We start from the raw sequence: 57,671 nt of genomic DNA on the forward strand, positions 1-57,671 counted from the left end.
AAATATATAATAAAGATAAAAGTAATTGATTTTTATCTATTTGATCTATTTACATGGTTTTCGATTCGGGTATATTATTGAATAAATCATCAACTTGGCCAAGGATAAAAATAATGAATAATCTCATCGAACAGCCAAAAAGATCTATATCTGATGTTGCTGAATATCTTGGAATTTCGACACAGGCGGTTCATAAGCAACTTAAAAGTAAAAATATAACCTGTGAAAAAATAGGCAATAAATCATATATAACTTATTCTAGCGCCAGACAAATTTTCAATTATAGTTTTAAAAAGAAAAAAATTGCTGTCCAGATTGTAAAAGGTGGTACCGGTAAAACAACATCTATATTTAATATTGCAAGTTGCGCCAATACTTATGGAGCAAAGGTATTAGTCATTGACGCAGATCCACAAGGAAATCTTACCGATGCAAATGGAATAGATGCAGATGAACTACCAGTTTTAATAGATGTAATAAAATCAGAATGTTCAATTGAAGACAGCATTGTAAATCTTGCCGAAGGTTATGATTTAATTCCCAGCAGGATTGAAAATGTCATACTTGATAATGAAATTGTAAATAAAAGACTTCCTCTAGATAAGCTATATGAAAATATCCTAAAACCTATTCAAGATAGATATGATTTCATTTTTATAGATTGCCCACCAACCATGGGGCAAGCTGTAACAGCCGCAACTCTGTATGCAGATATTATATTAGCACCTCTTAATCCAGATAAGTTTAGTGCGAAAGGGTTAAAAATCCTTAAACAAGAAGTAGATACACTAAATAGAAGTTACCATAAAAATATCAATTACAAAGTTTATCTAAACAAATTTAGTGGAAAAACAATTTTATCTGATAAAGCAATAGTATCGTTAATCTCTGATCCAGAGTTAGAAGGGAAAGTACTATCAACAACAGTACAATATGCTCAAGAGATACCAAATGTAACTGATGACAACAAAAATGCATTTAGCTCATTAAAAAAATCCAGTGTGCGTGATGATTTTGATAGTTTAACTCGCGAATTATTACAAATATCACCTATTCAAGTTCTCAAGCAGGAACTAAGCAAATCAACGAATGAAAGTATGGAAACTGCTTAAGACATAGGGAGCTTGGTTTATGCCAAATTTAGAAGACGTTCTAAAAGAACGCAATAAAAAGAAATTTGTTAAGAAAAGTTATAGACCTTGGGATTTATCGGGGGATAATACAACCTCTGACCACGCACCTAATAACGCAGATAAAAAACCATCTATTCCCGAACCAAACCGAGAAATGGATGGCTCGTTTCAATTATTGGAGTTTAGACAAGAAAAGCAAGATTTAGATATTGATTTAGGTAACAATGAGGTAACAAAAGAGAAGCAGCAAGATAACATTAATGTACCAATAGAAAACAATATAGGTATCAATAAGATAGTACCTCAGGCATCAATTAGATATCAAATAGATAGCACAATAGATGCCACGTCACTATATAATAGAATTTTACGTTTGACAGGTATTCAAAAAAGCATTTTAAACTTCATTACTGATGTATGTACTGTACGTAATAGTTTAGAGACAGGACCAATAGAAACAATTACTATAGCCACCTTGTCTAAAACTACCATTGGTACAGTAAAAACCTCATTGAATAGACTAATAAAAAATGGTCTTGTAATAAGAAATATAGGGAAGAAAGCCCGCATGGGTTATTTAAATCTAGGTCTAACAAAAGAAGTCTTAGATACAATTCTGGAACAAAGACAGAAATACAACCACATTTCAAACTCAGCGGAGTTTATAACTGCCTTTAGATATCAATTAGATAACAATGTTCCTAATAGTAGTAATAATATATTAAAAAATACTACTACTAAAAAAATAGAAATAACAATTCCAGAAGAATGGCAAAAAATTGATTTTGAGTCATTGAGTCATATTGGATTCTCTAAAACTCAAATTAAACAACTAGTAGAAAGAAACGATCCCGATGTAGTGCAAGAGTCTATTAACCACTTTGCTTACGGATTAGATAACAATCCCAAGTATAAAAAATATGAAGATCCACTAACCGTGTTAATGGGTGTATTAAGAAAAGGGCAGGGATGGTTTGAAAAAGATTATCGCTCTCCAAAAGAAATTGCGATGCAACAACTTTTGGAGATGAGAAAAGCTCAAGCGGAAAGACAAAAACAAATTGAAGAAGAAACATTTAAATGGGCGCTCAATAATTGGCAAGAAAATATGTCGTCAGAAGAGATCGAAAAAATTGCGCCTATCAATAGGAAAAATGGAGATATTACGCCCCAGCCAGCAAAACTCAGTTTGTATTTCAAGGAAAATGTTTGGCCCAAATTAAAAAAAGATTTGATACCTAATTAGATATCTGAATAGGTACCTAATTAGGTACCTAAATGGTTTGTTATTTTATATATAGTTGTGAAAAGGTTTATCCGAAAAAATGATAAAATTTAGTAATGAGCAGGTAAGAAAATATGGACAGAGTATTATTAGCGGTACTGGATTTCTTGCATTTCGTGATCTAGAACAATTCGCTAGAAATTACAATACAAACTTATATTATGCTCTAGATTTAGGTTGTGGATCTGGTAGATCAACCAATTTTTTAAGTGCTTTTTGTAAAAAGATAAACGGATGCGATATAGATAAAAATGCTTTACATAATGCGAAAAAGAGCAGCGCTAAGGATGATTCGTTGTACTTCGAGAACTCATTCGAAAGAAACTCTTTTTTATATGGGAAGTATACTTCAATATTTTCAATTCTTATGTTTTTTCATTTGTCTACAAAAGACGAGATAAAGGCCGAGTTAGTCCGTTGTTATAATTCTTTGGAAAATTTAGGAAATTTAATTATTGTTAGCGGAACAAAAAATCTTTATATGCGTAATTATTTAACAGTTAAAGGTGTAGGAAAAGCTCCTGTAGCTGATGGTGATATTGTTAATATAAAGCTTTTAACAATAGACTGTGAAATTACAGATTACTATTGGAGTGAAAATTGTATTATCGATATAGCAGAAACAGTAGGATTTAAGCACTTAGGAACACATTTACCTCTTGGATATAAAAAAGATCAAATAGATTACATTGATGAAGTCAATTTTGCCCCTTATTATTATATTGCTTTAAGAAAAAATGCATAAATATAAATTAAATATTGATTTTCAGAATAATAATCTGCTCTACAGTCCAATAGATGGTGGGCATAAGAAACCATCGAAATTGAAATTTGAGGATCTGGTAGAAGATCCTGATTTCATGAATAATTTTTCTGGAAAAGATGGATATCTTATCGGAACAGTTATTGCTTCTAAATCCTTAAACAAATTAAGCGTTGCCAGCTCATTGCCAAGATATAATTACTTGGTTTTAATAGCAATTTTATTTGTTACTATAATTTTGCTAAGCAATGTTCTTTCAACAAAATTAATTAGTGTTGGAGGTTTTACAATAACAGGAGCAATGCTTCTATATCCATTTAGCTATATTTTTGATTATATAATAACCGATATTTATGGATATCAAAATGCAAGAAGAATTTTACTATCTTGTTTAGTGGCATTGATCTTGTTTGATATTTGCATCTATTTGGTAATAATTTTACCTCCCTCACCATTTTGGACATTTCAACCGGAGTTTGAAACAGTATTTTCCAGAATGCTTAGAACATATGTGGCTTCAACAATAGCATTCTCAGTTTCATTTTTCATCTCGTCTTATATCTTTCAGAAGCTAAAAGTAAAGAATAAAGGTAGGTCATTATTTAAAAGAATATTTCAATCACTACTCATCTCAGAAATATCTGATACCTCATTATTTTGTTTTTTATCATTTTATGGAGTATGGCCTGTAGAATACATGATGAAATTTATTTTGGTTTCATATTTTACAAAAATTACATACGAGATTGTTGTGTATTCAATTATCACTAAGCCTTTAATAATGATTATTAAAAACGAAGAAAAAAGCGATATTATTGATTGGAATACAGATTTCTCTCCAATTAAATGGGAAGTAAATTATGATGAATCAAACAATGTATATTCTAGGCATGATGTAAATTTAGTAAGTTAATAGAATTTATAAGTTTAGAAACAGCATTTATATTAAATTTTTCCAAAATGGAAACTACAATATTTTTATCTTTAATATATTTGCTTTCTATATTTATAACTTTTCCAACGAGAATAACGTTATTTATTTCCATTTTTTTTAGAAGGTTATCAATCGGTTTAATACTTCCTTGATGTATAGTTCCTATCATATATTTTTTATTAAACAAAAAAAGAATAGTATCTCCATCCTGATGTGTTAATGGGTCATCTATAGATGCAATAACGATACTATCGTTGTTCAATATTTTACAATCAAAATTTTTATCCACTTTAAAACCGATGGTATTAAGGTTCCAATTATTGCTATTCTCTATAAAACCCAATATTTTTGTTTCTTGTGTTTCTACTAAATTACTCGTGCTTATTACAGCAATATAATTTGAATCTCTAATATCTTCTTGTGGAGTGTAAAAATCTTCTATTTTAGCTTCTAAAGCATTAGCTATTAAAATTGCATGATACAAAGAAGGGCTTACTTGTCCGTTTTTAATTCTATTAATTGCCGATTGACTGATTTGAGTTATTTTACTTAATTCATTTTCACTAATGGAGCTGGTAGCCATTAACTGCCGCATATTAAACGAAAATTTTTTCTTTAGTTGTTCTTCAGAAATAATAGACATAATTTTTATTTACCCTTTACAGGGTACCCCATAAAGGGTAAAATAATTTCGATGATACTTTAGTTTACATCAAACGCTTAATAATTGGCTATTCATAGATATGTTTTGTGAATAAACATTATCAAAATCATGTTTTTTACAGGGAGTAAAAATTGGATTCGGAAATCAATAATAAAAAGTATCCAAAAGTTTATATTTCTTTCCAACTTTCAGAACAGGCTAACAAACTTTTATCTGAATCTTGTATGAGATCTGGAAGAAAAAAGCTTCCAGAAGCGGCATTACGTCTTGAAGATCACCTCATACGATACCGCTCTATCTCCGAATTAAATCAAACAATCCCAAACCAATCAGAAGCAATGGACGCAGATCATGGCAGTACTTCGAATTCATAAAAAACAACAAAACTTTGTAATTCTCGATAAGACGTGTCTGAATGATGACTCCTTATCATGGGGGGCTAAAGGACTACATGCCTATCTGATGTCATTACCTGATGATTGGAAGGTGCGGGTTTCTGATTTAAGAGAAAGGGCTACAAATGGAAGGGATGCAGTTCGAGGATTCCTTGGCGAATTAGAACAAGCCGGCTATATTCAAAAATCTGCTTGCCGAGATGATGCAAGTGGTCGTTTTGGTGGGATTGAGTACTTTGTTTTAGAAATTCCAGAGCGCCAAAATCCCGGTAGAATCCCAGAGCCTGAAAAGCCGTCTTCGGTAAAAAATGAGCAAACAACACCGAGCCCTGAAAACCCGTCTCCGGTAAGCCCGGCGACTGGCAATCCGACGCCGGAAAATCCGACACTAATAAATATTAATAGAATAAGTAATAAGAAACTAAATAATAAAACAGCAGCAGCAAGCAATAGTGCTCCGGGTAAAGCATCGACTATTCACGCTCAACCACAAGCTGCTGCTGTTCTTTTTTCTCAATCATCAAATCATGAAGAAAAACCATTTGCTAAAGTCGTTAAAGAACAACCTCCAGTTGACCGCTTATCGCAAGAGGATGCATTGATTGGCACTGAACTTACTCAAGCCCAGAAACACCGTGTAACCTGCCTGGTTAAAAGCCTCAATTTTTCGCAAAAAGAAGATTTAAGTGCAGAGATTGAATTTTGTTTGCTTAATCCCAAGCATTTCACTGCCTGTGGTAATGACTTTAGTCGAAAACTCAATGCCATTCGTGGGGTCATTTTGAGGGGAGGTTGGCAAACACCTGCGGGTATGCTGCGCGACGTTTCCACAACGAAAAAATCAAACACTTCAATTGTGAAGCAACTTGAAAATGAACTTAAGGAGGCACATGCCGAAGTCAGTCATTTTCAAAAGTTGCTTACAACTGCCAGGGAACATACACGAGCCCATTTTGAAACGATTATTAACCAGGCTAAAAACAAAATTCATGACATTGAAGCACAGTTAAGACAAGTGATGTCTTCACAACAAGAGGCACCCTGTTGAGAACCTCTGGGGTGATTCGGGTACAGAAAAGAAAAAAGATAAGGAATAGCATGAAAAAAAACAGCAGAAAGTTATTCAAAGTGTTCGCAGTAAGTTCCGCAGCAGTGATAACAGGTTGTGCTGCAACACAAACAGCATTAGAGCATAGGTCACTGCAAGTCAGTACGAAGCAAAGTGAGACTATCTTTTTAGATCCTGTTTCTAAAGCGCAGAAAACAGTGTATGTGTCAGTGAAAAACACATCAGATGAAGAAATCAATATCGCGCCACAATTAAAAACAACCTTGATGAAACATGACTACACGGTAGTCAATAATCCAGGTTCGGCGCACTACCTATTGCAAGCTAATGTGCTCAAAGTGGGTAAGATGAGTGTTGCTGCAAGTCAATCTGCACTTGGTGGCGGCTATGGTTCAGTGATTGCAGGTGCTGTGGCAGGAACAGCTGCGGGAAGCTTAACCCACACAGGGACGGGAATGATTGCTGGGGGTCTTGCGGGTGGTCTTGTGGGTTTGGCTGCGGACTCGTTAGTGAAAGACGTCAATTACACCATGATCACTGACATTCAAATCAGCGAGAAAGTAGGGAAGGGGGTTAAGGTAAACGAACACTTCCAATCACGTTTAAAAAATGGAAATAGCACAATGACCTCTCAAACCTATTCGCGCAACACGCAATATCAGCGTTATAGAACACGTGTCGTTTCCAATGCAGACAAGGTCAATTTGAAGTTTGCCGATGCCAGGGGGGCATTAGAACAAGGATTAGTTAAAGTCATTTCGGGAATATTCTAATGACCCACCCAATCTAAACGACGATTTAATTCGCAAAACTTATAACTTTAATTGGTGTTAAAAATTAGGCCATCCAAGTGCTTAAGGGATTTGTACAACCTAAAAACGGAGAAAACAATGAAAGTAGGTAAAAAAAGATTCAGTTTGATGAACAGAGTAAGCTCAGCTCTTGTCGTTTTTTTGCTGTCAAAAAACGTACTGGCAAATGATTTATTGGCAAAAGCTTTGGAAGGGGATGTCAAAGATTCATTAGGAAGTGGCTCCATGTTTTGGAAAGTTTTTATTTTAGTAGACATCATTTTAGCCACCGCCATGGCTGTGAAGAGTAAAAATCCTATGGTGTTTGTTGGAGTAACTGCTGTTGCTTTTATTCCAGCCTTTTTACTTAAAACGTTTGTATTTTGAGAGGAAGGGAAGAATGAGCAACATGAACTATCAATTCTTAAACCATATTGATGCGCCTAAGAGAATCTTAACGTTAACCATGGACGAACTGGTGGTGGCAGGTATTGGTTTTATGTTGCTCATCATCTCGAATCAAAAAATATTGGTTTCTCTATTTGGATTAAGTTTGTTAAGTGGGTTGCGGTATTTGAAGAAAGGGGAGGGTCCCAAAGCCCTCTTAGTGTTGGCTTACTGGTCTTTGCCAAGCATGGTTACCCAGTTTTTTCTGCCCAAACTCCCTTTATCCCACCAACGTGTGTATGTGGCTTAAGGAGAAAAAAATGGATTTTAAAAGTTATCAAAGCCGCCTAAGCCAACTCTCTGCACGATTTAACTTAATGGTGGTTCTGGTGTTTGGTCTTTTAGTTTCTAATGTCTTGTTGTCCTGCTTTCTTAATAAGGCCTGGAACCATCATACCATCGAAGTAACGCCATTTTCTGGAAATCCGGGTTATTTTAAATCAGCAACCCGTGTCGACGGCCATTACCTAAGTCTGATGGCAGAAAATTTCGTTAATGAGCGTTTAAATGTGACGCCTGAAACGGTTGATGCCAACCACAAGCGCTTACTGTCTTTTGTGAACCATCAAAAGTACACCCAGATACTTAGGCTTTTAACGAATGAGGCGAAAGTCATTAAAGCCAAAAAGATGTCTTCTACGTTTGATATCACCGAAATTAAAACGAACCCCAATCAACTTACCGCTGTTGTTTCTGGGGTATTGAAACGCTATGTGGGGCTTCAATCGCTAAGCGATGAACGTAAAACCTACCTCTTGCAGTTTCAATATAAAGACAGTCGCTTATCCATCATTAAGTTTTCGCCTTTTAAGGATTTCAATCATGCGTAAACCATTAAGTGTCGCATTAGCATTAATATCTACGATGACTATGGGAGCTAATAGTATCCCGGTGAAAGAGAATAGTGACATCGCATTGACGCTTTCTCAAAATAATTACAACCGCATTGTAGTGAAGAACGATAAAATCATAGAAGCAGTATTTCCACCCAATAGCATGGCCATCAAACGCGACGAGCAAGATGGTTCTGTTTATGTGATGTTGTCTGCGACTAATCCCTTTACTTTGTTTTTAACTACTGAGAAAGGCACGCATTTTTCTGTCACATTAAATGGTGAAGAGTCATTAGGCAAAACGATTGAGTTGGTTTCACCACCACAACCCAAAGTTGTCGCCTATCAAGCTAACACTATAAAAGAAAATACGAAAACGATAACTCAGGAGGCCGTACCCGAAGCAATTCTTGCTCTACTCACCCACATGGAGCAACATAAACCTTTTGCTGATGTGCGTATAAAACGTCAATTTGGAAAAGCACAGCGCTGGTCAAAAGGATTAACCCTCCTACCTAAAGAGTCCTGGGATGGTAAGCTTTTGAAGGGTGAAACCATCGAGTTATATAACAGGGGCAAGGAGCCTTTGGAGTTGTCTCAAGAATGGTTTGCGAAAGTTGGAACATTAGCGATTAAGTTCTCAAAGCCATCTATTGCGCCTGGTGAAAAAGCCATGTTGTATCGGGTTCAGGGAGTACGTCATGGCTAACTGGCAATGGAATAAAAAAGTTAAAGGGCGTCAAGTTCGTACCTTAATTGGAGTTGGATGCATCGTTTTCTTCATCATCGCCACGATGATTGTCTTGTTGGCAGAGGGTCATCCTAAAAAAACGACCACTACAAAAAATTCAGTCGATTTAACAGGAATTGTAGAGGATTCGTTTACCGATGCGGTTGCAGACCAAGCCTTGACCTCCCAGCAAACAGAACTTGAATCATTAAAAAAACAGATAGGTGAATTAACGCAAAACATTAAAGCTATGGGTGAAGCACATCAAAAAGAATTGCAAGCGCAGAAAGAAGAACTCACAGCACAAGTACACGCGCTGGCTTTAGCCAATCAGGAAAAACAAAGTCATTTGGAACACCAAAACAATCCTTCTGAATTAAACGAAGTACAAAACCCACAACTGTGGCATAACCCCAATACCTATGCCATGAACACGATGATGAATAGTGGCACTACTTTATCGGATGCAGCCCCTCGCATTCACACAGTCTCATTTCGACCTAAACGACGCATGAAAAAACCACACCCTAATTTTTATCTCAACCCTGCTCATTATGTTCCATCCAATACCTCAGTACGCGCAGTGATTTTAGGCGGTGCGGATGCCGATGCATCAGTGAATGGCCAGTCGAAAAACAATGGCGTGATGCTCTTTAAATTTTTGGAAGATGGCACATTGCCTAATGGCCAGCGTTCACGCTTAAGAGGGTGTCGCGTCAGCGCCAATTCCTACGGAGATATTTCCAGTGAGCGTGCGTTTGCCACATTGTATCGTCTGTCGTGTGCTCATCCTGGCCAGCCCATTATTGATAAGGAGGTTACTGGGTGGGTGTTTTTCAATGGCAAGGTTGGAATTAAAGGCAAGCCTTTGATGCGAGATAACAAGGTCATGACTTGGGCGGGTGTAAGTGGTGCCTTATCTGGAGTTGCCTCTGCTGCACAATACGCCCAAAGCGTCCAAGCCATTGGACCGTATGGCGCAACATCAGTTGTACCCAGCAGTCAAATCGCGCCCTTTGCAGCCTATGGAGGTGCCTCCAAAGCAGCAGATACCTTGTCGGCATACTATGTCAAACGCGCAGAGCAATACCATCCTGTCATTCAAGTAGGCTCGGGCAATGTAGTCACCGTGGTCTTTAAAGACGGATTTTACTTAGAGCCCGATGAAGATAAGAGTCAGCACGCAATGAATCAAGTAAAAGCCCAACACGAAACACAAGGATTGATTGCATCTCAAGACGAAAATCCAACTTCTGAGATGAACTTTACAGTTCCTCCCGAAGTCTTGGGGCGTATTGAGCGCCTAAATACCTTAAATCGAAATGAAACAGGAGGTTTACGATGAGGTCTGGTTTACTTTGTTTCATTTCAATACTGAGCGCATTGCTTACAGGATGCAGTACGATGAACTCCAATTTCAGTTGTAATGCTACAGCGGGGGATAGTTGTTTAACAATCGAGCAGGTCGATGCCATGACCCGTTTCGCCGATGATGCAAAACCCAATTCTGTAAGACGCGGCATGATGAAAGCAGAACACACTATCCCAAACCACCAAGGGAAAATCATCCAACAAAATAACAGTCAATCGTTGTGGGTTGCAACACGCCTTAAGGAGCAATCATGGGTTTAGACTTCACTGTTTGGCGTGATAAAGCGCGTCATTTATTGCATCGAACCAGCCAGATGCTTGGAGAAACTTCAGGAATTAAACCCGCATCTCTTAGTGCGCAGGGTCAAGCGCATGAGTCAATAACCATGGATTTACCCTCTATTAAAGGGCTTTTACCTTATGAAACGGTGAACGAAGCCGGTTTTTTTGTTAATCGCAATTCGATGGGTTTTGGTTTACAGCTTTCGCCGATGTCTGGTGCCGATGAGTCATTAATGAACAGTCTGGCGCAACTTTTTAAAAACAAGCTGACGGTTGATACGGATTGCACCGTATTGATGTACAAACACCCATGGCTTGAGGGGCGACTTGCCCAAAACTACGCGTCCATTTTAAAACAAGGCGGGATTTATGCCGAGCTTGCACGACTTAGCCTTAAATATCATCTGAATGCCATTAAAAAAGGATATAAAAATGGCCGTAACGTACCCGCGGGTTTAAGTGATTATTGTTGTTATCTTTTTATTTCCAGGCCAATGCAATCCGATGTCGAAGAACAGCTTCAGCTGTTGCAAGCCGATTTTGAATCAGAACTTAAAGTGTCAGGATTTGGGTTTAGGCGACTTGAGGCAGATGAGTTTAAGATATTGATGCGTGCATTAATTTCGCCTGATTTCAACACGCTCTCTTGGCCAGTAATTAATGAATCCAATGGATTGATTGCAGAGTCCATACCCACTCCCTCCACGGTAATCGAAATTGAAGATGAAGCAATCGGGGTCTCCCTTGCTGATTTAAAAGGAGAGAGTCAAAGAACACGCATTGTGAATTGTGAGGTGAGTAGCTATCCGAGTAAGCCATTTGCTCTGTGGCAAACACCGGATTTGTTCGCTAATCTGTTGGATACGGAGCAGGGCATTCAATGTCCCTTTTTGATTTCTTTTACTATTCGAGGCGTGAATCAGGAAAAGATGAAGGCAAAAGCAAAAGCTCGTGCAAAATCCCTAAGCGCCAATAACAATGCGGTTCAATCCTTTATCAATCCCTCCATTCGTGAAGAAACAGCCGAATGGCAGTTGGTGCATGAGCACGCATCCAAGGGCGAATTGCATCTTTTGCCTTCCTTTTACAATGTCGTGCTGTATACCACTGAAAGCAAAGAACGCGAGCATGTTGCCAAATCGATTGCGAGTTTCAGGCATTTAGGATTTACGCTCACTCAAAGTCGTTGCAAACAATGGTTGCGATTTTTAGGCAGTCTTCCTTTTATGCTCACGGAGGGACTTTTTTCAAGCCTTGAGCTGTTGGGTATGACTAAAAAACTAAGCCATTTCAATGTCGCAAATCTTCTGCCTGTTGTTGCGGATTTTAAGGGCGCAGGGCAGGGGCTCATTGTACCTACGTACCGGCATCAACTGTTTTATTTAAATACCTTTGATGACAGGGCATTGCCGATTACCAATTTCAATCGCCTCACCGTGGCTTCTACAGGCGCTGGTAAATCCTTCTTTGAACAGGCGCAAATTTTAGACGGATTATCACGGGGACAGCAGATTTTTGTCATTGATTTAGGCGGCTCCTACAAGCATCTATGTAAGATGGTGGGTGGCAGCTATATTGATGCATCCACACTGGCGCTTAATCCATTTACGCTGTTTGATTTTGATGGGATGACGGAGATTAATGGGCAGGCACTCAATGATTCCATTCAAATTAGGGATTTGTTGGCGATTATGGCAAGCCCTCATGAGGCTTTAGGAGAAGTACAAAAGGCGTGGCTTTTGGATGCCGTGACCGAATGTTGGAAAGTGCATGGCAGGCGCGCCAAAATGGACGATGTGTTGAGCGCGCTTCAAAGGATGTTAAAAAGGCCTCAATTTCAAGGGGACCAAAGGCTTAAGGATTTAACAGTTTTGCTCGGCAAATATGGGAGTCAAGGAATATACGGCCATCTATTTAACAGTGAAACCCCTCTGTTGAACAGTTCCGATTTCGTGGTTCTGGAAATGGGCGAGCTGGAATCCAATCCAGAACTTCTGACCATTGTCATGTTTGTGATGATTGTGATTATTCAGGGGCAATTTTACCACTCACATAGAAAACGGGAAAAACGCTGCGTCATTGATGAGGCCTGGCGGTTTTTGGCGCGTGGTTCAAATCCTGTGTGCGCAAGCTTCATCGAGCAGGGTTTTCGTACCGCAAGAAAACATAGGGGTGGTTTTGCAGTGATTACCCAGAATCTTCTAGATACCATGAACACCATTCAGGGGCGTGCGATTGCGGCAAGTAGTGATACTAAAATCATGATGCGGCAGGGTTCGTTAAAGCACTACCTGGAGGAGAATCCAAAGCATTTTAGCCCGCTTGAAGCACGTGTCGTTGAATCCTTTGGGGAGGCAAAAACGCAAGGATTTTCCAATCTGATGATTCAATTTGGAAATGTCACTACCTTTCATCGTTATTTTTGCGATCCGTTTTCCAGAGTGCTTTTTTCTACCTCAGGCGAAGAGGTGAGTGACATTGAATCATTAACAAACCAAGGTGTCACGCTAAGCGATGCAATCCAGTGCGTGGCGCAAAAATACTATGGGGAGGAATTATGCGATTAATCCCTATTACTGCGAGTTTTGTATTAGCAATCTTTGGTTTTTTTATCGTTTCTTATGGTGTTAAGCCTAAAGAAGCGATTGTCATTTTTAATAAAGAGGAAGTTCTGAGCCAATTCATTCGCCAATTGGCAGAAATAAAGGCGACTGAATCTCAGGTGGAGCAATCCACAAGAAGATTTAATGCGTTACTTAATAAGGTATTGGTCGAGCTTGCACAGCAAAAAAAGGTCATCATTTTAAGAAAGAATGATGTTTTTGCTGGAGGTATTGATATCACCGATGAGGTGCGGATTAGGTTAAGTCACGCCATGAGGAATAAATCGTGAACATCCTATGTTGCTTGATTCTTCTTATGATTTCCATGGGTCAGATTCATGCCAAATCCTTTGGAGTGATTGGCGAGGTTTTTCCTGTGGCTGAAAAGAGCTTTTTAAAGATCATTGAAGAGCGATTGACGGCTTTGAATGATAGTGGAGCGCTTGAGGCGATGAACCAGCGCTGGATTCAAACGGCAGCCGAGCATGCAAACAGGCCATCAGCCTTAAATCTTCCACGCACCAATCATTCAATAACACATCATTACGTGCCCGAAATCACTTTAAGCCAAGACATACGCGATGAGCGAGGTCGTGTTTTGTATGTACGCGGTACCCATGTGAATGCACTGTCGCAGTTACCTTCCTATCAACCCTGTTGGTTATTCTTTAATGCGGATGATGAAGCGCAGATAAATTGGGCTCAGCTTCAAAAAACAAGCTGTTCGAATCCTAAATTGATTCTGACGGGTGGCGCCATCAATGCCGCCGAAAAAAAGCTGCACTCAGTCATTTATTTCGACCAGGCTGGAAAAATTACGAGACAGCTTCATATCGCTCACGTTCCGGCAATCGTTACTCGCAAAGGCAATCGTCTTGTCATTGTCGAGCACGCAATCAAGGAGAATGGCGATGTCCTTTAGAGTCTTTTTATTCGCAATTCTCTTCGTTTTTTCTTATCCGGGATGGAGCAAGCAATGTACCGGACATTTCGTCAATCCCATTCGTGATGTGTGTTGGCGATGCTTATTTCCTTTGTCGATAGGCAACATTAAGGTAGTGAATTCATCCCTTCCCGATACCGAAAATGCAGCAAGTCCTATAGGGGTATGTCCGAGTCCTATGGGGCTACGCGTGGGATTGAATATTGGCTTTTGGGAGCCTGTGGCGCTCACCGATGTCACCGACACCCCTTATTGTCTTGTGAATCTTGGAGGCATCAAACTCAATTTGGGTTTAAAACAGAGCAGGGGAGGGCGTCATGTGGTTGGTAATGGCCAACAGCGTGCGTTTTTTCACGTCCATTGGTATAAATACCCGCTTATGAGCTGGCTTAATCTCATCACTTCAGTGGGTTGTATGCAAGGAGGGGATTTTGATATTGCCTACCTCACGGAACTTGACCCTACCTGGCAAGACTCTGAAATGAGCTTTGTATTAAGTCCTGAGTCGGTGTTGTTTGGCAACCCTGTGGCAGCAAGTTCTTGTGCTGCTGATGCGCTGTCCTCAACATTGACCAAGAAGCCAATAGACAGTCTTTTTTGGTGTGCAGGTAGTCAAGGAACTCATTATCCGCTGACAGGGCATGTACATGCGCCTATTTCTCCGGTGCAAACGGCACTTTTATTGACTGAACGTATGAACTACAAAATGCACCGTGAATTGTTAGTGTCTGATTCGAGTGCCGCATCGGGTGCGATTTGCAAAGAACATCACTATTCAGCAACCCCAAAATCGCGCTACCGCTATGAGATGGTGAATCAGGTAGCTGATGGCAAACATTGCTACCCAGGGGGTTTAAGCACTTTGGCTTGGGAGTTTGGAAAAATTAAACCGCATACGCCCGACCAATATGGGTTTTTAGTATGGCGAAAGAGGAATTGCACCTTTCTTTAAACGGAGATTTAAATGGTTAAAAAAGGATTTTTTTTATTACTCGGATGTCTTGCCAATACAGTACTTTTTGCCGCAACGGTATCGGTATTTGTCAGTTTTTCCATGCCGGGTAGGCTATTGGAGGAGACTCTCAAAGAAAGCAGCCGTTTACACATCCCCGCCTATTTAAATGGACTGCATCACAATTCAATGAAGGATACCGCACTGAAGGTTATGGAGTTGAGCCAGCGAATCCCCGACTTAAATTTGGCCATTGACCCCACCTTATTTGAACGGTTTGGCATTCAGCAAGTACCCGCTTTGGTCGTGGCAGAGGAGAAGAAGTTTGATGTGATTTACGGCCATTTAACGCTCCAAGAAGGATTATCGCGGATTGCAGGACATGGGGAAACCCACTTTACCCTGCATGATGCTCGGAGGATAAGCAGTGAGTAAATTCATTCTCATTTTGTTTTCATCTCTATTCATTACCGCGGGATTCGCTCAAACTCCAGCCGATGCAATAAAAGCACGTGAGCAAGCGTTGCAGGCTTTAAATGGATTTAATCCTGCCAACGTATTGAAGGGGTATACGCAAAATCCAGAAGAGACAGGTCTTCTCCCACAAGAAGGATCGGACACTTTGTCCTCTTCAGGCTTAAACGCACTGGCCAACAATCCGGATGCTTTAGAGGTGTATCAACATGCAGGAACCCGCACGAAGGGACGCTACAATCCGAATAGCCCTGAGATGCGTTACGCTGAGAAATTGCTTGAACATCCAGAAGATGCGGTAAATGGCGTCTGCTATAAAGAACCAGGATTCTGTGAATCAACGCATGAGACCAAAACTTGCGAAGAAACCGTGGGCTACAAAAATATCGCCTGTGGCGAAGCCCTTAAGGTAACGCTAAAACCGCTGACGCAACAATTTACTCGCGAAGTCATGTTTCCTCGCGGAAGTGCAACCTTTAATTTAACCCAATGTGGCAAACATAATAAAGGATGCAGTCAAGCAAATCTTGCCGAAATAAAGCCTTCTTGTGAAGCATTAAACCTTGTAGTGATGTATCACAATAAAGTGCTGCAACTCATAAAAAATCCTACCTGCAAAGACCCCACAGTGACGGTATCTTTAGGAAAAATAATTAAGGCAGCGGTACCTCTTAAGATGACGTTAACACAACAGGTAAGTGAAGAGTCTTGGGCTACTCAAGCCTGTGAAAAAAAACCTTCGGATTCCTGTATTTTAACGAACACCAATTCATGTGTTGACCCTAATGCCACAAAAATCATTGAGGGCATTGCCATTACCAGACCGTGCTGGGGTCATACGTCAAACTATCAATGCTCTTATTTAGAAAAAAGTTATTGCATGCCTTTGTTGCAAGCCGGCTGTTCGCAAGTGGGTTCGCAGTGTCTTAATGCATCCAATGGATTGTGTACCCGTTTCTTACAAACATTTTCCTGTATGAATCAGGTGTGTTTTCCAGAAAAAACCATTTGTCCTGACAAAATACCCTGCAGCGATGGATCGTGTGACGTGTCATTTGAGGAAGAAAGTGATGATGCGGCGGAGGGATTATCACGCCTAGGGGCTTTGGCTGGTGTGGCATCCGATGTTGCAACCAAGCAAGTTCGTAGTGGCGTGCCTGCCATTTTTACCGGAACCAATTCAACCTGTCGCAAAGTGGTTGCCAATACACGTAATTGTTGTCATGGCAGCCACCAAATGACTCATTGCAGTGACGATGAGAAGCGGCTTGCCAAAGCAAAGGAAGAGGAAAGGGCATATAAAGTCGGAACTTTTTGTGCTTTAAAAAAGCTAGGGCTTTGTTTGGAAGAAAAGGAGTCGTGGTGTGTTTTCCCCACAAAATTGGCTTCTATTCTGCAAATTCAAGGACGTTTTTATCAGTTAGGCATTCACTTTGGTTGGGCAAAAGATGAAGACAACAAAGCCAATTGCCGTGGTATTACCCCAGAAGAACTGGAACGTATTAATTTCTCTGCTCTCGATTTATCCCCCATTACCCAAGAGCTCATGAATCGTAAAGTACTGCCAGATGATGGGCAAGTCTCTGCAGTCAATCAGTCCCATATCGAGCGCTTAAAACAGATGGGGCGTGCACATGATTAAATGGGGCGTTTTTCTTTTGATAGTATTCCTTAATCCTCTGACCGTGTTCGCCGAGAAACCGGTCGGTTTTCTTTGGTACAGCATCGAAAAGGAACAGAAAAAGACAAAACGACCAAGTCCACGAGGCACTTCCTTTAACCAACTTAGTTTTACTGAACGCGATGCGGTACTTCGTTTTTATACTATGGAAGCTTTGCATAAGGCACGGTACACCAAAAAGGTCGAGGACATGCGCGTATTTTTAAGCCTACAAGATTATTGGCTTAAAGAATCCTCACGATTTAAATCGTTGTTTCAACAAACGATGTTGGCACATCCTGAATATGATTACGCGGTGACTCATCCAACCTCCAATCTTGGTGCAAAAATCACCGATGAGGTGCGCGAATCCCAAACCGTAGAAATTATAAACCGATTGTCCAAAACGCATGGTTTGTTGTTTTTCTATCGTGGGAAAAGTCCTTATGACTTGAAACAAATCCCTATTATTGTTGATTTTTGCAGGCGTTTCCATATTCCAATGTTGCCGGTTAGTGTTGATGGCATCACATCTTCCGAACTAAAGGATTCCCGGATGGATAATGGGCAAGCCAACCGACTGGGTGTCCGCTATTTTCCTGCATTACTTTTGGTTAATCCTCGAAACCAACGTGTTTCACCCGTGGCATATGGACTAACCACTCAAGATGTCTTGATGGAACGCATCAAACAAGTGGCAACCCAATTTAAAGGAGACGAATGATGAAGGCACGCATATTATGGGGATTGGCTTTCGCTTTTATTGTTTCATGTACACAGGCCGAAGGGGCGAAGTGGCTTACCAACATGATTGCTGAGCAGAAGGGGGTATTCCAACATCAACGTGAAGAGTCGATCAATAAAAAAGGTAAGGGATTTTTTAGCACCCATGGATTGATTCTGTTTTATGGCAGCCAATGCCCACATTGCAAGCGGTTTGCACCGATATTACAAGGGTGGGCAAATCGTAATAAAGCAGAAGTCTTGCCTTTGTCGTTGGATAATCAACCGTTACCTGAATTTCCCAAATTTTTACCCGCGACTACTGAATGGATTAATGCTGCATTTGGTAGTAATGCCATCAATTACCCAGCACTTTTTGTGGTTAATCCTAAAACAAAAGCTTTATATCCGGTGGGATTTGGTTCAATGACAGACGCTGAACTCAATGACCGTATAACAACACTCATCCCTAAAATTAAGATGTATGAAAACAAGGGGATAATGTAATGAAAAAAGGTATTCTTACCCTGTGCTTATTGAGTTTTTTCTCCACTGTTCAGGCTAGTGTCAGCACCGATTTGGATAATTTTTTTAACGGGATGGGCTATGCATCTAATGTAACTTCGCCTGCTGCTTTTGAATCCCAAGCTGCAGGATTTTTTGGTGGTGGTTCACTGTATGTTCGTAATCAGGCTCGCCAATATCAATTAGTTCAATTGGATTTACCGAGTTATCGCACAGGGTGTGGTGGCATCGATTTATATACAGGGAGCATGAGTTTTTTGAGCAATCAGAAATTAGTGGATTTGGGAAAATCAGTGATGACTAATGCCGATGCTTATGCGGTAGATGTGATGTTAGCCTCTACGGTTCCTGAATTAAAACAAGTACGGGATTTCAATTTATACCTAGAGCAATTGGCTAATCATAGCAGCATTAATTCATGTCAGCTCGGTGAAAATCTGGTTGGAGGGATATGGCCAAAAACGGCGGCAAGCCAACAAAAAATCTGTAAAGACCAGGCTGCCATGGGAAAAGAGGGATTGTTTAGCGATTATGTTCAGGCTCGCATGGCCTGTTCGGGTAATGGCTTTGATAACGTGATGAATAAAGCATCTCAAGACCCGGAACGTAAAAAACAAGTAGTGTTAAATAAAAATCTCGTTTGGTACCTGTTGCAGGCCAAATCGTTTTTAAATAGTGACAGGGAGCTTGCTGAGATGGTAATGAGTCTAACAGGCACATTGATTATTGATAAAGAGGGCAAGGTGACCAATGTGCCTTCATTGGCGGATAACGCTGATTTAATTAATGCACTGATTGGACTAGGAAATGGTGCTCGAACTGCGAAAATTTGGCGCTGTAAGGATGCTGGAAGCAACAGCCAGTGCATGCAGGTGGGTTTACAGGATATCACCATTCCAGAAACTTCAACGCTTACCTATAAAGTACGTGAGATTATTCGCACCATAAATACAAAGCTCATTAATGATGAAAAACCCGGCAATCGAGAGCTTAATTTTTTAAGCATGACCTCACTGCCTGTGATGAAGTTTTTGTCGGTGTTAAACAGCATGCACACAGGCCGCAGTGCCGTAGACATTGAAGAATACTCGATGCTAATCGCCCAGGATTTGTTAACGAATTACCTCACTGAATTACTGCGTGAGGTCAGCGTGGCAACGGCAGGTTCTGAGTTAAATACCGATTTAGTCAAAGAAATTCAAAAGCGCATCAATGAGGCCACCACGTGCGTGGCTTCCATTGATCCAAAGGTAGGCCACAAACTACAAGAAAAGCTCATGCTGATTCAACGCATGGCGCAAATTGAAAAACAGGTAGCCTCGCAAATGAACAGTACAGCGGGTTAAGGAGAGGTTCATGATAACGATTCATGTTTTGGCTGGTGGTGAATTATTCCAGCATGTTTTAAATGTGATAACAGCCTTTATGAAGCAGGACAGTTTTTTCGGGTTGTTACGCATTACCGCTTTAATTGGCATAGTCATGGCAGCAGTTGGTTTTCTGAAAACTCGTGACCCAATGGCTTTTGCACGCTGGTTTTTAGGTTATGTGTTGTTTGTAAATGTGGTGTTATTGCCCAAAACCTCCGTGCTGATTGATGACATTTCTTCGCAAACGCCGAAACTTGTAGATAATGTGCCTGTGGTATTTGCGTTAAGCGCCAGTTTAGTCACAACCATTGGCTATGGTTTGGCGCAATCCTACGATGCATTACTTACCATGCCTGATGATTTGCACTACACCAAAACCGGTGCATTATTTGGTTCACGCCTGATTTCTGCTTCAACCTCATTTCGCATTAAAGACCCAGTGCTTAAAGAGGAGATTAATGAGTACTTTCGAGCGTGTGTGGTAGGAGACATTCGGTTAAATCGGAAGTACAGTGTCGGTGATTTAGCTCATTCCACGGACATTTGGAATCTTATCACCGCAAAAGCTTCACCTCTTCGCATGATTTCGGTGAATGGTAAATTAGTGACTTGCCAGGAGGCTTCAAAACCTGATGGGCAATACAGTTTGCGCAAAAAACTGGATGCTGAAATTAAAAAAGCCTACACGTTTTTTGGGGTGAATTTATTTGGTAAGCCTAAGAATACCACCTATGAAGCGTTATTTAGCACTCATCTTAAATCAGCCTTTGATTATTACCAGGGGTTAACTGATTCTTCCAGTAATATTTTTTTACAAAGCATGATGATTAATGCGATGAGCGATGGTGTAGCGCATTATCAAGCGTTTACGGATGCAACCGCAGGAATTGTGAACCAACAATTTACAAAATCCCAGGTACAACACCGTTGGAGTTGGGAAGTGTTAGGGCAAAAAGCGTTGTGGATTTTACCGATTACTCACACCTGCCTCACTCTATTATTGTTTGGTGTGTTTCCCCTAATTATTGCTTTAACCACATTGCCAGGCGGGATACGAATTCTTTATGGCTATATGCAGTTTTTCATGTCGCTGCAATTTTGGCCGGTGCTTTTTGCAATTCTTAATGCAGGCATGACCATTTATGGTGCTTCATCATCGGCTGAATATGGCCAGTTTACCATGGTTAATCTTGATAAGATTGATGAATTGCATGCGGATATTGAAGGCAGCTGCGGTTATTTGATGATGCTCATTCCTTTTTTATCCCATGGTTTAGTCTCCAATTTAGGCGGAGCATTCAGTAATCTCGCAACCAGCATGATGAGTCATATGCAAGGCTCCAGCATGTCAGTGGCAGGGGAGGCGGCTAGCGGCTCTTTTGGTCTTGGTCAAACCAGCTTCTATAATACAACAGCCAATAATTTCTCGGCGAATAAACATGATTCCAATTGGACGCATATGCATGGTATGCACACGGAGCAATTGGAAAGTGGTGTCTTAAAAACATTGACCGGCAGCGGCGAGGCTGTTTTTGATGTCAGTCCTGGCATGACTAAAAGTCATATTCATATTGCCGATGCCAAGGCATTAACAGGCTCATTGAACCAGGCGTATGAGCAATCAACTCAAACAGCTGCCAATGAAAGTAAAGCGTATCAATCCGCCCTAAGTAATTTTGCTCATCGCGCACTAGCACTGGCTCAATTATCAGGACACGATATGCGTCTTGGCGATGGAATCAGTTCTTCCGATTCAGCTCACTATTCCAGTGCGCTCTCTCAAATGTCACGGATTGCCGAGGATGTTGCCCATCGTAACGGCATAAGCAAAGAAGATGCCTTTGCGGCGATGACCAGTGGCGGGCATGGGATTTCAGGTGGGGTTGATCTTCAAAAAAGTATTGCCGGAAAAATCTTTGGTATTAAAGGCGGATGGGATGCTCATATTAAATACGAACGAGCATCAACTAATGCCTATCGTGCGCATGAGGGTTATGACAAGGTGGTTTCTGCCCAAGAAGCGGAGGATTTTAATAAAGCAAGCCAATATGTGGCCCAATTTGCTAGAACCCATCATTTTGATGATAGTCATTCCGAGGCAGCATCGCTATCTAATCAAATGGGAGTTGATATCAGAGAGGCTGAAAATAGAAGCCATAACTATGATGTATCGCATACTCGCGCTATGCGAATTGCAGAGGCCAAACACTATGTAGAATCAAAATCGGAGCAAATTACAGCCGATCTCAATCAAGCGTTTCCATCTTTTGTTGCATCGAAGGTGGGTGGTTCTCATCGCGATGAATTGTTTGCACGCCCCGGAGATATGAGTTCAATACAAGAGTTAGAAGGATTGGCCGGTGCCTTTGTTACTACCAAGCGCGAACAATTAATCGCTGAATTTAGGCCGAAAGAATCGTCTTTTTCAATGGATGCCTTTTATCAGAATGAAAGCCAATCCTTAAACCAGAAGAGCAATAACATTGGTACGAATTATCAAAAAAATCATGATGCGTTAACCGATAGCGCCAAACCATTGAGTGTTGGTATTGCTGATAATAGGAAAAATAACTTAGTGAATCAGGTGGATGAAAAAGTAAATGATATTCAGAGCACGCATCAAAATACTGTAGAGCTAAGTCCACCCGATCATATTTTAAAAACTAAAGCTGATCGAATGAACAAATACAAAGAAAAAGAATCCGATGGGAAGTATGATGCTAAAACTGGAGTTATCCCAGGACATGCCGTGGATAAAGGGAAAGACACTCTAAAAGAGCTATTTGAAGGAGATAAATGACATGACAATCGATTTAAAAAAAGCACTGGCAATGGATTTAGAGACGCTAAGACATCTGGATCTAGGTATTATTTCCGCAGGAGCGTATTACAAACGCTTGTTTGCAAGCTGGTTCTTTTTATTTGTTTTGCTCCTGACGATTCAATCTGCAGCCTGTTTTTTTGCCGTTCGAATCAATGCCTGGGACTATGCGCCCCATGCTGAGCGGTGGGAAAAATCCAATATGGAAGATGCTAATAGGGAAGAGTCTACGCTACACAGTTCATCCAGTCTTTATGATTTGGGACAGCAGTTTCCTGATGCCAGTCAGGAAGAGCTTAAAATGATCCAAAAAGAAAAGGAGCGCAAATGGCAAGAAGGTTTTCTTAGGCGCAAGAAAGAACGTGAACTCAAATATGAAGAGGCACGCCTTGATGAGCATGCCTTGCTAAGAGCAAAAATGGTGTTTGGCGTGTTTTTTTCATCATTGCTGATGTCGCTGTTTGGTCTGGGTTTCATTAAAAATTACATCATTTTCAAACTCCAAATTAGCCCAAAGCTTCAAACAGGCACCTACCTTGTTCAAAAAACGCAATGGGCTCTCGCAGGATTCTTTTTTATTTTTGGAATGTTCGCGTTTCTTTTTATTCCGCTCTTTGAACAGGATGTCGTATTTTTTTCCGCCATACCCTGTTTGATCCTAGCAGCCATTGCAACCAGCATTGCTGTTAATATGGAGGCCAGCCGAATCGGGGTGAGTATCCTATCAAAAGCTATTTCCGATTACTTCCGTAAAGAAAAAAACGAGATTTCCAATGCGTAAACAACCTAATTTCAAGCATTACACACGTGGCGGGATAATTAGTTTTCACAACGTTCGTATGTGGGATCAAATTACGCTTACATTAATGTTTCTCTGTCTTTTTCTTTGGGTAATACTTACCGGAATTATCACCTGGTTAGTTATCTCCGCGGAGAATCTACACCAAGCAATAGCTTATTACTATGCTCTTTTTTTGAGTTTAGTAGGACAAAAACACACCTTTGCTCTTTCGTTTCATGGTAAAGAGTATCACCAATCAGTAGAAGCCATTCTTCACTATCCTTATTATGCAGAGAATGCTAAGCACGTGATCAATTCATTGGGTAGAGCAACACTGAGTGCATTTGCTGTAGCGTTTCTGTCAGGGTTAGGGATTGCCATTTACTTCATTAAACGGGGGAAAGAGCAGAGCGAAAGTCAATTTGTTCGAGGCAGCCAACTCAAAAATTCAAATGAGGTGAAAAAACAAATTCTTCATGATAAAGCGCATTCTGATATTACGATTGATACATTTCCCCTTATCAAAGACAGTGAAGTCCAGCATGTGCTGGTACATGGAACTGTAGGCACCGGAAAAAGCCAGCTCATTATGAAAATAATGGATTGTCTTCGTAAAAGAGGCGATCGGGTGATCGTCTACGATAAAGGGTGTTCGTTTATTCCTCATTATTACCAAGACGATTCAGATGTCATTTTAAATCCCTTCGATAAGCGTTGTGCCAATTGGGATATGTGGTTAGAGGCACCTCGTGACTCGGATTTTGAAAATATGGCCGAAAGCTCAATTCCCATGCACGGAGAATCTGATCCCTTTTGGGTTAATGCCTCACGAACTGTTTTTTCATGCTTAGGATCCGTGATGCGACATCATTCTGATCGCTCAGTTGAAAAACTATTAAAATTGATTTTAACCGATGAATTTTCTGATTTGGAAGAGTATTTACAAGGAACTCCCGCAGCAACCCTTGTCAGTAGTAAAATTGAGAAAACGGCTATTTCTATTCGTGCAACGCTTACCTCCTATTTGAAATCATTTTCGGCATTAGCGGATCTGAATCAGGAGGGAAAACCCCCTTTCTCTATTCGGGACTACATTCTTGATGAGCAACAAAAAGGGTGGCTTTTTATTTCATCCAATGGTGAAACGCATAAGTCACTCAAACCTTTAATTTCTATGTGGTTAGCCCAAGCCTCTTTGGCTCTTTTGAGCCTAGCGCCTGATAGAAACAGACGTATTTGGTTTATCTGTGATGAGTTGCCAAGCCTTCATAAATTGCCTCTGCTTGGTGAAACGATTGCCGAGGTACGCAAGTTTGGCGGTTGCTTTCTTCTTGGCATGCAAAGCTTTTCACAGCTTACCAAAGTCTATGGTCAGGCAGGAGGCAGAGAAATTTTTGATTTATTAAATACCCGCTTTTTCTTTCGTAGTCCGAGTAGCGATATGGCGCGTCTTGTGGCCTCGGAACTTGGTGAAGAAGAAATCGAGGAATCACGGGAAAATTATTCCTATGGCGCCAACAGTATTCGAGATGGGATTTCGTTAGGCGCACAACGAGTTACACGCCCCATAGTTTCCTATCCGCAAATTATGGAGCTTAAAGATTTGCACTGCTTTGTCCGTTTGCCAGGACACTATCCCATTACCCAGTTAACACTTGATTTAGGCTTTCGGACAATAAAAACCAATGGTTTTATTGAGCGCAATATGCCCACAACCTTTAATTTCTCTCAATTAACATCAATTGATGAGGATTGGGAATCGGGTACCGATGGTCATGTGGGGAGCAAGCAACCAAACAAGAACAAAATAAATGCAGAACATCTATGCATCGAGGAACTTAATCTTGAGTCTTTGTAGATTTTGCATCCAAGCAAGTTTCCGCTGGCACCATTGATTCATTACCAGTTTCGCTTGGATATGCGGAAAAATCAGAAGCCTGATTCAGCTTTTGGATGGGAATATCTTTTCTTGCTCGGCTTTAGTTAATTTGTTCCATGAGCGCATTAAAGCTTCTCCTGCGGCCAACTTCACTTTCATCTCTTTGGATGGCGCTGTTAAATAATGAAGCGTAAAACCGCTGACAACACCTCCTAATAATGCCGCAGATAGCAATAAGGCCGGGCTCCCTCGTCTTGAGCTTTTTTGTCGTGCTTGGTACCCCGTTAGTTCTTTACTCAATTGACACAACGAATTCATGCTGTGATTAATGGGTTCATAAGCAAAATCAGCCACTTCTTGGGCTATTGTTTGAGCGCTCTCGCGGATATTTTGTTTTAATTCGGTTTTAATACGCTCAATCACACTTTGTTTGCATGCTTTTTCAAAAGCTTCGAATTGAATCAGATGCTGCTCAAATTGCTTCACAGAATGTGCCATTTGGCCGGACGCCAGGGTAATGACTTCACGTTCTTCATTCATTTGCCCATAAAGCCCTTTTAACAAAAGAGTTACCGATTTAAGGGTTTGCACTGCTTCAAAAAATTCCTTATCAGCACCTTTTGGATACTCATTCGTTACCTTATTGGTTAATGTTACTTCGTCCTCTTCTCTATCCAACATGGCTCACCCTTATATGTCTAATTCTTTATCAATGATTCTTATCCGGTGCACTTCCTGCTCATTCCTTTTTATGAAGTGCTCTGCTTGCTTTGCAAACTCAGGATAATCCTTTTTAAATGCATTCATTAACTGAGAATCACCCGGTAATTGCCCCATTAAACGGACTAATTTATCTTGTTGCTCTGAAGTGAGTCGATTTTGTGCCAAAGCCTTACTGTAAGGCTCAAAAGAACGTGCTAATGATTTGGCTTGACGCTCAGCAATGGATAATAAACTATCGGCAATATGCAGGACTTGGCTTGGGTTTTCTTGCATAAACTGCTGCTCAAACGCATCAAGCTTTTGTTGCTCTTTTTGCACGTCTCTGCCCATCACCTGATTCATCAAGGATTCAAGAGAACGCTCTGATGTTTTGATGCGCTCAGATGAAATGGAAAGGGCAGGGGACTTATCCATAACAAGCCCGCGCTGTCGCGCAAATTCTCCCTGCATGTGGGTGTAATCTAATGTCACATCTTTCGCGCGATTTCTACTCAGGGCGTGAATGAGCTCTTTATCATGGGCAAAAACTTCGCGACTGACAAAGACATCACAGCTTCTACGATGGCGTGTCATCGCCACGTAGGTTGAATGGGCATCATAATGCGCTGTAGGTAAGACATACGCTCGGTCAACGGTCACCCCTTGTGCTTTATACACAGTAGCCGCATAGCCATGCTCCATGTGTTTGTAGTAATTGGTGTTTACCTGAACGATTTGTGGCTTTGAATTTAAATCATCACGGTCAAGAGCGACGGTGATGAGACCCGATTTGGCATCAATGCCTTGAATGGTACCTAAGGTGCCATTAATCACTGAAAGACTGTTTTCTCGTTTTAAGAAGTACACGCGGTCATTCACTGCAAAGGCGCGCTCCCCGCGCTCCATATTGAAAACAACATCCTCACCAAGTTGTCCGTCTTTTCGTTTCATCACACGCGCCATCTCATTGAGTTCTTTCACATCCTTGCGGGTGTAGGCAAGAATGATTTGAGAATCTGAGGGGCTTGCAATGCGCACATCGTTCCATTGCTCAATCAGAGCGTGTTTTGCATCATCTGTAGTTCCGAAACGATGAACATGGTCATGAGCATCATAAGCGAGAAGGGCTTTACCCACTGCGCCTTGGGCTAAATCCAAGGAAGCATCCACTTGCCAAGGGGTTGTTTGTCTTCGGATTTGATTGAGTTCAACGTACTGGTAATTTTCTGCAATCGCTCGAAACGATGCGCCGGCTTCAATGGCCTGCAGTTGCTGCCAGTCGCCCACCAATACCAGTTTTGCACCTGCTTGTTCGACCTCGCGTGTCAAACGCTCCATGGTACGAGAGCCCAACATTCCTGCTTCATCCACTACTAAAATATCACGTGACGTGAAATGAAACATGCCCTTATCCAGACGATAGAAGAGGCTGGCAATGGTACGTGATTCAATACCTGAGCTGTCCCTTAAATTAAGTGCGGCAATCCCCGATAAAGCCGCTCCGTGCACCCGGTATCCTGATTGCTCCCAGGTTTCGCGCGCAGCACCCAAGAGATAGCTTTTTCCTGTTCCGGCATAACCTAAAAGTGATTTTAAATCACCTCTCTGGGTTAAATAACGAAGCGCTGACTCTTGCTCTTCTGAAAGCGTTCGGCTTGATTGCGCAAGCATAATCGACTTCTCGCTTACTTCATGGCCTAAACGATGATGAAGCACATCGGATTGGTGCATCATTGAGGATTCTATGTGCAACATATTCTGTGTTGAGAATCGTTGTTTTCCATCTTTATCCAGGCCTACATAAACCAACTCAGATGATGATTTAACCCGTTCAAACACCCGGTTAAATTGCGCTGCATTTTCCGTATGCCGGTTAATGAAACGCGCCAAATCCTGATGGGTAAAAGTCGATTGGCATCGAGTAATGGCATCCAAGGCGATTTCAGGCTGCTCAAAAATTAATTGCCCATTTTCACGAGCAATGCGTTGGTGGTCTGCAAGCCGCGCCATACGCGTTTGCGCATCCTTGGGTCCAATTTTATATTGGGGCTCTAAGGCAATGCCTTGTTCTTTATAGCTGCGATGGTCTACCTTTTGGTCAATACCATGCAAAGCCAAATGACGATTTTCACAATTCGCCCATTCTTCTCGCCAATGTTCTAATAAGGCATTATCGTTCCAACTTCGTTCTTTAAGTCCAAAGCCATCTTCATGCGCTTGTCTTAAACTTAAAAGAACATGCGCATGCGGTTGATAGAGGCCATCAGCGCCTTTAGGGTTATGCAGGCATACATCGGCAACCATGCCACGTGCTACAAATTCATTTCTGACAAACTCACGCACCAATTCGATGTTTTGCTCCATGCTCAATTCACGGGGAAGGGCGAGTTGTACTTCACGGGCAAGTTGTGCATCTTTGCGTTTTTCCGAAAGTTCCACTGCATTCCATAAATCGGAGCGGTTATTCATCCATTCTGGCGCGTTGGGAGGTACGAAAATCTCTTTATGAACCACTTCGCTTTTATCGGTGAAATCATGAATTACGCCAGTGCGTTCATCAACAAGTTCTTCACCAGAACGATAGGCTGATGCCGCAACAATACTGCGCCCTTGAGAGCGTGAAATGATTTGCGCGCTGAAACGATAGATGGCCATGTCCCTATACCATTTTGGTGATTTTAATTCTTGTTTTGCTCCCTTGATGAATTTCAGAATACCAAAGCGCACGTTGCAACGCAACGTATAAGCGCGCACTTCTGTCGCCAGTGCGGCATTCGGGTCGCTTCGCTCCAATGTTAATTTTTATTATTTATTATCCTCTTGATATTTATATGAAACATCGTAAAATCTGAGTACTAGGACGACTATGAACCGATAATAAAATGAGCGAAAAACAATCGCGGCTGGATGCCTTAAAGAAAAAACAAGAACAACTCAGAGCGCAAATTCAAAAACTGGAATCACTTGAAAAAGCCCGGGAGCGAAAGCGTGATACACGTCGTAAAATTCTCATTGGTTCCTATTTCATTGATAAAGCCAATCAAGAAGGGACGTTGTTTGATTTGTACCAACAAATGAAACACTACATTAAACGAAATGCCGATAGAGAATTATTTCATTTAGAACCAATTCAGGAAGAACAAAGTGTTCTCGAAACCGAACCGATGGAATAACAACACATTAAGGATGCATCATGAAATGGATTAAACTGGTGTTCAAACCCTTTATCTGGATTTCCAACAATCTTGATTCAAAAGATGAAGAATCATCTCATTTTAATCCATGCAGAAAAGATGACACCCGAATTAACCCGGCCACAGGTCTTCCTATGAGAGGCGCTTTTGATAGTTCGGGAAATACCTTAGGTTCTAGTTCATCAAGTTGGAATAATGATTACGGTCGAAGTCACTCATCCTATTCCAGCTTTAATTCTTTTAACAATCGTTTTTAAATGTTTTATGAAGTCATTGACGCTCTCAGACCATGATAAAGAATTGATTCGATTAATTGATGCTCAAGCCAAACAGCTGATGGAAAGAAATGCGCCTGATCATGTCATCGTAACCACATTAATGGATTTTATTCCAGATGTACGGTGCATGGTTAATGCAACATGCGAAAAGCAATTGGATTTGTATTGTAGAGAATATCCGCATTTCAATTATTTTCTTCAATTAATTAGCCAAGAAGTAATTTAAGATGGATTAACACAAATAGGTTTACACGTATTATGTCTTCTCATTCAATAAAAATGCTCTTTATTTTGCAAGAGGAAGTTGCCCGTTTAGGTAATGCCAGCGATTACGAGCTCTTCATTTTAAAAAGTCATATCGAACAGATAATTTATACCAAACGAAAGCTTGAAAGCTTAACCTCCCAAATTTCTGTTGGCTCAAGCTTACTCTATTTCGATGCCCAACTTTTAAAAGAAGATATCCTTTTAGTCACCGAATTAGGAGCGCTTATTAAAGGAATTCGCCAATCGGATAAACAAAGTATTTGTGTTGAGCCACAATCGTTTAATTTTGATCACAAGACAACCATCTCATTAATTGCAGAAAAGAGAACACGTATACACGATGAGTGGAAGCTTCCTTCCTATCATAGAGTTATTGTTGACTGTCACTCTTATGTTTTAAAGGGGTACTTTATCAAATACAACCATAATGGGTGCAAATTAAAATTGCTTGGCGGTGAAACAGTGAAGCTGCCTGCAAGCGCTCTATTCTACGAGCCTACCAAAGACGATTTGAAGGATTTTATGCGCATTGAACAAGATCCTCATCATCAAAATCTGGAGTATGAAAGGACACTCAAAGCAGTGCGAAGTAAAATAGGGCAACTAGACCCTTCTAATAATCCGGGTTTGGGGAGCAATGGAACAGCCAACCGACTTAAGGACTATATTGGTCTTTTAATATCTATAATTCGGTATGTTTCATTTTATAGGATTGTAAACTGTGAAGTTGTTCAAGTATTTTCATTGAATACAGATAGATAACCAATTTTTTTCATCATTAGTAATTAAGTTTTCAAATTACCTATAATAGAACAAATAGTTTTATTGTTTTATTCAATATCTATGATGAATTCTTTAAAAACCTTTATTTTTAGGTAACAATGACGCTTTAACATTACGGCTCTGAAGAAAACTATGAATAAGGGGTATAAATAAATGGGCTGCTCCACTTGTCCTTCTCACAAAGAACCAATGCCCAAACTGTGGCATAATCCTAAAGTCATTACGGCAGCAATAGCCGGTATATTATTAACTATTGGTTTTGTAGGCTCATATTTGACACTACCAAGGATAATTGCTAACGGGTTTTACATAGGCGCGGTGTTAATTGGTGGATATTATTTCGCACGGGAAGCTATAGAAGAATTTTTCAAAGAACATGAAATCGGTATTGAGTTTTTGATGTCTACCGCTGCTATTGTTGCTGGTGTGATGGGACAATGGGCAGAATCGGCAACACTGGTTTTTTTATATTCTATTTCTGAAGCAGCAGAGGGTTATGCTGGTGAAAGGGCGCGACATGCTATCAGAGTATTGATGGAACTTGCCCCAAAATCCGCATTAGTCCGACGTAATAATAGCGAGTTCCTAATACCTTTAGAAGACATTCAAATTGGAGATGAGTTTATTGTTCGTCCTGGTGAAAGCATCGCTACAGATGGAGAGGTCATATCTGGACATTCTAGTGTAAACCAAGCGCCTATCACGGGTGAATCAATTCCTGTTGAGAAATTTGTGGGAAATAAAGTATTTTCTGCAACTATTAACGGCGAGGGGACTCTTACTATTCGCGCTACCAAAAAATTTGCTGAGAACACGTTATCTCGTATTATTTTTCTTGTTGAAAAAGCACAGGATAAAAAAGGTCGCAGTCAACGATTTATAGAGCGTTTTGGCAATCTCTACAGTCCATTCGTTCTTTTAGCAGGGGTACTAATAGCTACCCTACCTCCTCTATTTGGGCTGCATTGGCAAGAATGGGTGCTACGTGCAACGGTGTTTATTGTTGCAGCTGCACCATGTGCTTTAGTAATTTCTATCCCAATTACCCTTGTAGCTGCTCTTGGTACAGCCAGTCGAAACGGAATATTACTTAAGGGTGGGATATATTTAGAAAAATTGGTTCAAATAAAGGTTATTGCGCTTGATAAAACAGGAACCTTAACACAAGGACAACCCAAGGTCACCGATATCATTTCGTTAAATAATTATACTCAGAACCAAATATTAAATGTAGCTGCCACCCTTGAATCGCGTTCCCAGCATCCACTGGCACATGCCATTTTACAACAAGCAAAGGCAGAAAGTGTTGCATATAAACCTGTTGAACATTTTAAGTCATTGACTGGTTCAGGGGTTCAGGGTTTTATAAATGGAGAACAATTTTATATTGGCAATCCAAAATTATTTATTGATATGGGTCTATTGGTAGAAACTGTAATTCAAGAAATAAATAAATTACAGACCGTTGGAAAGACTGTCGTATTAGTAGGAACAGATAAGGAAATTCTCGGTTTAATTGCAATTACTGATCCTCTAAGATCTACAGCAAGGCAGATGGTATCGTCCCTAAAATTGATGGGTATTGAGCGTGTTGTTATGCTCACTGGAGATAACTCGATAACTGCCGCGTCAATTGGAGTTCAAGCAGGTGTAGATGAAGTATTCTCTGATTTATCACCAGAAGATAAGACACGAAAAATTGAGGAACTGGAAAGACGTTACGGTAAGGTAATGATGGTTGGCGATGGAGTAAATGATGCTCCAGCACTTGCAGCAGCACATGTAGGAGTTGCAATGGGCGCCGCTGGAACCGATGTTGCATTAGAAACTGCGGATGTAGCATTAATGGGTGATAATTTATTAAAATTACCTTATCTCATCGAGTTTAGTCATCGAACCTGGAATATAATTTTACAAAATTTAGGACTATCTATAATTGTTATTAGCTCTCTTATTGTCGGGGCGGTAACTGGCTATTTTACGTTGCCAATAGCAGTTTTAGCCCATGAAATAAGTGAGCTTATTGTTATTGCAAGTGGTCTTCGCATGTTAAAATCTTAACTGTAGATGAGCGCATTACAATGCGCTTAATACTCTCTCCAGTTTTTGTCTTACTTCTCCAGCGACCAGATTGATCTCAGGATTGCCGACCAATTCTAATACTGATTTTGGATCCATAAATTCAATATGCACTTTGCCTATATCATCCTGGCGTACAACCACATTACATGGTAGAAGCAAACCTATAGATGGCTCCTTTTCTAAAGCATGATGGGCAAATTGCGGATTGCATGCACCAAGAATTTGATAGGGAGGCATATCTTTATTTAATTTTTTTTTCAAAGTTGCTGACACATCTATATTTGTAAGAACTCCAAATCCCTCTTTTTGCAGTTCTTCAGTAACTTTTTTAATTGCATCATCAAATGAATACAATACTTCTTTTCCAAATCCATATTTTATATTGATCATTCTTTATCCATAAAAATTAACTCAAACCATACCAGATGTTATCATTAATAAATAATTCTTAATATTAAGAATACCATAGGATTGGGGATCTGTAGTGAATTATTCTTGTTGTAAACGATAAATTGTTGCTTTATGGACATTAAACGTTTTTGCAATCTCACTTACCGATTTATCTTCTTGCAAAAGCCGCTTGGCCAATGACTTTTGTTCTTTATTCATTTTTTCAGGTCGTCCAAAACGAACTCCACGTTGCTTTGCAGCTGCGCGACCCGCACCAGTACGTTCACGAATTAAGTCACGCTCAAATTCTGCAATACCTGCGAATACGGTCATGATCATTTTACCGGCATGAGAAGTGGTATCTGCCCAAGGCTCGGAAAGCGAACAAAAGGAAGCCTCTGTTGTTCTTATGCAGTCTATTAATTCTAATAAATGCTGGGTTGAACGCGCCAATCTATCCAATTTCCAAACAACGACTACATCTTCAGGTCGAAGCTGATCAAGTAATCGTTGTAATTCTGGACGATCTCTTTTTGCACCAGAAATTTTTTCCTGATAGATACGTTTACAACCAGCTTCTTTTAGTGCAACTAATTGCAACTCTAAATTTTGATCCGTGGTTGAAACGCGAGCATACCCAATTTTCATAACTAATCCCTAATATTTTATTTGCAAATCATATCGCAAAACAATAGACTTTTGCATCTGATTTTTGCAACGAATTTAAACCTTTAAATAAAGGCATTCAAATTCCGTTGCAAAACTTCTAAGTTTAGCAACAACACCTATTGATTTTGGATAAACATGCCTGTTAGTTTTCTCTCCCCAGTACAATGTGACAATTACGCTAAATATCCTACTGACCTACCACCAGATATCGTAGATAGCCTTTTTTTCCTCGATGATCAGGATATGGAGTGGATTGCAAACAAGCGTGGTGACTTCAGCAGGTTAGGTTATGCATTACAGCTGACAACAGTTCGATTTATTGGAGCTTTTATTTCCGACTTGAATCAGATTCCTCGTGTGGTAATTGAGCGAGTTGCTATTCAAATCAAGGTTAATGATCCTGAAAGTTGCATATCAATGTACATGAAAAGTGAGCAGCGTTGGCGTCATGCTGTTGAAATTCGAGCGCGTTATGGCTATATAGAATTTGCTGAAAAAGGTAGTCGTTATCGTCTTGGTCGCATATTATGTGCACTATGCTGGACTGGTACTGACAGACCTGGAGTGCTTTTTGATCATGCAGTGGGTTGGCTATCGACCAACAAAATATTGTTACCAGGTATTACAGTTCTTGAGCGTTTTGTTGCAGAAATTCGCTCCAGGATGGAGTCTCGCTTATGGCGAATGTTGATTAAAAATTTAAGCGCATCACAACAGGAAAAACTGAATGACCTCTTGGTGGTAGAGGATGACGAACATCTGTCATTGCTTGATAAACTGCGTAAAGGTCCGGTTAGCATCAGTAGCACAGCTCTTGTGCAAGCATTAAAACGGGTTGAGTCTGCCCGCAACATTAGTGTTGAATTACCACTGTACCGCATCCCCGCCTGTAAAATAGCAACACTTGCACGCTTTGCTAATACGGCAAAAATTACAGCCATCAACCGCTTGCCGTTTGAGCGTAAAATGGCGACGCTCGTTGCTTTTGCGAATCATTTTGAGTCAGACTCCCAAGATGATTCTCTGGACGTGCTCAGTATGGTATTGCGTGATTTATTCTCAAAGGCCAAGCAAGAAAATAAAAATACACGACTGCGAACTCTTAAAGATCTCGATCAAGCTACAGCCACATTGGTCGATGCATGTAAATTACTACTGAATACAGAATTATGTGATCATGAAATTCGGGACACAATTTATACAACAGTAGGTCATGAAGCGCTTGTATCTGCAGTTGAAAATGCCACTGCCTTAATCAGGCCGCCAAGTAATGTGTTTTATCATGAGCTTGAACAAAAGGAAAAAACAGTTCAGAAATTTTTACCTTCGCTCCTTCGAGTAATAAATTTTGATAGTAATCAAGCGGGAAAACCTCTTCTTGCCAGTCTTGAATGGTTAAAGGGAAAACAAACGGATGAACCGCCAATGGAGATTATTGGAACATCATGGAAACGTAATATTGTTATTAAAAATGAATGTAGCGTTATCAATTGGCCACAAGACGAACCACGACCCACTTATCGCGTCATAAAGAAACTTGTAAAAACCCAAGATGGTATCATTTTGCATAACGATAAACTTTTATATGCTGACCTTATCAATAAAAAAATTAAGGAAATCGTTGTACCAGAGAAAAAACAATCTCAAGTTGAGAAATTGAAAAAATCCATTTTAAACATGAAGGAAGTTCAAAAAAACGCAAATAATAAAGAGCTTGCATTAATAACATCAATAACTGGCCGGGATAGCAATAGAACTACAATTGACCGAACAGCATATATATTTTGTGTTCTTGATAAATTGCAATCGGCACTGAAACATAGGGATGTGTTCATAAGTCCGAGTTGGCGGTATGCTGATCCAAGAGCCAATCTTTATTCTGGCTCAGAGTGGGAGGCAATACGTCCTATGATTTGCCGCTCATTAAATTTAACAATTGACCCAATGTTAGCCATAACAAGCCTTACAGATGAACTACATCAAGTGTATCGGTTAGTTGCTGCAAATATTGATAATAACCCTGCTGTTCGATTTGAAACAGTTAAGGGTAATGAGGAGCTGATTCTAACTCAGCTTGATGCACTTGATGAGCCTCCATCATTAAAAGCATTGAGAGCTGCTGTAAAAGCCAAATTACCACGTGTCGATTTACCCGAGATGGTACTTGAGATAGCCACACGTACTGGATTTGCGGATGGATTTACCCACATCAATGAAGGAAGTGCGCGTGCTGAGGATCTATTAATCAGTTTATGTGCTGAATTGCTAGCAGACGCTTGCAATACTGGACGAGAACCGTTTGTTCGTGAGGACATACCTGCTTTAAAAAGAGATAGATTGGTATGGGTTGATCAAAATTATATTCGAAATGAAACGATAATGGCGGTCAATGCCATTTTAGTTTCTGCTCAAAATCAAATTCCATTAGCTAAGAAATGGGGCGGAGGCGATATTGCATCGGCTGATGGCATGCGCTTCGTTGTACCGGTTAGAACAGTGCACGCTGCTCCAAATCCAAAATATTTTAAATCAGGTCGTGGTGTCACTTGGTACAATCTAATCTCTAATCAACGAACTGGCTTAAATGCTGTAACAGTACCTGGCACTTTACGTGATAGCCTAATATTGTTAGGCGTTGTTCTTGAGCAACAGACGGAATTACAGCCAACGCGGATCATGACAGATGCAGGCGCATACAGTGATATTGTATTTGGACTGTTTCGTTTGTTGGGACTTCGTTTCAGTCCGCGATTGGCTGATATGGGTGGTGCTAGATTCTGGCGGATTGATCCGTTGGCTGATTATGGAAAGCTCAATGTACTTGCAAAAAGTCGTATAAATATAAATCTTGTTCCTCCTGAGTGGGATGATATTTTACGTTTATTGGCTTCATTAAAACTCGGGAGAGTTCCCGCAGAAGGCATTATGCGCACTCTTCAAGTTGCTGATAAACCAACTCGTTTAGCCAAAGCAATTGCCGAAATTGGGCGAATTGACAAAACTATCCACATGCTCAATTATCTTCATGATGAGTCATTCCGTCGTCAGACTTTGGTACAACTAAATTTGGGCGAAGGCAGACACAGTTTAGGTCGTTCTGTTTTTCATGGTAAGCGAGGAGAACTTCATCAGCGGTATCGTGCAGGGCAAGAAGATCAGTTAGGTGCCCTTGGACTGGTTTTAAATATCATTACACTTTGGAACACTATTTACATGGATGCTGCCATTAATCAATTACGACAAGAAGGCTTCCCCGTATACGATGAAGATGTAGCCAGACTGTCCGCATATGGATATGGTCATATTAATATGCTCGGACGATATTCCTTTGCCATGCCAGATGAGGTAAAACGTGGTGAGTTAAGGCCATTAAGAACAACAGAAAAGCCTTAAGTCGGTTGGCTGTTCCATTGCTCCCCAAGCCCGTAATCCTATAGATTATCGAAAACTGCTTCGATTCATGACCGGAAGAGGATATCTGCTCCATTATATTGAAAAAGCCATTGAAGAAACTTATGGAAAGAGGCAAGAAAAATTTCATTGTTAGTGGAGACATTATATGTGCGAAATAAATGTATACTATAAGTTTTTTCCAGAAACTTCATTGTGGTAATTTTTAATGGCTCTACGCAATACCTCTACAACGGGAACGGCTAAGGATTCAGCATCTGCTCTGAGCATATCCATATAAAACTTTTCAATAGTACACATGTATCGCGTCATTTTTGTCCTTTCTACGGAAGCAACTAAACCCCTTTGGTATGCGCCTCAATCGTCCTCTGATGGTGTTTGGGTACCTTTTTCCACGCGGACACATTAGACTGAGCGACTCCTAGAAATTCAGCAAGCTTTCTTTGACTTCCAAACCATGCAATAGCCTCGCTTTTTTCCATTGATACAACCTTAATTTATACAAAAGCGTTGCAGTATACAGATTGTACCCTGTAAAAAGAAGGATATTAAAAAAGATTATTTGTGTTCACAATTCAATCAGGCAACACGAAGCCGATAATTGAAGACAATAAAAGACCTAGAAAAACACTAGGCTTTAAAACTCCTAATATGTTATTTTTGCCGCTGACAACTAGTTAAATAGTGGTTGCATTAGCGAGTTGAATCCGCGTCACAGGCAACGGTATTAGGTCTGATTATACGATTAATCAGACCTATTAAAATGTTATTTGGGCGTGGCTCCTTCCCTATTCCTAGTTTTTTCAGATTAATCAGTTTTAATGAAGATAATTGCTTCCTTCACTAAAATTGATACGACTTGTGAATCAAACATAGGATTTTGAATTAAAATAGATACTGTTCGCCAAGAAACAGAACGCCGATTTAACTGAAGAATAAGCCCTTTGATACAAATCAATAAGTTATGGTGAAGACGCGGGAAAATTGAACCCGTTACCAAAGGTTTTGATAATTTCATGAAATACTATAAAAGACTAAGAAAAACCATGTTGATTCTGGACTATCGCCTGTTTTCCAAAATACACAAGATGTCTTTCTTGGTGTGCAATTGTCTACGTATGGTGTCGTATTGGTGCCGATAATTAGAACATAGATACTGTTTGTTTAATTGTTAATGCATTATGATTTAATATTCGGCTCACATATACAATTAATAAAAGGATATTTTATGATGAAGGGAATATTTTTTTCAATTATATTAACCCTACAATTAATTGTAGGCTGTGTTCCTAGATCATTAGAACCAAATGCGAAAAAGGTGATGATTATCTATAATCGAAGTACTAAAATGGCCAACTCATGTGAGTTTTTAGGGAAAATATCTAATAGCGATGTGCATGGAAAAAAACTTCAATTCACGCTTGGTTTAGAAAAAAATCTAAAAACCGATGACCTAAATTTTCTTAAAAATGAAGGAGCAAAATTAGGAGCCAACCTGGTTGTATTTGAAGAGCATCATACATCAATAGAAAGGTACCGCTCTCAACCTGGTCATATAACCGACATTAGTATACATGCTATTTATGCTAAGGCTTATCGATGTCCTCCTAATTTACTCAAAAACATGGAACAATTGAATGAATATCATCAGGCATATAAAAATCCAGTGATCACTAAAAATAATTAATTATTGAACTAAAACATAATTCATTGATGGAGTAATGGAATAGCAATAAGTCGATGTATCTTTTAAAAAGCATCTGTAGATATATAACCGCATTAAAAATAATGCTCTGCAATGAATTAATTTAATGAAACCTTTTAAACTTTATAAAGACTGATATCCTCTTTTAGATGTTTAACAATATCATCTAAATGATGAATAAATGTCATCATCTCTTCTATGCCAGTAGAAAAAGTTGCGGTAACACGATTAATTTCATTCATACTTTCAACGATTTGCTCAATTCCAACTGCTTCTTGCCTAATAGATACCTCAATGTGTTGGCTTGAAATGGATGCTTCATTGATCATTTTACTTAGCGCATGAATAACGTCGCCTGCTTTCTCAATAAGCTTAATTCCTGAATCAAGAGTGTTAGCTCCTTCCTCGGTGACGATAACCGCTTTTTCAGTGCTACGTCGTATGTCCTCAAGAATTTTTTGCACCTGCACCGTGGACTGTTCTGATTGCTCTGCTAGGTTTCTTACTTCAGTTGCCACTGCGGCAAAACCTTTACCAGATTCTCCTGCTTTTGATGCTTCAATTGAGGCATTCAATGCTAACATCTTGGATTGTTGGGCAAGCGTATTTACTACTACAGTAATTTCACCGATTTGTTTCATGTGGTTACTTAAATCAAGAATAGTTTGCGCAATAAGCTTCATCTTTTCTTCTGAAGCCCTAATGCCCAGAATGCTTTGTTCTACAGAATGAGCACCAAGCTTTCCCTGTTCATAGGTATTTTGAGCCACTTCTCGTAAAACTTGAGCTTTAGCCATAGTTTTTTTGGAGCTATTGTCTATTTCTTCCAATGAAGCACTGATTTGATTAATCGCAGATGCTTGGGAACTAATTTCTTTTGCTTGTTTATTAGCAGAAGTGAGCACCGTTCCAACCATTGTAACGATATCACTGCTGGCTTGTGTAATTTTTTTTGTCATCGATGAAAGCCTATCCGTCATGGAATTTAAATCTCGCCCCAGATCTTGTAATATGGGGTTAAATTACAGAAACGAGGCAAATGCGAATTAGACCATCCAAAATAGTACTTAATTTAAGCAAGCCAGCTTAAATCAAAAAAATTATCTACAATAAATTTCCACTTATTTTAATCTGATAAATATAATTATCCTTATATAAAATAAGGGTTTTATAGAATAATCGGCTATGAAATTCTGATCGTATAATTTGAATTACAATTCAGGCATCAATTAATAAAGAGCCAGTCTAATCGTATATATTTAATTATGCGATTAGATTTATTGAATTTAATTAACAAATTCAAATCCCGCTCTAGATCTAAATACAGACATAGTTGACTAAATTTAATCAACTGTGGCGCACTCCCTTACTTAGGCAGCCCTGAAATTAACCACCTCATCCAATGAATATTCTGAGTCATTTACACTTAATAAATTACTGAAATCATAAGTCCCGTGTAAATTGACATGTTGCCAGGTTAATATCGATGCGCTCACTATGTTTTCGAGTAATGACTCTCTTTCATCAGGCTCTGATTTCATGATAATCCGAGTTAATTCAATATAATTCCATAAAATAATAATATTTTGAATGATTGTTCTGCACATGACTGAAATTTCTTGATCCTCACTGTGTGCTTCTAGAAGATTTGGATCTGCAAATGAGATTGCCCCAGAAAATTTGTTAGCCAATTCGCCTTTATTTAATTGTTTTTCTATAGTTTGTCGTAATGCCACATCATCAAAATATTTCAACATAAAAATTGATTTGATAATACGGCCAAATTCTTTTAGCGCTTCTTGCAATGGGTGCTGATTAGAATATTCACCCATTCGTTTAAGTATCGTAGAAGCGCGATGTTCACGTAATTTAATGGTGGCAATAAGCCGTAATATAGTGTCCCAATTCCGTTTAATCTTATGCTCGTTAACATAATAGGCGGGTTTAATCGGATAACCTTTATTAGTTAACTCTGTTTTCATTCTACGGAAGCTAACTAAATTTTGTCCGGAAAGGTCTTTTATTCGAGGGGCAAAGGTTACATCAATTAAATGAGATACTGCAAAAACCATTTCTGTATAGCCATGGGTATCGGTAGAATGCATGGTGCTTGCAATGGCATCATTATGAAGAAGTCCATCAAGGACATAGGCCGCATCTCGCTCTGAGCTGCTAAATACAGTCGAGTAAAATAAGATCCCTCGCTCATCGATAAAGCGGTATACACTTGAACCTTTACCATTACCAAAATATTTAAAAGACTCATTCGCATTTAACGACTCAGCAGAGACACACTGCTTTTTTCCATCACTAGAGGTATGCAGTAATTCTTTCTCTCGTTTGAATTGTTCAGGTAGCCACAGCTTTCCCATCAAATCAGTGAGTGACTGATTTACAGCATGTAGGTTCTCTAATGAAAAATACCAATTAACGGTATTGGACAACGTATTATAGTTAATTCCGATGGCGGTATTAGCCAGTTTATGCAAGCCTATATTGCTTGCCAAACTAAAAAGTCCCGCATAAAAAATCTCGTTATTGGGCGCACCTGCTGATCCTTTAATTTTGTGATGCTTAAAATTAGAAGTAAATGTGGTTAGCGCATTCATTTCAGACATCATTTGCAAAATTGGAACATACCGGTCACTGCCAATAATCATTGAAATTGAATTGTAATCGGGCTTATCAACAGCAGGTGTATGAACAGAAAAGCCACCGTCTTTTTGAATGGTAGTGTATGGATTTGTTCCTTCAACTATTCTTTGATTTACATCAATAAACTGTTTATCTAAAATGCCTCGCAATAGGAGTAAAACCTGCTCAATATCAATAAATTGTGTTAATCCAAGTTTCTCTAAAAGATGTGCTTTATGTTCGTCCCAATAGGGTTCTGGTATTAAATAAGCATCTATAGAAAGGTATCGATAAGAATGGATAAGGCTTATTTGACCACATTTAATTGCAGTAGCAATTTTGCAAAAAAGTATCGCCTTATAAAGCGACACATTAAATTGTTCATCTCTATGAATAGCTGCATATTCAAGATCATCCAAAAACGCATCGGGTGCTGTTGATGTGATGCTCTTTACTGACTGGTAATGCAAAATTGCCGAATAAAGATCTTCTGCTCCTTTACATACTTCAAACTCCAGGTATTTCACAATATCAGCCACGCGATTCTGCAATTTTCTGGATAAATTACTCAACGCATCAAATTCATCACATCGGGTTTGCTCTGCATCGAGCTGGCGTTTAAGTTTCTTTGCATCAAGCTCTGCCTTACTTAACGGGGTATCGTTTTTAGGACTTGGAACGATGGTATAGAGCTTTAAAATCTTATCCTCACTACTCAATTCTTTATTATATAAAACACCCTGAACTGCATTAACGGTGCTTTGTGAGTCATCAAGCCCAGACAATACTGAGACAGTCAGCTGATTTTTCTCTGGCATCTTTTCCATTATCATTTTACTGACCGCTTGCTGTGCTTTATTCAGCTGTTGTTGAACACATTTTAATAGTATGTCTACTAACGTGTCTTGCCAAATCTTGTAACAATGATCAACAAAAGCCGTTAAATATAAATGGCGTTTATAGGGTTCTGTTATCTCTGCAACCTGTGTGGTTTTTGCTTTGATTACCCACTGAGCATAGTATTTAGTTGCCTCTGCTGATAGCTCTAATTTTTTGATAAGGGGACTTACCTCTTTATGAAGATTCTTAATGATTAGAAAATTACGAATTCCGCTTTTTATTTTGCCAGGCTTTAATGATTGGTTAATTACCTTTAACCGAGTTAATAACGACCGTTCATAATGTTTCTCAGGAAGTTCCGTCAGTTGCTCTAAAGCCTCTGCTTGCTCCTTGCTAATTGTTTCAGTCATTTTTTGGATGATATTTTTTTCAAATCCATGAAATTTCTCTGTGATGGTCCTGGAAATTTTGTCGTAGCTTGGTAGTTCGATCTTTTTTTGGCGCAGTTGCTCAATAAGAACATAAAACATTTTCCGTGGGTGCATTTGCTTTTCGACCATATCACCTGCGACTTCATCAAAAAATTCAATCGCACTGGTGAATTCAATGTAGCCACAAATATCAAGAATGAGTATACGATGATTTTGGCGTGTACGATCAAGATACTGCTCCAAAAAATCGGCTGGTGTAGTGACGCCAAGTACTTTTGAAACGTATTTTATATCACTCAATTTAAATGATTTACTCGTAAAAAATCGTCCACTAGCCTTAAAATAACCGTATTGAAGCAATAAACCTATTTTACTCTCTACGTTTTTTGCCTGTTTTTTAATGGCCTCTTGAATGATCTGATCTACTTTGAAATATTTTTTCCGTGAATCACTATTCAATGCAGGTGGGCGATTATAACGGTTGACTTCGTTGTCTGGCAGTACATCCATCAAGCGCATTAATCAATTTCTCCAATTTGCTCCACCGCGTCACTGAGATCAGAAAATGAGGGTTGGCAGTATAATTTTGTGGTGTCTAAACGCTCATGTCCAGCAAGGGTTGCCACTTTTTCAAGGCTTACGCCTGCATCCACCAAATTTTTACAAAAAGTATGTCTCAACTGATGGGGTGAGATAACACTCAGTTCACCTGGCATATTTAACCTATTGAGCATCAACTGGATACCTCGAGGAGTTAGCGTACCGCGCTGGCCTTTGAAAACAAAGGCATCACTACCTGCGTGTAGTGTATAATCCAAATTAAATAAAGCAATGCGTGCATCTTTATTTAATGGGATTTCACGATACTTGCATCCTTTTCCAGCATTAACCAACAACTTACCCTTTCGTTCACTCATGGTGATATGTGACCACTTTATATCACATAACTCACTCACGCGCAGACCTGTATTCAACAATATTTTTACAATGGAAGCATCCCTTACACTACCATATTGCTCTACGTGACGAAGTAAATGGTTTTGCTGGGTTCTGGTTAGCCACTTAGGTATAGATTGTGATTGCTTCACTGTCTTTGGTAATGGGAATCTGTATTTTATTTTCTTTGTGCTCCATCCCCATTCCAAAAAATATTTTAGTGATAGCAATCGACGGTTAATCGTTGGCGGTCTGAGTCCTGAATCAATCAAATGCTGTTTGTACTGGCGCGCATCGGTTGGCGTAATATTAACTAATTTCATATCCACACCATTGTTTTTTTCAAACCAAATAGCAAATTGAATTAAGTCACTTCGATAATTTGCCAAAGTCGTAGGTGATTTATCAGTCGATTTTTGATAGGAAATATAGCTTTCAATGTAACTGTTTTTAGCCATAAATAATTATGCGATTAGTTTTTTATGAGATAATTTACCACAACCAAATCAAATATACGATGAGTTACTTGTATTTTTATCGCATAATGCTTCTTATACGATGAGCTCCTCAAAAGCAAATTGATTTAATTTTTATGCGATTAGTTTTGATATAGCCTATAAATAATTGATGCCTTATATAATAAGGCTTACTCACAGTCTAACAAGTAAAATTCAATACGATTTATTGGGGGATAATTTTTTTATTTATGTCGATTTGGTTAAATTGTAGGCGTATTCAGAGGTTGTAATTCGCATTTGCCCCAACCCTGTAATTAAACCCAATATGCCTTCATTTTCTATTTCAAGACGATGACGAAGATCACCGGAAGCAACTTTACTGCTATGTAGACTAAATTTTTTCGAAGAATTAATCAGTGTTTCCAATAACACTCGAGTCTCCTCCTCTTTATTACGAAGCATTTCTTCATTCTTTTTTATTGCATCTTGCATGCTGTTTAGGGATAAAAGCAGCTTCCCTAATTTATCTGATGACATGATTTCTATTGTTACGTTTCGCTCTCCTGCTGCAATTCGCTCAGCAGCATTTATTGCATTATCTAGTGGAATGGATAATGCTCGCTGTGTGATATAAGGGACAATCACTGTTAAAACAATTGCTAAAATCAAAAGCCACAAAGCGGATTCCTTTAAAGAAATTAAATTCTTATCTATTTCATTTATATGAGATTCAATTTCTTTGGATAAGTCTCTAAATAGCCCACCTTCTCTTTTACCTGTTATCTCCGAATAAGGACCATCAATGAGATCTATCATTGATTTTTGAATGGCTCGAGTTTTGTTCCTGATATTTTCTACATTATCTGGATTATTAGGATCTCTTGGCGCATTTATTATTGATACTTGAGCTTGATGCAACGATTTATAAAGCTGTTGAAGCTTTTTCCATTTATGCTGTATTTCTTGATTATCTAACACTTGGATTACTTTATCACCCTGGACTCTAACTTGATGAATTTCATTCCATGTATTATCAAAATAAGTCTTATCTTTTGGGTCTCCTGTCATTGCCCAATGCTCCAAGATGTCTTGGGATTGATAAATTTGGGCATCAAGAATAGGAGGTAAATTCTCATTTTGAATTTTATGATTCAAGTGGATTATATAGTTTACTTTAGGCACTAAAAGCATAATCAATATTAATAAAGGTAATCCAAGAGTCATAAATCCAATAAACAATCGAGTGCCCAATGGAATCACAAAACGTCGTGGGATTGCATCAGTGTTCATTACCGCCTCCTATTCAGCACGAGATCTTAAAATCCCTCTGCACATTATCGCCTCACTAAATTCTTTAATAGAATTTTTTAGGTAGCTATTCCAAAAATCATACAAAATGACCTGTATTTTGCTTAAATCAGCATGTTCAATTAATTTAAAAATCGGAATCGATTTCTTTAATATTCCATACCTCATTGTCTATAATGTGTAATAAGTTCATACAGAAAGAAAATATATATGACAAAACATACCTTATTAAAAAATTGGAGATGCTGTCTTTTAATTGCTGTCACTTTATTATGCTCCTGTGAACATTATGTCTCTAAGAATGACCCAAAAAATAATACATCCGTTAATAAATCGTTCATTGGATATCATCCTCATGGACATGGACATGGACATCATTAATTCATTGATATGACAAAGAAGAGAAATTTGCTCATTCAGAAATCATATCAATGCAATTGAAACGATACTCCATGAAAAAAAATAGCTGCCAAGATTAGGAGTATTATTAAAAAAGAATAAAAGTGGATGGTTTTCTTATGTTTTTTGAGAAAAACCAAAACACCCACAAGCACAATACTCAACAACCCTAGCAGTACCCAAATCCAAAAATTCATTTCCATCCTTAGTGTTCCTGAACTTTCTTATTCTTATAATGTAATTCATGCACATGCTCCCCATTACCGCCAAAATCCCCAACATACTGACTTTCAGAATGCATCTCCTTAACAGTTGATTGAGTCGAAGCACATGACACTAACCCCACTCCAAAAAAAATAATGCTCATTCTTAAAAAAAGTCTCAAACCCAATATAGTTCCTGTTTTCATTTTATTCCTTAAAAATAGATGCATGCTACAACCCTCCCTCGATAACAACACAAATAGCCACTTTATATATTTCGTTTCAACCGGTTTACTGAATCAATTAGTTTTAAAGTATCTTGTTTCGTAAAAGGCTTCACACACTGCATTGCTTCTTGCATTTTATGCATGTCATTGTGTTGAGTCATGATTATGATTGGTGTGGCGTGATTCAGCTCCGAATCCTTTTGAATACGTACAATAAGTTCTTGGTAGTTAAATCCTTGTGTTAAATTTTTATCAATTAAAATTGCATCATAACGTCTCATTAAAGCAAGTTCCAAACCTGAGTTCCCATCACAGGCCATATCCACCTTATGGTTCAAATTTTGCAATTGTGCACGCAAGAGAATGCGTTCACCTAATGAATCATCGATTACTAAAAAAAGTAAAGTATCGACCATAAGACACCTCATATCACTCCCTTGCACCATCGAGTTATCCCTCTTTCGTTATTCCTATGCCTCTTGAATGTCTGCATGTCCTTTATGAGAATTCAAGAGTCGCAATCCATTTGCTACAACAATTAAACTAGCCCCCATATCCGCAAAAACAGCCATCCAAAGAGTGGCAATACCTCCAAGTGCTAAAATAAAAAATACTCCTTTAATAGCGATGGATAAACTAATGTTTTGTCGAAGAATTCTTGCTGTGTTGCGGCTCAAATCAATATATAAAGGCAGCATGGCCAAATTATCATTCATTAACGCTACATCGGCCGTTTCCAATGCCGTATCCGTCCCTTTCCCCATAGCAAAACTAATGCTTGCTTTAGCCAGTGCGGGTGCATCGTTAATCCCATCGCCAACCATGCCTACCGTTTGATACTGTGTCAAGAGTTGATTAATTGCTTGCAGTTTATCCGTAGGCAATACATTGGCCTTCACTTCATCAATACCCACTTGTTTCGCAATGGCATGCGCTGTTACTGCATTATCACCAGTCAGCATTGCTGTTTTTATCCCTTGCTCATGAAGCCTTGAAATAGCCCACTGACTGGATTGGCGTAACGTATCAGCCACCGCAAACAGAGCAAGCACTGTAGTGTTATTGCTTAAAATGACCGTGGTCTTTCCTTCTTCCTCCAATCGCTTCAACTCTTCTTCTACCTCAGGGCTGCATACTTTATTGTCTTCAGCAAGTTGATGGTTTCCTACATAAAACAATTCATTTTGCACCAAACCCTTGACTCCACGACCCGGAAGTGCTGAAAACGCACCAACCTCTAATAAATCAGCTGAGGGTTGTTGTTGCTGGAAATAGGTTACTAAAGCATGCGCGACAGGATGCTCGGAATGACTATCAAGGCTTGCTGCAATGAGCAGCAATTCTTCTTTTGTTCTACGCGTGTCATGAACAATAAAATCAGTCACTACTGGTTTACCTTCCGTTAAGGTGCCGGTTTTATCTAAGGCAATTAATTCTAACTGATGCCCAGTTTCTAAGTAGCTTCCGCCTTTAATTAAAAGCCCATGCTTTGCCGCAGAGGCTAATCCGCTCACTACCGTTACTGGGGTCGAAATAACCAAAGCACAAGGACATGCAATCACTAATAAAGTGAGCGCTTTATAGATCCAATCATAAAAAGGATAACCAAAAACCAACGGCGGAATTAATGCGATAAGAACTGCAATTATCACCATAATCGGCGTATAATATTGTGCAAAGACATCGACAAAACGTTGTGTCGGCGCGCGCTCTGCTTGCGCTTGTTCAATGGCCTTCCCAATTTTGGCAAGAAGGGTATCTCCCGATGCTTTAGTGACTTTGACGTCAAGTACCCCATATTCATTGAGTGTTCCCGCAAAAACCGTATCATCTATCTCTTTACTCACCGGCATGGATTCGCCCGTAATCGGCGCTTGATTAACCGTGCTTTTACCTAAAACAACCACTCCATCTAAAGGAATACGTTCTCCAGGCTTTACTTTAAAAACAGCATCTAAGTGCACTTGCTCAATAGGAGTCGTTTGCCATTGCCCATTATCCTGTTTTACTCGTGCAATTTCCGGTGCGATTTGCATTAAACTGCGAATAGCAAGACGAGCTTTATCTAAAGAATAGCGCTCAATTCGTTCAGCCAAGGCAAACAATACCGTCACCATCGCCGCTTCTGGCCATGCACCAATAAATACGGCGCCAATGATGGCAATCAACATTAAACTGTTAATATTCATCGCCTTGGTACGCAACGCCAACCATCCTTTTTTAAAGGTCGGAGGGCCGCTTAAGCCAATCGCCAATAAAGCAGGAGCAATAATCCAGACTGAAAATTCCGTATTCAGATAATAGGCCATAATTTCTGAAAACAACGCCAAAATACCCGCTAGCAGAATGATTTTCCAAGAAAAATCAGAGACTGCTTTTTCGCCTTCTTTAGCTAAACGTCGTGTACCTTGGCTGCGAACACTCATGCCTAATGATTCAATGCGCTGCTGCAATGCATCAATGACAGGGAGACGATGGTGAATCGTGACCTCTTCTGCAATAAAATTAAATTCCATATGCTCAATTTCAGAAACATCTTGTAACTGTTTTCTAATGAGCTGCTCTTCTGCAGGACAATCAAGCCCAGCCACAAAAAAGGTGGTTGCTGTTAATGGTGTTGTCATAAGGAGCTCCCACATTGGCCACAAAATTTAGCTTCAGCAGGAATGGATGCACCACAACGGCACACTGTATTTTGGATTGCCTGACCACATTGTCCACAAAATCGAGCTCCTGGCTCATTGCGACTTTGACACCGTGTACATATAACTCCCTGTGATTCATTTTGAGACATGTAGTTGTTGTTATGATTTTTTTGCTTATGATGGAAATTACCGTATCCATTTTGATGAGAACTACGATTTTGCCCATGATGCCCATTCAAGTAGTTACCCAGAAAGCGTTTTAAAAGGTTCATGTTAATTCTCCTCATCATCTTCAGCAAAATGGCGCAACATGTCGTCCAAAATACAACGTACATGCGTATCAAAAATACTGTAATAAATATGTTTTCCCTCACGATTGGCCCTCAGTAACCGTGCAGAACGTAACAAACTTAAATGATGGCTTGCTAAGGGAACGGAAAGGTTCAATTGCTCTGCTAATTCAGAAACAGATTTAGGCCCTTCTTTAAGACATGTGAGTAGAAGTCGCAAGCGATTGGGCTCACCCATTAAATGCAGTGTTTCGCTTAAAGTAATCAGTTGATCGTGGGTTAGCATATTGAGTTCAACGGTTAAATAAGTATTTAACTATAAATATAGCCGAGCCTTTCATTTTGTCAAATCACGGGCAGAGAGCGTTTTTTTGTACTCGTAAGAAAATTAACTTACACTAATTAAAAATCACCTACTTCGGGGAGTAACAATGAATGTTCTATTCGTCCATATGCCTTTGCTCATCGCAAGCTTTGTCTTTCTTTTAGGAATCTGTTTACTGGTGTTGACGCACCATCAACGCATGCAAAGAAAAACCTATATATTAGGAACTGCTGGTTTTCTCTTGTCCTTTTTCGGCTTAATAGCAATTATCATTATTCTTTATCTCGCTTATTTTCCCAGGCTGAGGTGAACTGAGTCAAAGGCGGTTTAGTCTTCGCCTCCCTGTGGGATTATCCCTTTTTTCGCCGCTCATGAAACACATAATACAAACCGGGCAATACTAAAAGCGTCAGAAAAGTCGATGAAATAATTCCCCCAATCACCACCGTCGCCAAAGGTCGTTGCACTTCAGAGCCAGTGCCTGTTGCCAGTGCCATTGGCACAAATCCCAAAGAGGCCACTAATGCCGTCATAAGGACCGGTCTGAGTCGAGCCAGCGACCCTTGCAATACAGCATCTTTTAAATAAAATTTTTGCTGTTCATGAAGCTTATTGATAAATGTAATCATCACAAGGCCATTGAGCACCGCCACCCCTGATAAGGCAATAAACCCGACACCTGCCGAAATAGATAATGGGATATCCCGGATCCACAAAGCAAAAACACCGCCAGTTAAAGCCAAAGGAATGCCTGTAAACACAAGCAATGCATCTCTTGCCCTGCCAAAACTCATAAATAGTAATAAGAAAATGCCAAGTAGCGTCACGGGTACTACAATCTGTAATCGTTGTGAGGCAGATTGCAATTGCTCAAACTGTCCACCCCAGTCTATCCAATAACCACTAGGTATTTTAACGTTCTGTTCAATGCGCAGTTTTGCATTATTCACAAAGGTACTTAAATCACTACCTCGAACATTGGCACTAACCACCACTCTACGTTTGCCCATTTCACGACTAATTTGATTGGGTCCTTCACTTCGTACCATTTTCGCGACTTCACTTAAGGGAATAAAATGCCGCTCACTGTCTTTAGATGGAGGAAGTGGTACAAAAACTTCACGCAATACATCAGGATCGGCACGGAACGACTCAGGTAATCGTACCACGATATCAAAACGCTTATCTCCTTCAAAAAGCTCACCACCCTTTTTCCCGCCGGTAGCAATCACAATGGCATCTTGCACAGCGCCAACTTGCAAACCGTAACGCGCCAAAGTATCGCGATTAATTACCACCGTCCAAAGAGGTAATCCACTCACTTGTTCGATTTTGACATCTGCAGCTCCTGGTACTTTTTTAAGTTGTGTACTAATGTTTTCTGCGATCTCCAATAAAGTATTCATATCATCGCCAAATACTTTGACCGCGACATCACTACGAACCCCCGAGATCAGTTCATTAAAACGCATTTGAATGGGTTGAGTAAATTCATAATTATTTCCTGGAATTTGCCTCACTGCATTTTCAATTTCCTGTACCAGTTCCTGCTTGGGCTTTTTGGGATTAGGCCAATCCTTGCGCTTTTTTAGAATAATAAAGGTATCGGCAACATTAGGTGGCATCGGATCGGTGGCTACCTCTGCGGTTCCTAATTTTGCAAATACCGCTTTGACCTCTGGAAATTGTTTCACCCTCTGTTCAACCAAATCCTGCATGGCGATGGCTTGAGTCAAGCTTGTCCCAGGAATACGCATGGCATGCATAGCAATATCACCTTCATCAAGGCTTGGAATAAATTCGCCGCCCATACGCGATGCAATAAACAAACTCAATACAACTAAGACAACGGCAGCCCCTATAACCGAACGCCGCGCATGAAAAGATCGCCGCAAAACACGTGCATAGCCAATTGAAAGATAATGCACCAGCCAATTTTCTTTTTCCTGAACACGTCCTCGCAAAAAAATTGCAATTGCTGCTGGTACAAAAGTAAGTGCAAATAACATCGAGGACATGAGGGCAATAATCACGGTTTCTGCCATAGGCAAAAACATTTTGCCCTCCACACCCGTTAATGTCAGAATAGGAAGATACACAACGGTAATAATAAAAACCCCAAAAATACTGGGCCGAATGACTTCGGTGGTGGCATAAGAAATCACTTTTAAACGCTCTTCAAGCGTTAATAGTCGTTGTGCATTATGTTGCTTTTCCCCTAAATGCTTGATGCAGTTTTCTACGATAATCACCGCACCATCTACTATCAATCCAAAATCCAGCGCACCTAAACTCATAAGGTTCGCACTGATTTTATTAGTCACCATGCCCGTGATGGTCATTAACATGGATAAGGGGATGACCATAGCAGTAATCAATGCAGCACGAATATTTCCTAAAAATAAAAAAAGAATAATGCAAACGAGCAGTGCACCTTCAAGTAAATTGTTTTTAACCGTGTTGATCGTTGCATTAACCAGCAAAGTGCGATTATAAACAATAACGGCCTCAACGCCTTCAGGAAGTGACTTGTTGATTTCTTTCATCTTCTCAGCAACCCGCTCAGAAACCGTTCTACTGTTTTCGCCCATCAACATGAACACGGTACCCAAAACCACTTCTTGGCCATTTTCTGTAGCAGCCCCTGTACGTAGTTCTTTGCCGAAGACAACTTTCGCTACATCCCTCATGCGGATTGGAGTTCCTTCAAAGTTGGCAATCACAATGTTTTCAATATCAGGAATGTCTTTTACTTGTCCAGGAACACGAATCAGATTTTGTTCTCCATTGCGCTCTATATAGCCTGCACCAACGTTGGCATTATTCCGCTGGAGTGCTTCAAGCACATCGTTTAAACTCAGGTTGTAACGCACAAGCTTTGAGGGAACGGGCGTAATATGGAATTGTTTTGCATAACCGCCAATCGTATTGACCTCCGCAACCCCTTCTACATTGCGCAATTGCGGCTTAATAATCCAATCTTGAATGGTGCGAAGTCCCGTGGGGTTATAACGTTGACTTTTAGGCACATTAGGTTTATTCGTCACCGTATACATAAAAATTTCACCAAGACCTGTAGAAATAGGTCCTAATGTAGTTTCAGACTCTGGCGGCAATTTATCTTTAACTTCTTGTAAGCGCTCATTAATAAGCTGTCTTGCAAAATAAATATTAGTTCCGTCTTTAAAAACCACAGTCACTTGGGACAATCCATACCTAGATAAAGACCGGGTATAATCGAGATTGGGAAGGCCGCTAAGAGCTAATTCAATAGGAAAAGTGATTCGCTGTTCTACCTCAAAAGGCGAGTATCCAGAGGCTGCTGTATTAATTTGCACCTGAACATTGGTAATGTCAGGTACGGCATCAATAGGAAGCTTTTGATAATTATAAACACCAAACGAAGCAATAATCACTGTAAACAACAGAATAAACCAACGATGTTTTAAAGAAAAACGTATTATTTTTTCCAGCATCTCTAATCCTTAGTGCTCATGGCTTGCGCCTTCCTTACCCAGCTCCGCCTTTAGATAAAAGCTGTTTTTAGTTACATAATGCTGGCCTGCATCAAGCCCGGATAGAACCTCAACCCATTGTTTGTCTCGTTGGCCAAGTTCTACAGGTGTCGCTTCAAAATAATCGCCTTGTTGGACAAATACTACGTCTTGGTCGCCCATGCGTTGCAATGCCGTAAGAAGCACCGCTACCGGCACGGTTTTTTCTTTAATAATAATATAACCGTTGACATACATGCCGGGAATCCACAAGCGCTGCTCATTGGGTAAGACTGCACGTGCCAAAGTGGTTTGACTGTCTTCTATCCCAAGAGGTGCGATGTAGGAGATATAACTTGTCGTTTTTGGTTTTCCTTCATCACCAATTACATCAATAGTCATTCCCTTTTTTACTAGCGGAGTTTCTTTGCGATATAAGGTAAAGTCAGCCCATACGTTGGTTAAATTCGCCACATCATAAATGGGTTTATTATTTTGCGCTAGTTCGCCATTGGTTGCATATTTTTGTACTATAGTTCCTGTGATAGGTGCATTTATGTTGTAATTTTGTAAGCTTTCATTGCTTTCAATGGTTGCTAGTAAATCGCCTTTAATCACCTCATCACCTAAGTTTTTATTCATCAGTTTAATAATGCCTGCATAGCGAGCATAGATGGGGGCCATAGTATCGCGATTAGGCGCAATTTTTCCCACTACTTTTAATTGAGTTTTAATGGTTTGGCTTTCTGCTTTTTCGGTTTGTATATTTGCGGCTTGAAGTATGGCAGGAACTAATTTAAGACGTCCCTCATAAGTGTTATATTGCCAGTTGTAGGATTTATCTGAAACCCGTAATTGAAGTGACACATCAAATGAATGAGGCTCTTTAATCACTTGATTGCTTTGTAAAAAATTCTCAACGGGACTAAATGTAATAACCTCCTTCTTTCCATTAAACCGGGTTAGTTCTGCAGTAAGTTGCGATGAATTAGGAGAAATTTTTTTTCCTTCTTGATAAAGATAGGCACGAAAATGGGGTGGCATCCCGCGTTCAAAGAGGAGCAATTCAAGGGCTATATTGTCTTTTTTAAAAAGACGCCCTCCTTGTGGCCCTTTTTCAAACTCTTCTTGAGATTCACTCTGTTGATTATCCTCATCTGTCGCAAATACCACAGAAGTCATTATTGTCGATAAAAAGATAATTAAGAAGAACAAGGAGACACATTTTTTTATAAGTTTCATTTACTTTCCTTTGTCGGATGTAACCCTAAAAGACCAGTCAATTGAATGAGTGTTTTATGAAAATCGGCATGGGCTTGTTGGTAATGGCGCTCTTCTTCGTATAAATTATTTAACGACGTAGATAATTCAACATACGTATACCGCCCCATTTGATACCCATCTTGAGCGAGCTTAATTGACTTGCGCGCTAATGGCAGCAGAGATTTTGTCACCAATTGTGCCTCAAACTTAGTTTGCTGCGCCTGTAAAAAGGCATTGTATGCATTTTGACGTACCTCAAGACGCGTCCCTTGAAACTCATAGGTTGTTTGGGAGTATTGTGCTTCCGCAGTCAAAATCTTCCCCTGATTGCGGTTATAAACAGGTGCATCTGCAAAGACGGACATTACCGCAGCATTACTGTCGTCATCCTCAAAATGCCGACCACCCAATTGAATGTTTAAATCAGGCCATACTGATTTTTTAGCCGCAGTAATGGCGGCGCGCTTAGCTTGCAATTGCAGCTGCATTTGCAGCATTTGCGGGCTTTGCGGTACTTTTTTCAACAACTCAGACCAGTTTAACTCCACATCGGGCAAGCCTTTGTCAACCAAAGGTCTGTCCACACGTAAACCATTACCCAGTAACCGTGCCAATTTTGCCCGTAAGAAGAGCGCATCACGCCCTGCTTTTTGCTCTTGAATACGTGCGTCCCCCAAGCGAATTTGCGCTAAGCGCAAATCAAGCTCCGCACCTACCCCGGCTTTAACTCGTTTATCGATGGCAGTCACAATATCCTGATTCAAGCGAACAAGTTTTTGGGTCACCTGATGCCATTGAACTGCATAAAATGCATCGACATAAGCACCTCCTACAGCCATATACAATGATGCTTTCTGAACATTTATTTGAGCTAGAGATGCTAAATAATCTGCATAGGTTGCTTTTTTCAGATACTTAAGACGACCGCCTAAAGGAATGGGTTGTGTTATAGATGCGGTCGTTTCTGCGGCCTCATAACTTGAATAACTTCCAGACCCGCCAAAATTTTCCGCAGTTAAGGTCAGCTGGGGATTAGGATACAAGCCACTTTGAATAAAGGCACCACGCATGGCTTGTGCTTTATCCATTTCTGCTTGTAACTCAGGATTATTGCGACTGGCAATTTCCAATGCCTCTCGAAAAGTCAAGGGTGTTGCCTGCACTTCCGCAAACATAAAGCCTAGCAACAGTGTCATTGATAATTTAATGAAAAAACGCATCCTACTTTCTCATCCCATTTTAACTATTGCATGTTTTATCGATTTGTATCTTCTCTGTACGTACACAGCATAATATTTTATTCATAATAACTGATATCACATGGAAAAAGTAGCTAAACTCTTGTTAACACAGATAAGATAACTTTTATTAATTATGGCTATGCGTTATTGATGTGTATTTAAAGACTCTCACAAGATAGATAATCAAACCGATATTGCTGCTTTTAAATCATCTAAGGTTACCATTAGCGTCATCGGATCTATTAAAGAAGGTTCAAAACCTAGTTTTTCATAAAACTCTTTTGCTTTGGTAGAAATGGCTTGAACTAGCATCCCTCTAATACCTATAGTTTCGGCTGCTTGAATAACTCTAAGGCCTGCATCACGTACTAGTGCTCTCCCTATGCCTTTATTCTGATATGCTAAATCTATAGCAAGCCTACCAAGTATAACTACTGGAACAGGATTTGGCATATTACGTCTAAAACGACCAGTGGCGGAACTTCCATCTACCGAGCTCGAGGCTAAAACATAATAGGCTACAACACGTTTATTATTGCAAGCAACATAAGTACGAGAAGCATTTGCTTTTTGGTTTTTAATTGCCTTAGTTTTCAGCCAGATATCAAGACTTTCTTCACCCGAGTTAAATCCCTGTATATTATGGTGTTCATTTATAGGCTCTGGCTGTAATATCATTTTTTATCCCAAGGAGCCTTTGTCTGCATAGTTTTAATCAAACGTTCATTAGGCATTGGCGTTTTATCCAGTCGTTGTAAAAAATCAGCATATGCTTCAGGACTAGCTTTTAAAATCGTTTGCTCCAAAATCGTTTCTTCAGCTTCTCGACGCGCTGCACTTAAGATAAAATCAGACCTGTTTTTACCTCTGATTTTTGCCGCACGATCAATAAGTCCTCGTTCTTCACTATTAATTCGCATATTTATTTTTTCTTGTTTTACATCATTATGTAACGTAGCCATATTTTTCTCCCATTTAAAGTTATTATAACATAATGTACATACATTGTCTTCACCTATGGATTTTTAATATAACTTATATAGTGCATAACGGGTAAATAAAACGGGGGTTTTGTTTACTTACACACTCTTCCATTATTTTTAATAATAACACCTCAATAAATGTGGTCCTTAAAAGTTAATAATTATGGTTAATTAATCAAAGTTGCGATATTATATATTTTAATGAGATAATTAACCAAAAGGTCCAATATGCTAATTGGATATGCGCGTGTTTCCACAGATGATCAAAATTTAAACTTGCAATACGATGCTTTAAAAAAAGCAGGTTGTGAGCGTATTTTTGATGATCAAATTACTGGGAGTAAAATGCAACGTCCAGGACTAGAGGCAACTTTAGAATTTGCCCGTGAAGGAGATATTATTGTTGTTTGGCGCTTAGATAGATTAAGTCGCTCACTAAAGGATTTAATTGAAATGGTCGCCCTACTCGACTCAAAAAAAATTGGTTTAAAGAGCTTGAATGAATCAATTGATACCGCATCAAGTTCTGGAAAATTAATTTTTCATATCTTTGGCGCCTTAGCTGAATTTGAACGCACTTTAATTCGTGAAAGAACACATGCAGGACTTCAAGCTGCAAGGACAAGAGGAAGGAATGGCGGGCGTCCTAAAAAACTTTCCACAGATAAAGCTAAATTAGCTATTAAGCTTTATGAAGAAAAACTGCATAGTATTCAAAAAATTTGCGAATTAATTGGAGTGTCTAAACCTACGTTATATAAATATTTAAAATCGAGGTGAATTATTTAAATGGAAAGCTGCACCATCAAACTATATAAATACTCAAGCAATTTTAGTTATATAAAAGACTACTGTGCAAATCAGGTTTGGACACATCCTATTTGTGAACTAAATGACCCTTTTGAAGCTAAAGTTGTATCCCACCATCCCGAACCTTCAGTCATATTAAGCGATCCTAAGTTATATGAACATTATTTCAAAGGTATGGGTCAGGGGGAAGGAAGCTTATCTGAAATTGAATTTAAAAAAACACTAGAATCCCCTAAATTTGCTGAACAAGTTAAAAAATCAAAATTTGGAGATCA

56 protein-coding genes and 1 pseudogene (1 of these 57 running past the window's edge) are annotated in these 57,671 nt (G+C 39.6%); 36 read left to right on the forward strand and 21 right to left on the reverse strand.

The window, feature by feature from the left end; translation table 11 throughout:
* Positions 1–113 precede the first annotated feature (113 nt).
* The 4 genes from KYQ_RS16955 to KYQ_RS16970 all read left to right on the forward strand — a co-directional run bounded on the left by KYQ_RS16955 (position 114) and on the right by KYQ_RS16970 (position 4,094).
* Positions 114–1,112 (forward strand): AAA family ATPase, encoded by a 999-nt coding sequence (locus KYQ_RS16955; protein WP_019350368.1) that lies wholly within the window; start codon positions 114–116, stop codon positions 1,110–1,112.
* 19 nt (positions 1,113–1,131) lie between these two features.
* Complete coding sequence (locus KYQ_RS16960) at positions 1,132–2,379, forward strand: hypothetical protein (RefSeq protein ID WP_019350369.1); 1,248 nt, start codon at positions 1,132–1,134, stop codon at positions 2,377–2,379.
* A 79-nt stretch (positions 2,380–2,458) separates the two neighbouring features.
* Positions 2,459–3,163 carry a methyltransferase domain-containing protein gene (locus KYQ_RS16965; RefSeq protein WP_019350370.1) on the forward strand — a complete coding sequence of 235 codons (705 nt, stop codon included), beginning with the start codon at positions 2,459–2,461 and terminating at the stop codon, positions 3,161–3,163.
* A complete protein-coding gene (locus KYQ_RS16970) occupies positions 3,156–4,094 on the forward strand; it encodes a queuosine precursor transporter (protein ID WP_019350371.1) in 939 nt (312 codons plus the stop codon). The genes KYQ_RS16965 and KYQ_RS16970 overlap by 8 nt, the downstream gene beginning before the upstream one ends.
* On the opposite strand, the gene KYQ_RS16975 is transcribed toward KYQ_RS16970, so the two are convergent.
* Positions 4,066–4,758, reverse strand: a complete 693-nt coding sequence (locus KYQ_RS16975; protein ID WP_019350372.1) for a helix-turn-helix transcriptional regulator — start codon at positions 4,756–4,758, stop codon at positions 4,066–4,068. The two genes, KYQ_RS16970 and KYQ_RS16975, sit on opposite strands and share 29 nt — an antisense overlap.
* A gap of 152 nt (positions 4,759–4,910) precedes the next feature.
* On the opposite strand from KYQ_RS16975, the gene KYQ_RS16980 reads away from it, so the two are divergent.
* The 21 genes from KYQ_RS16980 to traD all read left to right on the forward strand — a co-directional run bounded on the left by KYQ_RS16980 (position 4,911) and on the right by traD (position 25,407).
* Positions 4,911–5,153, forward strand: a complete 243-nt coding sequence (locus KYQ_RS16980; protein WP_019350373.1) for a TraY domain-containing protein — start codon at positions 4,911–4,913, stop codon at positions 5,151–5,153.
* Positions 5,131–6,222 (forward strand): replication protein, encoded by a 1,092-nt coding sequence (locus KYQ_RS18695; RefSeq protein ID WP_019350374.1) that lies wholly within the window; start codon positions 5,131–5,133, stop codon positions 6,220–6,222. The genes KYQ_RS16980 and KYQ_RS18695 overlap by 23 nt, the downstream gene beginning before the upstream one ends.
* A 50-nt stretch (positions 6,223–6,272) precedes the next feature.
* A complete protein-coding gene (locus KYQ_RS16990; RefSeq protein ID WP_019350375.1) occupies positions 6,273–7,016 on the forward strand; it encodes a complement resistance protein TraT in 744 nt (247 codons plus the stop codon).
* 117 nt (positions 7,017–7,133) lie between these two features.
* Positions 7,134–7,421: a hypothetical protein gene (locus KYQ_RS16995; protein ID WP_019350376.1), complete on the forward strand. Its 288-nt coding sequence runs from the start codon at positions 7,134–7,136 to the stop codon at positions 7,419–7,421.
* Positions 7,422–7,434: 13 nt separating this feature from the next.
* Positions 7,435–7,731: a type IV conjugative transfer system protein TraL gene (traL, locus tag KYQ_RS17000; RefSeq protein ID WP_012187514.1), complete on the forward strand. Its 297-nt coding sequence runs from the start codon at positions 7,435–7,437 to the stop codon at positions 7,729–7,731.
* 10 nt (positions 7,732–7,741) lie between these two features.
* Entirely contained in the window at positions 7,742–8,311 is a 570-nt protein-coding gene (gene traE / locus KYQ_RS17005; RefSeq protein ID WP_012187515.1) for a type IV conjugative transfer system protein TraE, read from the forward strand.
* The gene (traK, locus tag KYQ_RS17010; protein ID WP_019350377.1) at positions 8,304–9,023 is read left to right on the forward strand and encodes a type-F conjugative transfer system secretin TraK; all 720 of its coding nucleotides are present in this window, start codon (positions 8,304–8,306) and stop codon (positions 9,021–9,023) included. Before traE ends, traK begins: the two co-directional genes overlap by 8 nt.
* Positions 9,016–10,389 (forward strand): TrbI/VirB10 family protein, encoded by a 1,374-nt coding sequence (locus KYQ_RS17015; protein WP_019350378.1) that lies wholly within the window; start codon positions 9,016–9,018, stop codon positions 10,387–10,389. Before traK ends, KYQ_RS17015 begins: the two co-directional genes overlap by 8 nt.
* Before the next feature lie 59 nt (positions 10,390–10,448).
* Complete coding sequence (locus KYQ_RS17020; RefSeq protein WP_231294685.1) at positions 10,449–10,676, forward strand: conjugal transfer protein; 228 nt, start codon at positions 10,449–10,451, stop codon at positions 10,674–10,676.
* Positions 10,667–13,264 (forward strand): type IV secretion system protein TraC, encoded by a 2,598-nt coding sequence (gene traC, locus KYQ_RS17025; RefSeq protein WP_019350380.1) that lies wholly within the window; start codon positions 10,667–10,669, stop codon positions 13,262–13,264. The genes KYQ_RS17020 and traC overlap by 10 nt, the downstream gene beginning before the upstream one ends.
* On the forward strand, positions 13,255–13,590 hold the full coding sequence (gene trbI, locus KYQ_RS17030) for a type-F conjugative transfer system protein TrbI (RefSeq protein WP_019350381.1): 336 nt from the start codon (positions 13,255–13,257) through the stop codon (positions 13,588–13,590). The genes traC and trbI overlap by 10 nt, the downstream gene beginning before the upstream one ends.
* Positions 13,587–14,222 (forward strand): type-F conjugative transfer system protein TraW, encoded by a 636-nt coding sequence (gene traW, locus KYQ_RS17035; RefSeq protein WP_029489086.1) that lies wholly within the window; start codon positions 13,587–13,589, stop codon positions 14,220–14,222. The genes trbI and traW overlap by 4 nt, the downstream gene beginning before the upstream one ends.
* Positions 14,212–15,195 (forward strand): conjugal transfer pilus assembly protein TraU, encoded by a 984-nt coding sequence (gene traU, locus KYQ_RS17040; RefSeq protein WP_019350383.1) that lies wholly within the window; start codon positions 14,212–14,214, stop codon positions 15,193–15,195. Before traW ends, traU begins: the two co-directional genes overlap by 11 nt.
* A 12-nt stretch (positions 15,196–15,207) precedes the next feature.
* Complete coding sequence (trbC, locus tag KYQ_RS17045) at positions 15,208–15,630, forward strand: type-F conjugative transfer system pilin assembly protein TrbC (protein ID WP_019350384.1); 423 nt, start codon at positions 15,208–15,210, stop codon at positions 15,628–15,630.
* Positions 15,623–17,311 carry a conjugal transfer protein TraN gene (gene traN / locus KYQ_RS17050; RefSeq protein WP_019350385.1) on the forward strand — a complete coding sequence of 563 codons (1,689 nt, stop codon included), beginning with the start codon at positions 15,623–15,625 and terminating at the stop codon, positions 17,309–17,311. Before trbC ends, traN begins: the two co-directional genes overlap by 8 nt.
* Entirely contained in the window at positions 17,304–18,053 is a 750-nt protein-coding gene (traF, locus tag KYQ_RS17055; RefSeq protein ID WP_019350386.1) for a type-F conjugative transfer system pilin assembly protein TraF, read from the forward strand. The genes traN and traF overlap by 8 nt, the downstream gene beginning before the upstream one ends.
* A complete protein-coding gene (gene trbB, locus KYQ_RS17060; protein ID WP_231294687.1) occupies positions 18,050–18,559 on the forward strand; it encodes a type-F conjugative transfer system pilin assembly thiol-disulfide isomerase TrbB in 510 nt (169 codons plus the stop codon). Before traF ends, trbB begins: the two co-directional genes overlap by 4 nt.
* Complete coding sequence (locus KYQ_RS17065) at positions 18,559–19,923, forward strand: conjugal transfer protein TraH (protein WP_019350388.1); 1,365 nt, start codon at positions 18,559–18,561, stop codon at positions 19,921–19,923. Before trbB ends, KYQ_RS17065 begins: the two co-directional genes overlap by 1 nt.
* 10 nt (positions 19,924–19,933) lie before the next feature.
* Positions 19,934–22,747 carry a conjugal transfer mating-pair stabilization protein TraG gene (gene traG / locus KYQ_RS17070; protein WP_019350389.1) on the forward strand — a complete coding sequence of 938 codons (2,814 nt, stop codon included), beginning with the start codon at positions 19,934–19,936 and terminating at the stop codon, positions 22,745–22,747.
* Position 22,748: 1 nt separating this feature from the next.
* Positions 22,749–23,549: a hypothetical protein gene (locus tag KYQ_RS17075; RefSeq protein WP_019350390.1), complete on the forward strand. Its 801-nt coding sequence runs from the start codon at positions 22,749–22,751 to the stop codon at positions 23,547–23,549.
* Entirely contained in the window at positions 23,542–25,407 is a 1,866-nt protein-coding gene (gene traD, locus KYQ_RS18480; protein WP_081466373.1) for a type IV conjugative transfer system coupling protein TraD, read from the forward strand. Before KYQ_RS17075 ends, traD begins: the two co-directional genes overlap by 8 nt.
* Before the next feature lie 84 nt (positions 25,408–25,491).
* Here traD and KYQ_RS17085 read toward each other — a convergent pair whose 3' ends face one another.
* The gene (locus KYQ_RS17085) at positions 25,492–26,109 is read right to left on the reverse strand and encodes a hypothetical protein (protein ID WP_019350392.1); all 618 of its coding nucleotides are present in this window, start codon (positions 26,107–26,109) and stop codon (positions 25,492–25,494) included.
* Positions 26,110–26,118: 9 nt separating this feature from the next.
* Positions 26,119–28,923: a Ti-type conjugative transfer relaxase TraA gene (gene traA / locus KYQ_RS17090; RefSeq protein ID WP_231294689.1), complete on the reverse strand. Its 2,805-nt coding sequence runs from the start codon at positions 28,921–28,923 to the stop codon at positions 26,119–26,121.
* 89 nt (positions 28,924–29,012) lie between these two features.
* On the opposite strand from traA, the gene KYQ_RS18485 reads away from it, so the two are divergent.
* From KYQ_RS18485 to KYQ_RS17115, 5 genes are all read left to right on the forward strand, one after another.
* Positions 29,013–29,303 (forward strand): hypothetical protein, encoded by a 291-nt coding sequence (locus tag KYQ_RS18485; RefSeq protein ID WP_012187532.1) that lies wholly within the window; start codon positions 29,013–29,015, stop codon positions 29,301–29,303.
* Positions 29,304–29,323: 20 nt separating this feature from the next.
* Entirely contained in the window at positions 29,324–29,581 is a 258-nt protein-coding gene (locus tag KYQ_RS19220; RefSeq protein WP_035749192.1) for a hypothetical protein, read from the forward strand.
* A gap of 7 nt (positions 29,582–29,588) precedes the next feature.
* On the forward strand, positions 29,589–29,828 hold the full coding sequence (locus KYQ_RS18490; protein WP_035749195.1) for a hypothetical protein: 240 nt from the start codon (positions 29,589–29,591) through the stop codon (positions 29,826–29,828).
* Positions 29,829–29,860: 32 nt separating this feature from the next.
* On the forward strand, positions 29,861–30,631 hold the full coding sequence (locus tag KYQ_RS18495) for a hypothetical protein (RefSeq protein ID WP_019350394.1): 771 nt from the start codon (positions 29,861–29,863) through the stop codon (positions 30,629–30,631).
* Positions 30,632–30,805: 174 nt separating this feature from the next.
* Positions 30,806–32,713 (forward strand): heavy metal translocating P-type ATPase, encoded by a 1,908-nt coding sequence (locus tag KYQ_RS17115; protein WP_012187540.1) that lies wholly within the window; start codon positions 30,806–30,808, stop codon positions 32,711–32,713.
* A 15-nt stretch (positions 32,714–32,728) separates the two neighbouring features.
* Here KYQ_RS17115 and KYQ_RS17120 read toward each other — a convergent pair whose 3' ends face one another.
* The gene (locus tag KYQ_RS17120) at positions 32,729–33,124 is read right to left on the reverse strand and encodes a DUF302 domain-containing protein (protein WP_012187539.1); all 396 of its coding nucleotides are present in this window, start codon (positions 33,122–33,124) and stop codon (positions 32,729–32,731) included.
* A 99-nt stretch (positions 33,125–33,223) separates the two neighbouring features.
* Positions 33,224–33,772, reverse strand: coding sequence for a recombinase family protein (locus tag KYQ_RS17125; RefSeq protein ID WP_012187538.1), 549 nt, complete (start codon positions 33,770–33,772; stop codon positions 33,224–33,226).
* Positions 33,773–33,928: 156 nt separating this feature from the next.
* On the opposite strand from KYQ_RS17125, the gene KYQ_RS17130 reads away from it, so the two are divergent.
* On the forward strand, positions 33,929–37,186 hold the full coding sequence (locus KYQ_RS17130; RefSeq protein ID WP_012187537.1) for a Tn3 family transposase: 3,258 nt from the start codon (positions 33,929–33,931) through the stop codon (positions 37,184–37,186).
* Between the two features lie 186 nt (positions 37,187–37,372).
* On the opposite strand, the gene KYQ_RS19225 is transcribed toward KYQ_RS17130, so the two are convergent.
* Together KYQ_RS19225 and KYQ_RS18985 are read right to left on the reverse strand one after the other, a co-directional pair.
* Entirely contained in the window at positions 37,373–37,516 is a 144-nt protein-coding gene (locus KYQ_RS19225; RefSeq protein WP_154669252.1) for a hypothetical protein, read from the reverse strand.
* Positions 37,517–37,539: 23 nt separating this feature from the next.
* Positions 37,540–37,686, reverse strand: a complete 147-nt coding sequence (locus KYQ_RS18985) for a Cro/CI family transcriptional regulator (protein WP_019350396.1) — start codon at positions 37,684–37,686, stop codon at positions 37,540–37,542.
* A 746-nt stretch (positions 37,687–38,432) separates the two neighbouring features.
* On the opposite strand from KYQ_RS18985, the gene KYQ_RS17150 reads away from it, so the two are divergent.
* The gene (locus KYQ_RS17150; RefSeq protein ID WP_019350398.1) at positions 38,433–38,891 is read left to right on the forward strand and encodes a DUF4156 domain-containing protein; all 459 of its coding nucleotides are present in this window, start codon (positions 38,433–38,435) and stop codon (positions 38,889–38,891) included.
* A 134-nt stretch (positions 38,892–39,025) separates the two neighbouring features.
* Here KYQ_RS17150 and KYQ_RS18505 read toward each other — a convergent pair.
* The 4 genes and pseudogenes from KYQ_RS18505 to KYQ_RS18520 form a co-directional block, all read right to left on the reverse strand.
* Positions 39,026–39,922: pseudogene (locus KYQ_RS18505) on the reverse strand (methyl-accepting chemotaxis protein); the annotation flags it as partial.
* A 357-nt stretch (positions 39,923–40,279) separates the two neighbouring features.
* Complete coding sequence (locus KYQ_RS18700) at positions 40,280–43,333, reverse strand: Tn3 family transposase (RefSeq protein ID WP_019350400.1); 3,054 nt, start codon at positions 43,331–43,333, stop codon at positions 40,280–40,282.
* Positions 43,333–44,208, reverse strand: coding sequence for a tyrosine-type recombinase/integrase (locus KYQ_RS18515; protein WP_019350401.1), 876 nt, complete (start codon positions 44,206–44,208; stop codon positions 43,333–43,335). The genes KYQ_RS18700 and KYQ_RS18515 overlap by 1 nt, the downstream gene beginning before the upstream one ends.
* A 246-nt stretch (positions 44,209–44,454) precedes the next feature.
* A complete protein-coding gene (locus KYQ_RS18520) occupies positions 44,455–45,498 on the reverse strand; it encodes a methyl-accepting chemotaxis protein (protein ID WP_019350402.1) in 1,044 nt (347 codons plus the stop codon).
* A 228-nt stretch (positions 45,499–45,726) separates the two neighbouring features.
* Between KYQ_RS18520 and KYQ_RS19375 the strand changes: the two genes are divergently transcribed.
* Positions 45,727–45,897, forward strand: coding sequence for a hypothetical protein (locus KYQ_RS19375; protein ID WP_172461338.1), 171 nt, complete (start codon positions 45,727–45,729; stop codon positions 45,895–45,897).
* A 223-nt stretch (positions 45,898–46,120) separates the two neighbouring features.
* Here KYQ_RS19375 and KYQ_RS17185 read toward each other — a convergent pair whose 3' ends face one another.
* The 5 genes from KYQ_RS17185 to KYQ_RS17205 form a co-directional block, all read right to left on the reverse strand.
* Positions 46,121–46,324 carry a hypothetical protein gene (locus KYQ_RS17185; protein ID WP_019350405.1) on the reverse strand — a complete coding sequence of 68 codons (204 nt, stop codon included), beginning with the start codon at positions 46,322–46,324 and terminating at the stop codon, positions 46,121–46,123.
* 62 nt (positions 46,325–46,386) lie between these two features.
* The gene (locus KYQ_RS17190; RefSeq protein ID WP_231294683.1) at positions 46,387–46,773 is read right to left on the reverse strand and encodes a response regulator; all 387 of its coding nucleotides are present in this window, start codon (positions 46,771–46,773) and stop codon (positions 46,387–46,389) included.
* A 42-nt stretch (positions 46,774–46,815) separates the two neighbouring features.
* Complete coding sequence (locus KYQ_RS17195; protein WP_019350407.1) at positions 46,816–48,969, reverse strand: heavy metal translocating P-type ATPase; 2,154 nt, start codon at positions 48,967–48,969, stop codon at positions 46,816–46,818.
* Complete coding sequence (locus KYQ_RS17200) at positions 48,966–49,262, reverse strand: zinc ribbon domain-containing protein (RefSeq protein ID WP_019350408.1); 297 nt, start codon at positions 49,260–49,262, stop codon at positions 48,966–48,968. The genes KYQ_RS17195 and KYQ_RS17200 overlap by 4 nt, the downstream gene beginning before the upstream one ends.
* 1 nt (position 49,263) lies before the next feature.
* Positions 49,264–49,566 carry an ArsR/SmtB family transcription factor gene (locus KYQ_RS17205; protein ID WP_012187544.1) on the reverse strand — a complete coding sequence of 101 codons (303 nt, stop codon included), beginning with the start codon at positions 49,564–49,566 and terminating at the stop codon, positions 49,264–49,266.
* Between the two features lie 145 nt (positions 49,567–49,711).
* Here KYQ_RS17205 and KYQ_RS17210 point away from each other — a divergent pair, with 145 nt between their 5' ends.
* Positions 49,712–49,915 carry a hypothetical protein gene (locus KYQ_RS17210; protein WP_019350409.1) on the forward strand — a complete coding sequence of 68 codons (204 nt, stop codon included), beginning with the start codon at positions 49,712–49,714 and terminating at the stop codon, positions 49,913–49,915.
* A 40-nt stretch (positions 49,916–49,955) separates the two neighbouring features.
* On the opposite strand, the gene KYQ_RS17215 is transcribed toward KYQ_RS17210, so the two are convergent.
* The 5 genes from KYQ_RS17215 to KYQ_RS17235 all read right to left on the reverse strand — a co-directional run bounded on the left by KYQ_RS17215 (position 49,956) and on the right by KYQ_RS17235 (position 56,565).
* The gene (locus KYQ_RS17215; protein ID WP_012187545.1) at positions 49,956–53,081 is read right to left on the reverse strand and encodes a CusA/CzcA family heavy metal efflux RND transporter; all 3,126 of its coding nucleotides are present in this window, start codon (positions 53,079–53,081) and stop codon (positions 49,956–49,958) included.
* A gap of 9 nt (positions 53,082–53,090) precedes the next feature.
* On the reverse strand, positions 53,091–54,281 hold the full coding sequence (locus KYQ_RS17220) for an efflux RND transporter periplasmic adaptor subunit (protein WP_231294692.1): 1,191 nt from the start codon (positions 54,279–54,281) through the stop codon (positions 53,091–53,093).
* Positions 54,282–54,337: 56 nt separating this feature from the next.
* Complete coding sequence (locus tag KYQ_RS17225) at positions 54,338–55,558, reverse strand: TolC family protein (RefSeq protein WP_374939095.1); 1,221 nt, start codon at positions 55,556–55,558, stop codon at positions 54,338–54,340.
* Positions 55,559–55,786: 228 nt separating this feature from the next.
* A complete protein-coding gene (locus KYQ_RS17230; RefSeq protein WP_012187548.1) occupies positions 55,787–56,281 on the reverse strand; it encodes a GNAT family N-acetyltransferase in 495 nt (164 codons plus the stop codon).
* Positions 56,278–56,565, reverse strand: a complete 288-nt coding sequence (locus KYQ_RS17235; RefSeq protein ID WP_012187549.1) for a type II toxin-antitoxin system TacA family antitoxin — start codon at positions 56,563–56,565, stop codon at positions 56,278–56,280. The genes KYQ_RS17230 and KYQ_RS17235 overlap by 4 nt, the downstream gene beginning before the upstream one ends.
* Positions 56,566–56,814: 249 nt before the next feature.
* Here KYQ_RS17235 and KYQ_RS17240 point away from each other — a divergent pair, with 249 nt between their 5' ends.
* Both KYQ_RS17240 and KYQ_RS17245 read left to right on the forward strand, forming a co-directional pair.
* A complete protein-coding gene (locus tag KYQ_RS17240; protein WP_019350410.1) occupies positions 56,815–57,366 on the forward strand; it encodes a recombinase family protein in 552 nt (183 codons plus the stop codon).
* A 9-nt stretch (positions 57,367–57,375) separates the two neighbouring features.
* Positions 57,376–57,671: the beginning of a DUF2971 domain-containing protein gene (locus tag KYQ_RS17245; protein ID WP_019350411.1), read on the forward strand. 592 nt of this gene lie beyond the right edge of the window; 296 of the gene's 888 nt are visible here — the first part of the coding sequence; it begins with the start codon at positions 57,376–57,378; its stop codon lies off the right edge, out of view.

Origin of the sequence: Fluoribacter dumoffii NY 23, assembly GCF_000236165.1 — a bacterium.
GTDB lineage: Bacteria > Pseudomonadota > Gammaproteobacteria > Legionellales > Legionellaceae > Legionella > Legionella dumoffii.

Coding starts and splice junctions, on each gene's coding strand:
- KYQ_RS16955 (WP_019350368.1), top strand. CDS start 114: ATGAATAATCTCATCGAACAGCCAAAAAGATCTATATCTGATGTTGCT.
- KYQ_RS16960 (WP_019350369.1), top strand. CDS start 1,132: ATGCCAAATTTAGAAGACGTTCTAAAAGAACGCAATAAAAAGAAATTT.
- KYQ_RS16965 (WP_019350370.1), top strand. CDS start 2,459: ATGATAAAATTTAGTAATGAGCAGGTAAGAAAATATGGACAGAGTATT.
- KYQ_RS16970 (WP_019350371.1), top strand. CDS start 3,156: ATGCATAAATATAAATTAAATATTGATTTTCAGAATAATAATCTGCTC.
- KYQ_RS16975 (WP_019350372.1), bottom strand. CDS start 4,758: ATGTCTATTATTTCTGAAGAACAACTAAAGAAAAAATTTTCGTTTAAT.
- KYQ_RS18695 (WP_019350374.1), top strand. CDS start 5,131: ATGGCAGTACTTCGAATTCATAAAAAACAACAAAACTTTGTAATTCTC.
- KYQ_RS16990 (WP_019350375.1), top strand. CDS start 6,273: ATGAAAAAAAACAGCAGAAAGTTATTCAAAGTGTTCGCAGTAAGTTCC.
- KYQ_RS16995 (WP_019350376.1), top strand. CDS start 7,134: ATGAAAGTAGGTAAAAAAAGATTCAGTTTGATGAACAGAGTAAGCTCA.
- traL (WP_012187514.1), top strand. CDS start 7,435: ATGAGCAACATGAACTATCAATTCTTAAACCATATTGATGCGCCTAAG.
- traE (WP_012187515.1), top strand. CDS start 7,742: ATGGATTTTAAAAGTTATCAAAGCCGCCTAAGCCAACTCTCTGCACGA.
- traK (WP_019350377.1), top strand. CDS start 8,304: ATGCGTAAACCATTAAGTGTCGCATTAGCATTAATATCTACGATGACT.
- KYQ_RS17015 (WP_019350378.1), top strand. CDS start 9,016: ATGGCTAACTGGCAATGGAATAAAAAAGTTAAAGGGCGTCAAGTTCGT.
- KYQ_RS17020 (WP_231294685.1), top strand. CDS start 10,449: ATGAACTCCAATTTCAGTTGTAATGCTACAGCGGGGGATAGTTGTTTA.
- traC (WP_019350380.1), top strand. CDS start 10,667: ATGGGTTTAGACTTCACTGTTTGGCGTGATAAAGCGCGTCATTTATTG.
- trbI (WP_019350381.1), top strand. CDS start 13,255: ATGCGATTAATCCCTATTACTGCGAGTTTTGTATTAGCAATCTTTGGT.
- traU (WP_019350383.1), top strand. CDS start 14,212: ATGTCCTTTAGAGTCTTTTTATTCGCAATTCTCTTCGTTTTTTCTTAT.
- trbC (WP_019350384.1), top strand. CDS start 15,208: ATGGTTAAAAAAGGATTTTTTTTATTACTCGGATGTCTTGCCAATACA.
- traF (WP_019350386.1), top strand. CDS start 17,304: ATGATTAAATGGGGCGTTTTTCTTTTGATAGTATTCCTTAATCCTCTG.
- trbB (WP_231294687.1), top strand. CDS start 18,050: ATGATGAAGGCACGCATATTATGGGGATTGGCTTTCGCTTTTATTGTT.
- KYQ_RS17065 (WP_019350388.1), top strand. CDS start 18,559: ATGAAAAAAGGTATTCTTACCCTGTGCTTATTGAGTTTTTTCTCCACT.
- traG (WP_019350389.1), top strand. CDS start 19,934: ATGATAACGATTCATGTTTTGGCTGGTGGTGAATTATTCCAGCATGTT.
- KYQ_RS17075 (WP_019350390.1), top strand. CDS start 22,749: ATGACAATCGATTTAAAAAAAGCACTGGCAATGGATTTAGAGACGCTA.
- traD (WP_081466373.1), top strand. CDS start 23,542: ATGCGTAAACAACCTAATTTCAAGCATTACACACGTGGCGGGATAATT.
- KYQ_RS17085 (WP_019350392.1), bottom strand. CDS start 26,109: ATGTTGGATAGAGAAGAGGACGAAGTAACATTAACCAATAAGGTAACG.
- KYQ_RS18485 (WP_012187532.1), top strand. CDS start 29,013: ATGAGCGAAAAACAATCGCGGCTGGATGCCTTAAAGAAAAAACAAGAA.
- KYQ_RS19220 (WP_035749192.1), top strand. CDS start 29,324: ATGAAATGGATTAAACTGGTGTTCAAACCCTTTATCTGGATTTCCAAC.
- KYQ_RS18490 (WP_035749195.1), top strand. CDS start 29,589: ATGAAGTCATTGACGCTCTCAGACCATGATAAAGAATTGATTCGATTA.
- KYQ_RS18495 (WP_019350394.1), top strand. CDS start 29,861: ATGTCTTCTCATTCAATAAAAATGCTCTTTATTTTGCAAGAGGAAGTT.
- KYQ_RS17115 (WP_012187540.1), top strand. CDS start 30,806: ATGGGCTGCTCCACTTGTCCTTCTCACAAAGAACCAATGCCCAAACTG.
- KYQ_RS17120 (WP_012187539.1), bottom strand. CDS start 33,124: ATGATCAATATAAAATATGGATTTGGAAAAGAAGTATTGTATTCATTT.
- KYQ_RS17125 (WP_012187538.1), bottom strand. CDS start 33,772: ATGAAAATTGGGTATGCTCGCGTTTCAACCACGGATCAAAATTTAGAG.
- KYQ_RS17130 (WP_012187537.1), top strand. CDS start 33,929: ATGCCTGTTAGTTTTCTCTCCCCAGTACAATGTGACAATTACGCTAAA.
- KYQ_RS19225 (WP_154669252.1), bottom strand. CDS start 37,516: ATGACGCGATACATGTGTACTATTGAAAAGTTTTATATGGATATGCTC.
- KYQ_RS18985 (WP_019350396.1), bottom strand. CDS start 37,686: ATGGAAAAAAGCGAGGCTATTGCATGGTTTGGAAGTCAAAGAAAGCTT.
- KYQ_RS17150 (WP_019350398.1), top strand. CDS start 38,433: ATGATGAAGGGAATATTTTTTTCAATTATATTAACCCTACAATTAATT.
- KYQ_RS18700 (WP_019350400.1), bottom strand. CDS start 43,333: ATGCGCTTGATGGATGTACTGCCAGACAACGAAGTCAACCGTTATAAT.
- KYQ_RS18515 (WP_019350401.1), bottom strand. CDS start 44,208: ATGGCTAAAAACAGTTACATTGAAAGCTATATTTCCTATCAAAAATCG.
- KYQ_RS18520 (WP_019350402.1), bottom strand. CDS start 45,498: ATGAACACTGATGCAATCCCACGACGTTTTGTGATTCCATTGGGCACT.
- KYQ_RS19375 (WP_172461338.1), top strand. CDS start 45,727: ATGACAAAACATACCTTATTAAAAAATTGGAGATGCTGTCTTTTAATT.
- KYQ_RS17185 (WP_019350405.1), bottom strand. CDS start 46,324: ATGAAAACAGGAACTATATTGGGTTTGAGACTTTTTTTAAGAATGAGC.
- KYQ_RS17190 (WP_231294683.1), bottom strand. CDS start 46,773: ATGAGGTGTCTTATGGTCGATACTTTACTTTTTTTAGTAATCGATGAT.
- KYQ_RS17195 (WP_019350407.1), bottom strand. CDS start 48,969: ATGACAACACCATTAACAGCAACCACCTTTTTTGTGGCTGGGCTTGAT.
- KYQ_RS17200 (WP_019350408.1), bottom strand. CDS start 49,262: ATGAACCTTTTAAAACGCTTTCTGGGTAACTACTTGAATGGGCATCAT.
- KYQ_RS17205 (WP_012187544.1), bottom strand. CDS start 49,566: ATGCTAACCCACGATCAACTGATTACTTTAAGCGAAACACTGCATTTA.
- KYQ_RS17210 (WP_019350409.1), top strand. CDS start 49,712: ATGAATGTTCTATTCGTCCATATGCCTTTGCTCATCGCAAGCTTTGTC.
- KYQ_RS17215 (WP_012187545.1), bottom strand. CDS start 53,081: ATGCTGGAAAAAATAATACGTTTTTCTTTAAAACATCGTTGGTTTATT.
- KYQ_RS17220 (WP_231294692.1), bottom strand. CDS start 54,281: ATGACTTCTGTGGTATTTGCGACAGATGAGGATAATCAACAGAGTGAA.
- KYQ_RS17225 (WP_374939095.1), bottom strand. CDS start 55,558: ATGACACTGTTGCTAGGCTTTATGTTTGCGGAAGTGCAGGCAACACCC.
- KYQ_RS17230 (WP_012187548.1), bottom strand. CDS start 56,281: ATGATATTACAGCCAGAGCCTATAAATGAACACCATAATATACAGGGA.
- KYQ_RS17235 (WP_012187549.1), bottom strand. CDS start 56,565: ATGGCTACGTTACATAATGATGTAAAACAAGAAAAAATAAATATGCGA.
- KYQ_RS17240 (WP_019350410.1), top strand. CDS start 56,815: ATGCTAATTGGATATGCGCGTGTTTCCACAGATGATCAAAATTTAAAC.